Here is a 55,597-nt window from a genome sequence, read left to right as displayed (position 1 = left end):
AAATCGGCTCTTCTGCTCGCCGCACTCAACACGCCGGGCGTCACCCGCATTACCGAACCCGTGGCGACGCGCGATCATAGCGAACGCATGCTACGGCATTTCGGCGCAAGGATCGAAGTGGCTGAGGAGCCTGGCGGCGGCCGCACCATCGCACTGGCGGGCAAGGCCGCTTTGACGCCGCAGGACATCGCGATTCCAGGCGACCCGTCCTCTGCGGCCTTTCTGGCCGTTGCCGCGCTGGTGGTGCCGGGATCGAGCATCGTGATCCGCAATGTCGGCACCAATCCGCTTCGCATGGGCCTGTTCGACGCGCTGCGGGCGATGGGCGGCGACATCGTCTTCGACAATGAGCGGATGGTGGATGGAGAGCCTGTTGCCGACATGCGCGTCCGGCATTCGGCGCTTCGCGCCACGGACATCGCGCCCCAGGCCGTGCCGTCGATGATCGACGAATTCCCGATCTTCTTCATCGCCGCCGCCTTTGCGGACGGAACGAGCCGGACAAGCGGCCTGCGCGAGCTGCGCGTCAAGGAATCGGACCGCATCGCCGCCATGGCGGAGGGCCTCCGTGCGATTGGAGCAAGGGTCGAGGAAAACCAGGATGGACTGGCGATCATGGGCAGCGGCGGCGCGCCGCTTCCCGGCGGGGCGACCATCGCTTCTTGCATGGATCATCGCATCGCCATGAGCTTCGCCATCGCTGGCCTTCACTGCTCACAAGCTGTAACGATCGACAGCATGGCGCCGGTGGACACCAGCTTCCCCGGCTTCGTTACGACATTGCAGGAATTGCACAGCGCATGATCATCGCCGTCGACGGACCCGCGGCCAGCGGAAAGGGCACCATCGCCCGCGCTCTGGCACGCCATTACGGGTTACCGCACCTCGATACCGGCCTTCTATACCGCGCCGTCGGCCTCAACCTCTTGCGCTGGGGCGGTGACCCCGACAGCGAGTTCGCCGCCGTGCGCGCTTGCGACTTCGCGCAGATCGATTTCGACGATCCGGAATTGAAGAGCGAGACGGTGGGCGGACTCGCTTCCCGCATCTCCGTTTATTCGCTGGTCCGCGAAACCCTGCTTTCCCGCCAGCAGGAATTTGCGCGGCAGACTGGCGGCGCGGTGCTGGACGGGCGCGACATCGGCACGGTCATCGCGCCCGAAGCCGAGGCGAAGCTGTTCGTCACCGCCTCGCCAGAGGCGCGCGCCACCCGGCGTCATGCCGAGCTCGTCCGCATGGGCAAGGCTGTCCATTATGACGACGTCCTGCTCGACATCCGTGCCCGCGACGAGCGGGACATGGGCCGTTCCACCGCGCCGCTCCTGCAAGCCGCGGATGCGGACTTGCTCGATACCAGCGACATGACTATAGACGCGGCCGTCCAGCGGGCGATTGCGCTCGTGGAAGCCCGGTTACAGCGGAGCGCGTGAGATAGAAGGGCCCAAGGCCCTCATCCGACGCGCCTTTTTGCTTTTCAGGTTTCTTCCCTTGTCTCTTCCGCACGGACGCCGCGACCGGCATGAGGCCGCCGCGGCATGTTGGGCCAAGACTGCCGGAGACAACCGGCAGCCGGAAAAAGCAAAGAAGGATCAGCTTTATGGCCACGTCGGCAAACCCGACCCGCGACGATTTCGCGGCACTTTTAAATGAACATCTTGGCGGCGAAAACGAGAATTTCGAAGGCCGTGTCGTCAAGGGCACCGTCACCGCGATCGAAAACGACCTTGCCGTCATCGACGTCGGCCTCAAATCAGAAGGCCGCGTGCCGCTGCGCGAATTCGCAGCGCCTGGTCAGAAGGCCGAATTGAAGGTCGGCGACGAAGTCGAAGTCTATGTCGACCGCGTTGAAAATCATCAGGGCGAAGCGATGCTGTCGCGCGACCGCGCGCGCCGCGAAGCCGCCTGGGATACGCTCGAAACCGAATATGCCGCCGGCAATCGCGTCGAAGGCGTGATCTTCGGCCGCGTCAAGGGCGGCTTCACCGTCGACCTTTCGGGCGCCGTGGCCTTCCTTCCGGGCAGCCAGGTCGACATCCGTCCGGTCCGCGATGTGCAGCCGCTGATGGACCTGCCGCAGCCGTTCCAGATCCTGAAGATGGACCGCCGCCGGGGCAACATCGTCGTGTCGCGCCGCGCGATCCTCGAAGAAACCCGCGCCGAACAGCGCACCGGCCTCATCCAGAACCTGACCGAAGGCCAGGTGATCGACGGCGTCGTCAAGAACATCACCGATTACGGCGCTTTCGTGGATTTGGGCGGCATCGACGGCCTGCTCCACGTCACCGACCTGTCCTACAAGCGCGTCAACCACCCGTCGGAAGTGCTGAATATCGGCGACACCGTCCGCGTCCAGATCGTCCGCATCAATCGCGACACGCAGCGCATCTCGCTCGGCATGAAGCAGCTTGAAAGCGATCCATGGGAAGGCGCGCAGGCCAAATATCCGATCGGCGGCGTCTTCTCGGGCCGCGTCACGAACATCACCGAATATGGTGCGTTCGTCGAGCTGGAAGCCGGCATCGAAGGTCTTGTCCACGTCTCCGAAATGAGCTGGACCAAGAAGAACGTTCATCCGGGCAAGATCGTCTCCACCAGCCAGGAAGTCGAAGTCGCCATTCTGGAAGTGGACGAAGAAAAGCGCCGGATCAGCCTGGGCCTGAAACAGGCTCAATCCAATCCGTGGGCAGCCTTCGCCGAGAAGCACCCGGTCGGCAGCGAAATCGAAGGCGAGGTCAAGAATTCCACCGAATTCGGTCTCTTCATCGGTCTCGAAGGCGATGTGGACGGCATGGTCCATATGTCGGACATCGCCTGGGGCCTGTCGGGCGAGGACGCTCTCAATCTCCACCACAAGGGCGAGATGGTGAAGGCCGTCGTGCTCGACGTCGACGTGGAGAAGGAGCGCATCAGCCTCGGCATGAAGCAGCTTGAACGGGGCGGCGTATCGGCCGCGACCGCGACCGGCGCCGGCGTCAACAAAGGTGAAACGGTCACCGTCACTGTCCTTGAAGTCCGCGACGGCGGTCTTGAGGTGCAGGTCGGCGACGATGGCGCCACCGGCTTCATCAAGCGCACCGATCTTGGCCGCGACCGCGACGAGCAGCGTCCGGAACGCTTCCAGGTCGGCCAGAAATTCGACGCGATGGTTACCGGCTTCGACCGGTCCAAGAAGCCGAACTTCTCGATCAAGGCAATGCAGATCGCGGAAGAGAAGCAGGCGGTCGCCCAATATGGTTCGTCGGATTCCGGCGCGAGCCTCGGCGACATTCTTGGCGAAGCGTTGAAGCAGCGTAACAGCTAAGATCCGATCAAAGGCGGGGCCTTGTCCAAGGCTCCGCCTTTCTTCCCGGATTGGGACAAGCTGCCCGCTCCTGTCCTGCGAAGGATAGTGTTGCCTCCAGCGGCATTCGGTGCAATCAATCTAGATCAATCGCCATGGCCGACGGCCGGCGGTTTCAATCATTTACGCTTTTGGGGGAATTAGCGTGATCCGTTCCGAACTCGTGCAGAAACTTTGCGACGACCATCCCGGCCTGACGGTCAAGGAAATCGAACGCATCGTAACTTCTTTCTTCGACGCCATTTCCGGCCAGCTTCAGAAAGGCGGCCGCGTCGAGCTGCGCGGCTTCGGCGCTTTCTCGACGCGCGACCGCGACGCGCGCAAGGGCCGCAATCCCCGCACCGGCGAAGCGGTGGATGTGGATGCCAAGCGGGTTCCCTATTTCAAGCCCGGCAAGGAAATGCGCGAGCGCCTGAACGTCTGACGGCCGCACCTCTTTCTCCTCTCTTGTCCGGGGGGACGATTAGGAGAAATTGGAATCGCCTTTGCGCAGCCCTTGACCGGGGCGCCTCGTTGCGTCCACGGAGGGTGACGTGCGGACGTGGCGGAATGGTAGACGCCAGAGACTTAAAATCTCTTGTCCTCCGGGGCGTGCGGGTTCGAGTCCCGCCGTCCGCACCAGCTTAAAAAAAAAGGCGTTTTTCGGGACGGAGAGGCCTTCCAGTCATCTGTCCATTCCGACAATTCATCCCGACGATCTGTCAGGACTATTTACTTATTTTAGTGCCCTTTGGACGAGCGGGGTGACCTTGCCGACGATGAAGTCGATGCCCCTCTCGTTCGGGTGAAGGCCGTCCTGAAGCATCAGGGCGGGGTCCGTAACCACTCCGTCGAGAAAAAACGGATACAAAGGCGCGTCATAAGCCTTGGCGAGATCGGGGTAGATGCCATTGAAACTGCCGGCAAAATCCCGGCCCAGATTGGGCGCGGCTACCATGCCCGTTAGCATGACGGGTATGTCCCGGCGCTTCAATTCTTCCAGAATCGCGATCAGGTTCTGGCGCGTTTGATCGGGATCGAGGCCGCGCAGCATGTCGTTGCCGCCCAAGCCGAGGATGACGAGGTCCGGCTTGCGCGGCAGGCCGTCCAAGGTGAAGGACAGGCGTTGCCTTCCCGCCGCCGTCGTATCGCCAGATACGCCGGCATTGTAGACCCGCGCCTTCACGCCATCCGCGTTCAACGCCTCTTCCAATTCGTGCGGGAAGCTCTCGCTCTGCGGCACGCCATAGCCCGCATAGAGGCTGTCGCCGAACGCCAGCACCAGCTTCTGATCCGGCGCCAACGGCGCGCGCTCCACCGCTCCTTTCGTCTCCGAAACTTTTTTCTCGCGCGCGGGCGCATTCGGCTCTTGACGGTCGGAGCAGGCGCTCACCAGATGGAGAGCGAACAAAGCAGCGAAAATATTGAGGCTGCGAGACAAGGACATCCCCCTTTGATGCATGGAACCTTCGATGCAGCCGATATTGCCATTCGCGCGCGCAATGTCACCCTCTCGCTCGGAACAGGCGAAGCGCGAACCGAAATCCTGAAAGGCATCGACCTTGACGTCGCGCGCGGCGAGAGCCTCGCCATCCTCGGCCCGTCCGGATCCGGCAAATCCTCGCTCATGGCGATCCTTTCGGGCCTGGAGCGCGCCAGCGGGGGCGAGGTGTCGATCGGCGGGATCGATTATGGACCGCTCGACGAGGATGCGCTCGCCCGCGCGCGGCGGGGCCGGGTGGGCATCGTGCTGCAATCCTTTCACCTCCTGCCGACCATGACGGCGCTCGAAAATGTCGCGGTGCCGCTGGAGCTGGACGGCCGGAACGACGCCTTCGCCCGCGCGGAAAAAGAGCTGGAAGCGGTCGGCCTCGGCCATCGCCTCACCCATTATCCCGCGCAATTGTCGGGCGGCGAGCAGCAGCGTGTGGCCATCGCCCGTGCCGTCGCGCCTGGCCCCGATATCCTGTTCGCGGACGAGCCGACCGGCAATCTCGACGAAAAGACCGGCCATGCGATCATCGACATATTGTTCGGGCGCCAGAAGGCGAATGGCGCGACCCTGATCATCATTACCCACGATCCAACGCTGGCGCGGCGGTGCGACCGCATTCTCCATATGCTCGACGGCCGGGTCGTATCCGACCAGCGCACGGCAGATATCCGTCCATGACTGGGCTAGGGCTGCGTGCTTGCTGGACCATTGCTCGGCGCGACCTTCATGCACGCTTGCGCGGCCTGCGCCTGCTGTTCATCTGCCTGTTTCTGGGCGTCGCCACGCTCGCGACGATCGGAAGCCTGACGGCGGCGATTACGTCGGAATTGCAGGGACAGGGCCAGAGTCTCCTCGGCGGCGACATTGAGATCGCGATGACACAGCGCGAGGCGACGGATGCCGAAAAATCCGCGTTCCGCGCCTTGGGTGCGATGAGCGAGACGATCCGCACCCGCGCCATGGTGAGCAGCGGCGCGGAAGGGCGTGCGATCCTGACCGAGCTGAAGGGCGTGGACGGCGCCTATCCTCTTTACGGCATGCTGCGGCTTCGGGACATGCCCGCGCCCGAAACCCTCGCCCCGGATGAAGTCTTCATCGACGAGGCCCTGGCTGCGCGCCTGAATGTCCGGCCCGGAAACATGCTTCGCTATGGCGAAGCCACGTTCCGCGTCCGCGACATCATCACGGAGGAGCCCGACCGGGTCGGCGAGGGCTTCACCTTCGGTCCGGTCGCGCTCACCTCGCTCGATGGCCTTCGCCGCACGGGTCTGCTGCAGCCCGGCAGCCTTTACGAAAGCAAATATCGCGTCCGCCTCCCCTCCGGCGCCGATCCGAAAGCGGCGACGGAGCGGCTGGAAGCGCAATTTTCGACGGTCGGCCTCGAACTCCGCGACCGCGACAATGCCGCGCCGGGCGCGAGCCGGTTTATCAGCCGGATGGGCCAATTCCTGTCACTGATCGGCCTCGCCGCGCTCATTATCGCCGGGATCGGCGTCAGCAACGGCGTCTCATCCTACCTCGCGATGAAACGCAACGGCATCGCGACGCTTAAGATCCTTGGGGCCAGTTCGGGGGACATTGCGCGCATCTACATGATGCAGATCGGGATGGTGGCGGCGCTCGCCGTGGCGTTCGGCCTCGCGACGGGCGCTGTCTTGCCCCTTGGAATCATAGCGGTCGTGGGCGATGCCCTGCCGGTCCAGCCGGGCGCGGCGCTTTATCCGATACCGCTCGCCACCAGCGCGGCTTATGGCCTGCTTATCGCCTTCATCTTCACCCTGCCACCGCTCGCCCGGGCACGGACCTTGCCGGCCGCGGCTCTCTTCCGTTCGGTGGTGGAGCAACGGTTCCGGATCGACCGGCGCACTTCATTGTCCGTCGGTGGAGCAGCAGCCGCCTTGCTGGCCCTCATCCTCCTCACTGCTCGCGACCCGCTTTTCGCGGGCATGGTGGTCGGAGCCACGGTCGCGACCGTCTTGATCCTCGCCGGTATCGGCTGGGCTGTGAAGCGGATCGCGGGCCGCTTGCCCCGCGCCCGGCGCCCGCTCGTGCGCTTGGCGGTCGCCAACCTGCATCGCCCCGGCGCGCAGACCGTCCCGCTGGTCATCGCCTTGGGCCTTGGCCTCACGCTCTTCGTCATGCTGGCCGCGATCCAGACGAGCATCACATCGGAAATCACCCGGACGGTGCCGCAAAAGGCGCCGGACCAGTTCGTCCTCGACATTCCGGCCAATGACTCTGGCCGCTTCCAGGCTATCGTCCGGTCCGCGGCACCCAAAGCGGATATCAATCTCGTTCCCAATCTGCGCGGCACGATCACCGCTTATGGAGAACAGCGCGTCGCCGATCTGGAGGAGCTGCCAGAAGGCGGCTGGTTCCTGCGCGGAGAACGGGGCGTCACCTATAGCGACGCCTTGCCCCGCAACAGCGATCTCGTCGCGGGACAATGGTGGCCCAGAAACTATGCCGGTCCGCCGCTCGTATCGCTCGATCAAAATGCGGCGGAGGTTATGCAGGTCGGCATCGGCGATACCCTGACCGTCAGCGTGCTGGGCCGCGAGATCGACGCGCGGATCGCGTCGCTCCGCAAGGTCAATTGGGATTCGCTCGGACTCAACTACGTCCTCGTCCTTTCTCCCAATGCCCTGGCAGGAGCGCCGCACACTTATACCGCCACGATCAGTCTCGACGGCGCGGATCAAGGGGCGCTCACGCGTGCCTTGCTTGCCGCTTTCCCCGCCATTTCGATCATCGACGTGGGCGAATTGATCGGCGAGGTCGTGACCATCCTCGACCAGATGTCGGTCGCCATCGCGCTCGCCGGATCGATCACCATCTTGGCGGGGATCGCGGTGCTGATCGGCGCGATCGCCGCATCGCGTCAGTCGCGCAGCTATGACAGCGTGATCCTGAAGACCCTCGGCGCCACCCGGCGGCAGGTTCTGGCGGCGCAGGCGATGGAATATGCCTTGCTCGCGATCCTGCTCGCCGTCGTCGCGATGCTGCTCGGGACGGTCGCGGCTTATTCCATCGTTGTCTGGCTGTTCGAATTCGGCTGGGCCCCAGACTGGATCGTCGTGCTGCTGACCTTAGGCGCCGGGGCGGTGTTGACGCTCGCCATTGGCCTCATCGGGTCGATCCCGATCATGTCCGTCCGCCCCGCCTCGGCCTTGCGGCAATTGCACGCGGGGTGAGAAAAAGTTCGGCATAGCCGATCCGAAATTCGCGGTTTATCGCTCTTCCATGGCGATTCGCGCGTTTCCGCTGGGCATCGGACTCCTCGCCGCGCTTTGCCTCGCGGCCTGCGACGGGGCGGAGAGCGGCCCGATCGTGGTGAGCGCGATCGGTGGCGCGCCGGAACGGATCAACCCGAACCTCAAGCGGGTGGACGCCGCCACCGCCATCCTCCTCGAATCCACCGCGCAGGGCCTCGTTCGCTTCAATGCCGAAGGGCAGATCGAACCGGCGCTGGCGCAAAGCTGGATCGTTTCGGACGATGGCCTTCGCTACACTTTCCGCCTTGCGCGCGGCGCGAAATGGGCGAATGGGCAGGATGTGACGGCGGAACAGGTCGTCGCCCGCTTGAAGGCGACGATGAGCCGGGCGAGCAGCAACGCGCTCAAACCCCTGCTCGGCGTGATCGACGACATTGAGTCGATGACCGACGATGTGCTGGAAATCAGCCTGAAGGCGCCGCGCGCCCATTTTCTGCAACTGCTCGCCCAGCCGGACATGGCGATCCTCCAATCGGAGAAAGGCACGGGCCCCTTTCAAGCGGAAGCGACGGAAAATGGCGCCGTGCTGCTGGCGCCTATTCCTGAGGAAGAAGGTGAGGAAACGCGGGAGCCGACGCGTTCCGTGCTGCTGCGCGGCGAAGAGGCGGCAAAGGCCGTTGCGCGTTTCGAAGCGGGCGGTGCGGACCTCGTCACGGGGGGCACGATCGCTTCCCTTCCCTATGCACGGTCGGCGCGCCTGCCGGCCAATACGCTGCGCTTCGACCCGGCCCATGGTCTTTTGGGTCTTGCTTTCACGCGCCTGGAGGGACGGTGGGCCGATGCCGGCGCGAGGGAGGCCTTGTCGATGGCGCTCGACCGGGGCGCGATCGCCACTGCTTTGCAGGTGCCGGAGCTGCGCGCTCGTCCCACCCTTTTGCCAGCAGGCTTGGAGGAGGTGCGCCAACCCGCTTTGCCGCTTTGGGCGAGCCAGCCTCTCGACGGCCGCCGCGCCCGCGCCAGCCAGGCGCTTGCCAACGGCGAAGCGGACCCGCCCATCATTCGCGTGGCCGTCCCCGACACACCGGGTCACCGCTTTCTTTTCGCCCTCATCCGGCGTGACTGGCGGGCAATCGGCGTGGACGCGGTGGCGGTCGAGAGCGGTGCGACGAGCGACCTTGCCTTCATCGACGAAGTATCGCCTATCACCGGAGCCTCCTGGTATCTCCGCCGCTTTTCCTGCGAAATCCAGCCGGTCTGCGATCCGGAAATCGATGCCTTGCTCGCCGATGCCCGTCAGACCCGTTCCATCGCGGAACGCATGCGTTTTTTCGCGGAGGCGGATCGCCGCCTCACCGATGCGAGTTACTACATCCCGATCGGGTCGCCGGTCCGCTGGTCGCTGGTTTCCGGGCGATTGAGCGGTTTCCGGACCAATGTCTTCGCCCAGCATCCGCTCGGCGAACTGATCGCCGAATAAGGAGCGCTCTATGCCATCGCCCCAGGATTTCGACCGCATCGCCGCGCAATTGTCGCCCGGTCGCGATCCAGTGTCGGTGCGCAGGCGGCTGGAAGCCGTCGAGGGGATACTCGAACGGATGTTCATCCTGCCCGGGATCAACCGTCCGGTGGGTCTCGATTCCATCGTCGGCCTGATCCCCGTCGTCGGCGACATCGTCACCGCATCCATGGGGGCCTGGCTCGTCTGGGAAGCGCGCAACCTCGGCATGTCGAAATGGCACCTGACCCGCATGGCGGGGAATGTCGGTGTCGATACCCTTATCGGCGCCATTCCGTTGGTCGGCGATGTCTTCGATTTCGCGTTCCGGTCGAATACGCGGAATTTGAGAATCCTGAAGAAGTGGCTCGACAAGCATCATCCTGCGACGATGACGGTCGAAGGCGAAGTGGTTGCGCGCTAGAGCGCCGAAAAATCCAGTCCGATATCCGCCGCCGGAGCCGATTGGGTGATACGGCCGACGGAAATATAGGTGACGCCCGTCTCCGCTTTGGCGCGGATCGTGTCCAAGGTGACGCCGCCGCTCGCTTCCGTCGGCACGCGCCCGGCTACGAGCGCCACCGCCTTGCGCAGGACCGCCGCGTCCATATTGTCGAGCAGCAGGTGGGTGGCTCCGGCGCCGATCGCCGGTTCGATCTGGTCGATCCGGTCGACCTCGACGATGATCCGCCCAATGCCGGCCGCTACGGCGCGCCGCACGGCTTCCGCCGCCCCGCCCGCGACGGCGACGTGATTGTCCTTGATCATCGCGGCATCATCGAGCCGCATCCGGTGATTGGTCGCGCCTCCCTTGCGGGTCGCATATTTTTCGAGGACGCGAAGGCCCGGAATGGTCTTGCGCGTGTCGAGCAAGGTCGCGCCGGTGCCAGCGATGGCGTCGACATAGGCACGGGTCAGCGTCGCAATGCCGGAGAGATGCTGAAGCGTGTTGAGCGCCGACCGCTCCGCCGTCAGCATCGCACGGGCATTGCCCTTGAGGCGCAGGAGGTCCGCCCCCGCCTGAACCCGGTCGCCATCCTCCACCAGACGCTCGATCTCCACCCGTGGGTCGAGCGCGCGGAAGAAGGCTTCAGCGATGGGAAGGCCCGCCACCACGATGGTATCCCGGCTGTCCATCACCCCTTCGAAACGCGCATCCTCCGGAATGACCGCCGCCGACGTGATGTCGCCATGATCGCCGAGATCTTCCGCCAACGTTTCCCGGACAAAGCGGTCGAGGTCGAACCGCTCAAGCGCGAAAGCCGTCATTGGGCTCCTGTGATGATCGGCCTGCCGACATCCCCCTGCCCCACGGTCCGGCCCGCCATGTCGAGCATGCGGTCGAGCGACTTCTTGGCGGCGAGGCGAAGCTCCTCGTCCATCTCGATACGCGGCGCGAGATCGCGCAGCGCGACATAGAGCTTCTCCATCGTATTCAAGGCCATGTACGGGCACATGTTGCAATTGCAGTTCCCGTCAGCGCCGGGCGCGCCGATGAACGTCTTGTGCGGCGCGGCCTTCTCCATCTGGTGGATGATGTGGGGCTCGGTCGCGACGATCATCACCTCGGACGGCGAGGACAGCGCGTAATCGAGGATCGCCTTGGTCGATCCCACCTGATCGGCGTGGTCAAGAATATGTCCGGGGCATTCGGGGTGCGCCAGCACCGGGGCGCCGGGATATTGCGCCTTCAGCTTTAGCAGCTCGGTCTCGCTGAACGCTTCGTGCACGATGCAGACGCCCGGCCAGAGCAGCAGGTCGCGGCCCGTCTTGCGCGCGAGATAGGCACCAAGGTTGCGGTCCGGGCCGAAGATGATTTTCTGCTCCTTCGGAATCTGGCTGAGTATGATCTCGGCCGAAGAGGACGTCACGATGATGTCCGACAACGCCTTCACCGCCGCCGAGCAGTTGATGTAGGTAAGTGCGATATGGTCCGGATGCTCGTCCCGGAATGCCTTGAACTGATCGGGCGGGCAGCTATCCTCAAGGCTGCACCCGGCGTCCATATCCGGCAGCACCACGATTTTCTGGGGGCTCAGGATCTTCGCCGTTTCCGCCATGAAGCGCACGCCGCAAAAGGCGATGACGTCGGCGTCCGTCGCCTCGGCCTTGCGGCTCAAATCCAGGCTGTCGCCGACGAAATCGGCAATGTCCTGCAATTCGGGCGCCTGATAGTAATGGGCGAGGATAACGGCGTTCTTTTCCGCCCGCAGCCGGTCGATTTCGGCACGCAGGTCGAGGCCCTTGAGGCTGAGGTTCGGAGCATTCATTTCTTCGCCTTACTCTCTTCCAAGACATCTTCAATCCGCCGCGAGCGGTCGAGTTGCGACGGATCGGCATTTGCCGCTTCATCGGCGAAGCGCGCGACCACCGTCGCTTCGATCCCGGCGGCGCGCAGCGGCATCGCGAAGCTGCGCTCGACGGCGGTGCGAGCGGCATTGCGGGCAAGCCGCATCGGCACCGGCGCACGGGCCTGGGCGAGCAGGCTTTGCGTCCCCCGCTGCCGGTTGGCGGCATCGAGCGCGGCTTCGGCATTGGTCAGCGACATGAGGACGCCGCCGCCGGAATATTCCTGGACTTGAGCGAGATCGATTTCCGGCCCGGCGACTTCGACCGGCGGCAGGGTGACGTTCAGCCTATTCGCCGCCGCATCCCATTCGAGATCGTCACGCCGCAGCTTCGCAAGGTCCACTTCGTAGCGGACGGTGCCTGGCAGGATCATCGTCTTTTGGGCGTTAAGGCCGAAGCGCGACTGCGTGGAGGTCACCACCGCGACATAACGCGCGACAAACGGCGTGAGGCGCGCCTGTTCCCGCACGGATTGCAAGCTGGCCGTGGCGATCGTCTCCGGATCGGGTCCGCCCCCGAACAGGCTCGACAGTCTGAATGCACTCGTCAGCAAGGCGCCCAGGATCAGGCCAGCGGCCAGCACCAGGACGAGAATGAAGGAGCGCCTCATGCCGCGAGCCGCCACGTGTCGCCGTCGCGCGCCACCATGCCGCGCCCTTCGAGGTCGAGGAGGTGCGCAAGAACCGAGCGGCCCGCCGCGACATGCAGGCGTGGGTCGAGCCCTTTGTACATCTGTCCGACCATCGTTTCGATCTCGCCTTCGCCCCGCTCCAGATGGCGGAGGATCTGCCGCTCGCGCTGCTTCCTGTGGCCCATCATGCCGCGAATGAGCTGTTGGTGCTTCTCCACGGCAGGCCCATGCGCCGGATAATAGATGCGGTCTTCGCGCAGGCGCAATTTGTCGAGGCTGTCCATATAGGCAGTCATGTTGCCGTCGGGCGGCGCGACGACCGTGGTCGACCAGCCCATGACATGATCGCCGGTGAACAACGCACCGTTTTCGCGCAGCGCGAAGCAAAGGTGGTTGGACGTGTGCCCGGGCGTAGCGACCGCTTCGAGTGTCCAACCCTCTCCCGCCACCGTCTCGCCATCGGCCAGCACTTGGTCCGGCGCATAATCGAAGTCGAAAGCGGCGTCGGCGCGCGGCCCGCGATCGTCGATGGCAAGCGCCGCGCAGCCGATGATGGGGGCTCCCGTCGCCGCTTTCAGCGCGCGAGCGGCGGGGCTGTGGTCGCGATGGGTATGGGTGCAGAGGATCGCGACGACGCGCTCCCCTTTCAGCGCGCCGAGGAGGACCGACAGGTGCGCGTCATCGTCCGGTCCCGGATCGATGACGGCAATTTCGCCGTGGCCGACGATGTAGGTCTGGGTGCCGGTGAAGGTGAAAGGCGAGGGATTGGGCGCCAGCAAACGGCGCACCAGCGGATCGACGCTTTCCATCCTGCCCGTGGGCCAGTCGTTCATGCCCGCTCATGTGGCATTGCCGGCCAGGAAATCCAAGGTTTGCATGGCGGAGAGGCGTTGCCACCCCTCCGCCATGCAAGGCTTATTCGGAACCCTTGATCCGGGCGATGGCGCGCTCAAGGGCAGCCGCCACATCGGCGCGGCTTTCGGAGTCGAGACGGTCGCTGCCAAGACGCTGTTTCAGCCCTTCGAGCTTCTGGACCATTTCGGCCTTTTTCTCGGCGGACAAAGGCGTGCCCGCTCCCGCGCAAATCCGCACCGTCGTCATGGTGCTGCCGCCATCCTCGCTCACATCCACGCCGGAAGTGTCGGCAGTGCATTTTTCGGCCAGCTCGCGAACCGGCTTGCCGTCGATCGTCACCTCGCCGCCCCGGATGCTGATGTCGCGGCCCGGTTTTCCCTCGCCGACCGTACGGATGTGAACCTTGCGTTCGACCCTCGGCCCCTTGCCTCCGGCTTTTGCGTCGTCGGCCTTGCGCTCGACGGTCACGATTTCCGTCCGGACTTCGCGTTTCGGCTCCGTCTTTTCGGCATCCTGCGCGGCATGGGCGCCGCTGAGGCCGAGGCCAACAACCAGGAACCCCGCTGCGGCGATGCCGCCGGCGATCCTACGCGCGCGGCCGCCGCCATGCGTTTTCATCATCTTCAGTCTCCGTTTCAGTTGATCGGCATGATTGAGCGGGCAGGCTGCAATCAGGCCAGGCTGGCTCGCGGATTTGACGAGGGCGGTGGCATAAGCGTGCCGCGCCGAGGGAGCGATGCGCGACGCCACGGCGGCGTCGCAGGCCAATTCCTGGTCCATGCGGAAGGCGCGAAAGGCAAGATGCGCCAGCGGGCTGAACCAGTTGAGGGCAAGCACGATGAGCGCGACGAGATTCCACCAGAGGTCGCCCCGGCGCAGATGCACCGCCTCATGCACAAGCGCCAGACGCTGCTCGTCGCGCGTGTACCGGCTGCGAAAATCGGCGGGCAGGACGATGCGACGGCGCAGGAAACCAAGCGCCAACGGCGACGGCGTCGCACGGCTTTCCACCGTTTCCAATCCTTCGAAAGGCGCGGCGGGCGATCCGGAAACGGCGATCCCGCGCACCAGGCGATAGTAAGCGATTGCCTGCCACAGGAGGAAGATGGCCGCGCCTCCGGCCCATAACGCGAGCAAAAGGAGCATCCACTGCCCGGATCCGTCGATTGACGGCGGCGGCGCGGCCACCTCGACGGCGGGCGCGACGATCGCGCCCGGCACCGAGGAAGGAAGTTCGGCGAGCGCGGAGCCCGGAAAAGCCGGCAATGGCGGCAGGATGAGGCGCGCGAGCGGCAGCAGCCACAGCGCATAAGCCCAGCCCGAGCCCAAATGCCGCGCCACCGGGCCGCGAACGATCAGGACGAGGATCAGCGCGAGGTGAACACCGATCAAGGTCGAGGCGAAGTCGCCGCTCATGATTTCAGCGCCTTGAGCAGCGCCTCGATCTCTTCGATATCCTTGGGCGTCAGCTGCTGGCGCTCGGCGAGATGGGCGACGAGCGGGGTCAGCTTGCCGCCGAACATGCGATCGATCAGTCGGCGCGATTCCTGGTGGACATAATCCTCCTTGCGAATGGCGGGCCGGTAAAGGTAGCGGCGCCCGTCCTCCTCGTGGGAGAGGACGCCCTTGGCGAGCAGGCGGCCGAGCATCGTCTTCACCGTGCGAATGCTCCAGCCCCGTTCCGGCACGCGCTCGGCGACTTCCATGGCGGTGAGCGGCGCCTCCGCCCACAGCACTTCCATCACCGCATATTCGCTTTCACCGATACGTTCCATCAGCTTCCCCTTTTCTATGATTACATGAGTGATCAATTCGGGCTTAATGGCCGATGAACAACGATGTGTCGGGAAGTTTTACAATTCCCAACCTATAACTAGTCTTGTTAACCATGAAAACGCTGATGTTTGTGTGGGGACACTAAGATTGGCACGATCCCTGCTTCTATCCGCCCGTCCACATGTTCACTCATGCAGAAGGGCGGGAAGGCGCTGTTTCCGATCGCGCCGCCCGCCCTTTCTTATTGCTCGAGCTTGTCAGCCGAGCAGGCACCGTTTCGAACCTAACGCGACGTCAAGCCTTGGCAATATCCTGGCCGGCCATCAGAGTTTGAAGCTCACCGGCTTCGAACATTTCCATCATGATGTCCGATCCGCCGACGAATTCGCCCTTCACGTAAAGCTGGGGAATAGTCGGCCAGTCCGAATATTCCTTGATACCGTTGCGGATCTCCGCATCCTGCAAGACGTCCACGGTCTCGAACTTCACGCCGAGATGGTCGAGGATCGCGACCGCGCGGCTGGAAAAGCCGCATTGGGGGAAAAGCGCGGTGCCCTTCATGAACAGGACGACGTCGTTGCCGCGAACGATCTCGTCGATGCGGGCTTTGGTGTCACTCATCTCTTCGCTCCTTATTCGGGTACGGCGGTAGTTAGCTGCAGCGCGTGGAGAACGCCGCCCATCCTTCCGCCCAGCGCTTCATAAACACGGCGCTGCTGCTGGACGCGGGGGAGACCGCGAAAGCTCTCCGCCACGACACGCGCCGCATAATGATTTCCGTCGCCCGCCAGATCGGTGATCTCGACATGGGCATCGGGAATGCCCGTCCTGATCAGGCTTTCGATCTCGCTCGCTTCCATCGCCATCGGATCAGTCCTGCGCCTCGATCATCTGACGCCGCGCCTCGACATGCTTGTGCTCGAGCGCGTCGCGGATGCGCGCTTCGTCGATGTCGACGCCGGCGGACGTCAGGTCGCCGAGCAGCTTGCGCACCACATCGTCGTCGCCCGCATTCTCGAAATCGGCGCGCACCACGTCCTTGGCATAAGCCTCGGCCTCGGCCTCGGTCAGGCCCATCAAATTCGCGGCCCAGGCACCGACCAGCCGGTTGCGGCGGGCGATGATGCGGAACTGCATCTCTTCATCCCGCGCATACATATTTTCGAAAGCGCGTTCACGATCGTCGAAAGTGGTCATCGGCCTGCCTTATCCTGTTTCCTTCGAGATAGGACCGGGTGAACGCACGCGCAACGGAAAGCGTTCTATTCGTCCATCCTGACGACCAGTTTTCCAACCGCCCCGCGCGCGGCCATGTGCGCGATCGCGTCGCCGCCTTGGGCCAACGGCCAAATGCGGCTGACCTTGGGCGCGATCTTTCCTTCTTCCCACAAGCGGAACAGGGTCGCGACATGGGCGGCATTGGCCTTGGGATCGCGGCCTGCGAAGGCGCCCCAGAACACGCCGCACACGTCGCAGCTCTTGAGAAGCGTGAGGTTGAGCGGCAGCCTTGGAATGCCTGCGGGAAAACCGACCACCAGATAACGCCCTTCCCATGCGATCGCGCGCAGCGCGGGTTCGGTATAATCGCCGCCGACCGGATCCAGGATGACGTCCGCCCCATTCGGACCGACCGCCGCCTTGAAGGCATCTGCGAGCGCTTTCGACCCAGCCTTGTCGAACGGCCCATGCGGATAAATGACGACATCGTCCGCGCCCGCCTCCCGCGCCACCCCCGCTTTCTCCTCTGACGAGACGGCGGCGATCACCCGCGCACCGAAGGCCTTGCCAAGCTCGACCGCGGCAAGGCCCACGCCGCCCGCCGCGCCAAGGATGAGCAGGGTCTCACCGGCCTTCAGCCTGCCCCGATCCAGCAAAGCGTGAATCGACGTCGCATAGGTCAGGATCAGCGCCGACCCTTCCTCGAAGCTGCGCCCCTCCGGCAGCCGTAGCACCATGGCAGCGGGCACCAGCACTTTTTCGGCGAGGCCGCCATGGCCGATCATGGCGATGACGCGGTCGCCGGGCGACCAGCCCGCGACGCCCTCGCCCACCGCTTCGACCACGCCGGCAATCTCCCCGCCCGGCGCGAAGGGCCTTTCGGGTTTGAACTGATATTTGTCCTCGATGATCAGCACGTCCGGATAATTGATCGCGCAAGCCTTTACCCGCACGAGCAATTGCCCTTTCCCTGGCACCGGGTTGGGGAGATGGGTGAGTGTCAGCGTCTCCGGTCCACCGGACGCGTTGGACAAAAGTGCTTTCACCTTGGATCTCCTTCCCGTTGATTTACTCCGCCGCCTTGGGAAATGCCGGGAGCTTGGCGATGTCCTTGGGCTCATGCTGAATGATGACCTTGGCACCCATATTCTTCGCCATCTTGTCGAAGCGGTCCATCGACGCCAGCGTGTCGGCACGATTGGTGTTGAACGGCGGTATGCCCTTGTGCGCGACCTGCTCGGTAAAGTGATAGAGGTCGCCGGTCAGGAGCACCGGGCCGGAGGCGAGACGAACGAGGAGAGCGTGATGCCCAGGCGTGTGGCCGGGCGTATTCACCATCATGACCCGTCCGTCGCCGAACACGTCATGGTCGCCGCTCACCGGTTGAACCTTGCCGTCATCTTCGATCCAGGGCTTGAGGCGCGCCGGTTCCAGCCCTGGATTGGCGGGCTTGGCGGAGAGCGCCGCATAATCCTCCGCGCCGATCAGCAGGGTCGCGCCCGGAAAATTCGCCGCCTGGCCGATATGGTCGGAGTGGAAGTGGCTGATGCCGACCATTTCCACCTGCTCCGGCTTCACGCCGATCTCGCCGAGCTGCTGCACGACCGTCTTGCCAAGGCGCATGATCGCGAAGCCCGCGTCGGTCGTCTTGCCCTGAAGCTCCGCGCCGATGCCCGTATCCCAAAGCAGGTAGCGATTGCCGTTCCGGATCAGGTAGCAGCTGTCGGTAATCTCCTTCGGCCCCGGCTTATAGGCCATCGTGTCGGAGAAGAAGGCGTTGTAATCCTTGATGGTGAAGCTGCCGCAATCGAGGCGGGTGAGCGAGAGCTTCTCGCCGGGCGCCTGCGGTGCCTGCATCGCCGTCAAGCCCGCAAAGGCTGCCAGTGCCGCTATCGCTTTCTTCATCTGCTCTTCCCCTGTTCCTGATTTTTCTACGCTACGAAGTTGATGAAACTGATGGCCTGACAAGCATTTCCACTTCCATCACCATGCCCGTCCGCCTGACTGGGGCGATCCTAAGCAAGGAAACGGGATGTAGGAAAGCTCTTCCGCACCGATATGGCGCTGGATCAACGCAGCTCCGCCTCGAACTGCTCGAAGTTTCGGATCGGACGCGGCCAGCGGGAAATGATATTGCGCCCGCCATACCAGCCGAAGAACAACAGGATGGCTGCCGCCGCCGCCCACCACCAGCCGCCGTCCGTCAACGCAAACCAGAAGGCGCAAGCGAAGAGGAAGAGGACGGGTATCCCGACGAGCAGAAGGTTGAGAATGGCCGTCAGCGGCCCGGCGCCGAGATAAAGCCGGCTGCCGCGCAGCGTCCAGATTTGGCGCCCGAAATCGCGCATGATCTTGGCGTAATTGGCGTGCTGCTGATACGGCGTGATGAGCACCGGCTTCTTTTTCCCGTCCCACCAAATCTTGGTTTCGACCAAGCTTGGCGAGACCCCGCCCGGAAGGTCGCCCAAAGTCGTCTGGACGGCTTCCATCCTGAATTGCCGCAACCGATCGACGCTGCCCGCCGGGATCGCCAGCATGCCGCTTTTCTCACCCTGCAATATGAGGCTCGCCCCCTCGAGGCGAACGATCACCTCGTCGCCGAGCAGGCCGAGGCGGCGCAGATAGGACGTGTTCAAAGCCTTGAAACGCATGCCAGAGCTCCCCTTGAACACGCTATTCCGTATAATGGGCCGTCGTCTTTGCCGCCACGTCCTCCGCGGTAACGCCGGGCGCCAGTTCGATCAGCCTGAACGGGCTTTTGTGATCCGGCCGCTGGAAAACGGCGAGGTCGGTGACAATCATGTCGACCACGTTCCGGCCGGTGAGCGGCAAGGTGCAGGCCGGAATGAACTTCGGGTCGCCGTTCTTCGAGACATGTTCCATCACGACGATGATCTTCTTGACGCCCGCGACGAGGTCCATGGCGCCGCCCATGCCCTTGATCATCTTGCCCGGGATCATCCAATTGGCGATGTCGCCGCCTTCGCTGACCTCCATCGCGCCCAAGACGGTCAGGTCGATATGGCCGCCACGGATCATCGCAAAGCTGTCCGACGAGCTGAAATAGCTCGACTGCGGCAGCTCGCTGATCGTCTGCTTGCCGGCATTGATCAGGTCCGGATCGATCTCATCCTCATAAGGGAAGGGGCCAATGCCGAGCATGCCGTTTTCAGACTGAAGCGTCACCTCCATGCCCGCCGGAATGTTGTTGGCGACCAAGGTCGGGATGCCGATGCCGAGGTTCACGTAGAAGCCGTCCTGAAGCTCCTGCGCCGCGCGCGCGGCCATCTGGTTGCGGTCCCAAGCCATGCTTATTTCTCCCCTGCCGGATCGGACCATCTCTTGTCCGCCGGGAACACATCGTCGAAGCTGCCGCGCACGCCGGGCCCGTAGACCGGGTTCGGCAGCAGGAACCAGCCATTGCCCCATAGCCGCGCGAAAGTGCCGCCTGTCGCGGCCGCACGCCGCGCGGGGATGGCGAGGTCGCGGGCGTTGAACAGATCGGAAAAATCGCCGAGCTGGTCGCCCGCCATCGCCACGACGCAATAACGGTTGGCGACAAGGGCCCGGCGCGGATCCTTTTCCGATCCCGGCGCCACGTCGCCCTTCAGAAACAGGGTCTCGCCATGCTTGGCGGGGCCAAGCCCCGCACCCTCGATCGCCGCCGCGGTCGCAGCGGCATTGGCGGCCTGGCGGTTCGAGTTGAAGACCACCGTGACGCCCGCTTGCCGGATCGCGCGAAGCGCGGTCACGGCGCCGGGCACAGGGGCGACCGCACCGGCACCGGTCTTTTCCCAGCGATCCCAAATTCCCGCATCGTAAGCGCGGCCTTTCGCCTCGTCATATTCATAGCCGAGATTGAGGAGGGCGGTCTCGTCGACATCCAGAATGACGGCGAGCGGTTCGTCCGGGCGGCAAGTCCTGAACTGCGGCGCTTGGAGCGTCGAGCCTTCCGCCAGCACTACGCTTTGCCCCGAGCGTTTCGCCAACGCCTGGACCAGCACGAAATCCCGCATCGCGTGATAGGCTTGAATGCCGAGGGCGCCGGCTTCGCCGGAACCGTACAGCCACTGCATGGTGGCGGGCGGCTCGGCCGGTTTGGCAGCGGGAGCCGGCACAGTCGAGGCCTGCTGCGCGGGTGCCGTAACGCAAGCGGAAAGCGATAAGGCTAAGGCAACCGCCAATATCCCCCTCCCTTTCAAGGGAGGGGTTAGGGGTGGGTGAGCGGAGCGGCGGCTCGATGCCGCCGCTCCGCTATATTGGCGCAGGAATCTTTTGGGCGCGCGGACGCGCGCACCCACCCCTCGATCCCCTCCCTTGAAAGGGAGGGGAGATTTGGGGCCCTCCCTCACGCCGATTCCCTCGGTCGCGTCATCCGGAATTCGATCTTCTTGTCATAGGGCGCCCCGAGGATCAGGCGCTTAACATAGATGCTGGGAACGTGGATGCAGTCGGGATCCAGCGTTCCGACCGGCACGATTTCTTCGACTTCCGCCACGCAGATCCGGCCAGCCGTCGCCATGGGCTGGTTGAAGTTACGCGCGGTCTTGCGAAAAATCAGGTTGCCGCTCCCATCGGCTTTCCACCCCTTGATGATCGACAGGTCAGCGCGGATGCCGCGTTCGAGGATATAATCCTCGCCGTCGAACGTCTTGACCTCCTTGCCGTCGGCGACGAGCGTGCCGACGCCGGTCTTGGTATAGAAACCCGGAATGCCCGCCCCGCCCGCGCGGCACCTTTCGGCGAGCGTCCCCTGGGGACAGAATTCGACCTCCAGCTCGCCCGCCAGATATTGCCGTTCGAACTCCTTATTCTCGCCGACATAAGAGGAGATCATCTTCTTGATCTGCCGGGTGCGCAGCAGCTTGCCGAGGCCTTCATTGTCGATCCCGGCATTGTTCGACGCGACGGTCAGATCCTTGACGCCCGAAGCCTGGATCGCATCGATCAGCCGTTCGGGGATGCCGCACAGGCCGAAACCGCCCGCGCAGATCGTCATGCCGTCGAACAGCAAGCCATCGAGCGCGGCGGCGGCGTCGGGATAGATTTTCTTCATGGATCGCTCCCCTGATCTTTGGACTGCGGATAGGCGGCGGCAGCGAGTCCGGTCAAGCGAGGCCGGCCCGGTTCAGGCTTCGTGATGCCCTGCCACGCCAGGAGTGCGCCCCTGTGTTCGTCGACAAAAGCCGCCCCTGTCGCCGACAAGGCGTTGAGGCATGCGATTTCCCGCTTAAGCACCGCCACTCACCCAGTGCGAGTAAGGTTTTGCTTGGAATGATACGCCCGCTTCGCAGACTCCGCTCGCACGCGCCGACACGCTTTGCGGTCGTCCTCTGGTGCTTCGTCAATCTGCTGTCCGACCTCGTCACCGTCCTCATCGGCCGCGGTCCGCCCTTGCTCATGTTCGCCATATCCATTCCGGTCTTCGCGGCGGGGGTCGCGGCGACGCTCTTTCTCAACAGGCTGCGGGTCGCCCTGGCGCGGAAGCCCGCGATCCAATATTGGCCCGCGATGCTCCTCCTGCTGGTGGGATGCAGCATCGCCATCGCCTTCGTCGATATTATGGGCACGCGTTGGGGAGCGCTTAGCCTCTACACGCCCTGGCGGGCATGGGCGCTCGATCTGTCGCTTTCCCGCATCCTAACGGTCGCGCTCATCTATTTCTGGGTCTTCTCCTTCGCCATGGCCCTGCTTTGGGCGGGCAGCGTCAGCGACATGGCGCGCTACAATGCGGCCAAGGCGGCGGCGATGGAGACCGCCGCGCTCCGTGCCGAGGCGACGGCCCTGCGCTTCCAGCTCAATCCCCATTTCCTGTTCAACACGCTGAATTCCATCGCCAGCACCATCGTCGACGGCCCCCGGCAGGATGCCGAAAACATGGTGATCCGGCTGGCGAGCTTCCTGCGCGCCTCCCTCGCCGCCGATCCGGCGCGGACCGTCATCCTGGACGAGGAGGCTGCCGCCATGGAAGCCTATCTCGACATCGAAAAGGTGCGTTTCGGCGAGCGAATGATCGTGGAGATCGACATCGGCCGGGATGTCGAAGACGCGTTGGTTCCGCATTTCATCCTGCAGCCGCTGGTCGAAAATGCGGTGAAGCATGGCGTCGCGCGCACCTCGGCCCCCGTCGCCTTGCGCCTCTCCGCATCCCGCGATCAGGACCGGCTGATCCTGCGTGTCACCAACCGGGCCGCCACCGACGATCAAGCCACGATACCCGCCGCCGCGCGGACGCTGCCGAAACTCGCGAGCACCGGGCTCGGCCTCGACAATGTACGGCAGCGCCTCGCCCTCTCCTATAACGACGCGCTTCTCAAGACCGTTGCCTTCCCGGGCGGCTTCACCGCCGAGATCGACCTGCCGTTCAGCACGGTCGCAAACATGGCCGATCCGGACGGCCAGCAATTGCTCCACGCCGCGGAGTAAAAGCGGATCGCCGCGCGGCCGGAATTCAGCTCTTCAGCTTCGCCAGCACGCCCTGCAGCTGCATGGCATTGGACATGTCGCCCTCGACCTTCAGCTTGCCCATCATGAAGGCGGTCATGCCGTCGAGCTGACCGTTGGCGAGCGCTTGCCAATCGTCCCAGCTCACCTTGATCGTGGTGTCGGCGGCGCCATCGTCTTCCGTCACCCGATTGTTGACGCCGTCGAGCAGGATGGTGCCTTCGCCGCCGAAATCGAGCTTTACGGTTTTGCCCGGAATATAAGCCTGCTTTTCACCCAGCGCGGCAACGAGTTCGCTCTTCGTCATCATTTTCTCCCTGGAAGGTATAGCAGCACGTCTAGGTGACGTGAACGTAACGTCAAGCCTGACACGCCTGTCAGTAACGGCGAAGGGAGTGGAATTCACGGGCGGACGCGACTAGTGCGAAGGGCCATGACCACGAAACGCACCGGCGGCCGCATCCTGATCGACAACCTCCTCTCGCAGGGGTGCGACCGCATCTTCTGCGTGCCGGGCGAAAGCTATCTCGCGGCGCTCGACGCCCTTCACGACACGCCGGAAATCGACCTCGTCGTCTGCCGGCAGGAGGGCGGCGTCGCCTACATGGCGGAAGCGGACGGCAAGATGACGGGCCGCCCCGGCATCGCCTTCGTGACGCGCGGTCCCGGTGCCACCAACGCCTCGGTCGGCGTTCATGTCGCGCATCAGGATTCGACGCCGATGATCCTTTTCATCGGCGACGTGGCGCGCGACGACCGGGACCGCGAAGGGTTTCAGGAGGTGGATTTCGCGGCGATGTTCGCGCCGCTTTGCAAATGGGTGGCGCGGATCGAGGATGCCGCCCGCATTCCAGAATATGTCGCCCGCGCCTACGCGACCGCCATGTCCGGGCGTCCGGGGCCGGTGGTGCTGGTGCTGCCCGAAGACATGCTCCGCGATGAAGTCGAAGCGGTGGACCGGCCGAAGGTCTGCCCGCCCGCCCAGGCCTGCGATCCCGTCGCGATGATGACCCTGCTCGACATGCTGAAGAATGCCTGCGCGCCTATCGCCATCGTCGGCGGCGCGGGCTGGGACCAGGCCGCCTCGCATTATTTCACTGAATGGGCGGAGCGGATCGGCCTGCCCGTCGCTGCGGCTTTCCGCCGCCAGGATTCGGTGCCGAACAGCTCCTCCGTCTATGCGGGCAATCTCGGCTATGGCCCCAATCCGAAGCTCGTCCAGCGCGTGAAGGACGCCGATCTCGTCATCGCGGTCGGCGCGCGCCTGGGCGAAGCGACGACGGATGGCTACACCCTCATCACGCCCGATCATCCGGGCCAGATCCTCGTCCACATCCATCCCGATCCCGCAGAGCTGGGCCGCGTCTATCACGCCGATCTCCCCATCTGCGCCTCCCCCCGCGAATTTGCGGAGCTGGCGGCGGATTGGGAGGATGATGTCATCGCCTTCTCGACCGGAGCGGAGGCACACAAGGAATGGCTGGACTGGACCGATGCCCAGCCGCGCCCCGAAGCCGCGCTCGATCTCGGCCAGGTCGTCATGCAGATGCGCGAGGCGCTTCCCGCAGACAGCTTCATCTGCAACGGCGCTGGCAACTTCTCCGGCTGGTGGCACCGCTATTGGCATTATGCCGCCCTCCCCTGCCAGCTCGCACCGACCAACGGGTCGATGGGCTACGGCATGCCCGCAGGCGTCGCTGCGGCGTTGCGCTTTCCCGAGCGGCAAGTCTGCGTCGTCGCGGGCGACGGCGACTTCCTGATGAATGGGCAGGAAATGGCGACGGCGATCGCCCACGGCGCCAACATGCTGATCCTGGTCGTCGACAATCAAAGCTACGGCACGATACGCATGCACCAGGAACGCGACTATCCGGAGCGCACCTCCGGCACCAGCCTCACCAACCCCGATTTCGCCGCCCTCGCCCGCGCCTACGGCGCCTGGGCCGAAACGGTGGAGAAAACCGAAGACTTCGCCCCGGCCCTTGCCCGCGCGCAGAAGGAGAAGGGCGTGAAGCTCCTTCACCTCAAGACGGACGTTGAAATCATCACCAACGCAACGACGATCACGAAATTGCGGGAGCGGACGCGGAGATAAACTTTGCCACGGGCAGGACCGCGCCGACTCAATTCTCCGGACGTCCCTTTACAACCCATAGTGAAAGCTTGAAGGATTAAATTTCGAAGCCTCGCTGGTCAGGCACATCGGACCACTCTGGGCCTTCTCCGCATGCCAGCTGTTCAGCGCATTGCAATTCGCGCGTCATCAGCAAACGGATCCTTACTATATCTTCGCAAGGAGCATCGGTTGCCGGTCGAAATAAGGTGAGAGGTTGTGGGTTCATTGTTCCGCTAAGGCGGACGTATTCGGCCAAGGCCTGCCAGCTAACCGCCTCTCCATTCCAATAGGGAATGGCATCGATATTCAATCGGATCGTATTCACACCCCTATGAGCGGTTTGCATGCTGTTTGGATCCTCTAACCAGTCTGCATCGGGGACTAGGCAACTACGGTTGTCAGTGGAGCATGCTCCGGTCGTCAGGACACTAACCAGGGCTGAGAGGCGAGCAACCACATTCATGCTTAAGTGTTGCCCAGAGCCGTTGTAAACGCAATGTCCGCGTTCCGCCCCTGCGGGACCGACAAGAGCGGCGCCGCTCGCGCCATCACTAGTCCTCCAAATCGCCCTTGATCTGCTGCAGCATCCCCACCGCGCGGGCGGCATAGGGGCCGATCCAGCGGTCGTGGATTTGCTTGATGGGGAGCGGGTTGAGGTGGTTCCAGCGCTCCCGCCCGTCGCGCTTGCCGATGACGAGGTCGGCTTTTTCCAGAACCTTCAGATGCTGCATCACCGTGCAGCGATCGAGCGCCGGGAACTCCGCGCACAACGCTCCCGTGGTTTGCGGCCGATCCTTCAAAACATCGAGGATCGCGCGGCGGATGGGCGAGGCCAAGGCTTTGAATATCCGGTCATTTGCTTCCGACGTCGACATGTTATAGATATATAACATATTTGATCGCGACTCAAGGAGAGGACAGATGGACCTGAAATTCAGCGTATCGGCGCGGATAGCCGCGCCCGTGTCGAAAGTGTTCGAAGCGGTTGCCGACCCCGATCAGCTCTCTCGCTATTTCACCACTGGCGGCGCCAAGGGGCGGCTTGAAACCGGCGCGACCGTCACCTGGGATTTCCACGATTATCCCGGCGCCTTTCCGGTCGAGGTGATCGAGGTCGAGAAGGACCGCCGGATCGTGCTGGAATGGGAAGCGAATGAAGGCGTCCCTGCCGAGGGGGAGCCCGTCGTCGATGCCGGCTACAAAACCCGGGTCACCATGACCTTCGAACCGCTCGACGATGGCCGCACGCTGGTGACGATTGCCGAAGGCGGCTGGCGCGAGACGGAAACAGGGCTCAATGCCTCTTACGGCAATTGCCAGGGTTGGACCCAGATGCTCTGCGCCATGAAAGCCTGGATCGAGCACGGCATCAACTTGCGCGACGGCATGTATAAGTAACTCCCTCTCCCCTCGGGAGAGGGTTGGGTGAGGGTGACAAGGCGGCAAAAGGTCACCCTCACCCTCCCGCTTCGCGGGCCCCTCCCTCTCCCGCAGGGAGAGGGTCACAACCCGAACGGGTAAGTTTCGTCCTCGCCCGGCTTCTGTTCGCCGGGTAGCGGCTTTACCGCATTGGTCTCGTCGAACCAGACCCAGCCGTCGAACTGACGCGGCATGACGGCCTCGCTATAGTGGCTCCAGCGTTCCGTTTCGGGCCGGTAGATGACGCCGATGAAGCGTTGCAGGCGCGGCTCATCCAGCGCCGCCTTCAGCTCCGCGCCAAGGCCGCGAAGGTCGAGCAGGAAGCGGCTTAGGCCCGCCTTGTGCGACATGTCCTCATAACTGCCGCCGAGCGCGGGGCGCACTGTCTTCACCTTCATCGGCGCGTCCCAATCGTCGGCGGCGGCGACGGTGCCCGAATGGGTGCCGAAGCCGAGCAGAACGGCCTGCTTGCCGAACTTCTCCCGGCAGAGTTGCCCGATATTCAGCTCCTCGCGCACCACTCCCATCTCGGTCGCGGCGGCGTTGCCGATATGGCTGTTATGCGCCCAAACGATCGCCTTGGCATCCGGCCCCTTGGCGTCGAGCAGCTGGCAGAGCGTTTCGAACATATGCGTGTCCCGCAAATTCCAGCTTTCCGCCGCGCCACGGTACATGACCCGGTAATAGGCCTCCGCATTCTTGACGAGCCGGGCATTGGCGGCGGCGTCCAGAAATTCGTCGCCATCATCGATCCCGACATATTCGGCGCGGCTCTGCTGCAATTCCTTCAGCATCCGCACGACCTCATCCTCGCAGCGCGCATAGCCTTCCGTAATCGCCATCGCGCCATACGCGGCGGGATTGCGGGAATAAGGCATCAGGCAATTATAGCGCTCCCGCGCCAGCTGCGCCGCCTCCGGATCGACATCCTCCAGATAGCCGATCACCGCCCGGATCGACCCGTTCATGTTGTAAAGATCGAGGCCCCGGAAACTCACTTTGTCTTCGGGCACCCGGCCGTCATTGTGCGTCCGCAGCCAGCGAATGAAATCGTCGACATCGGTGTTGCGCCACATCCAGGTCGGGAAGCGCTGGAAGGCGCGCTCTTCGCCGCGCCGCGCGGGCCTGCGCCGCACGTAGCGATCGATCGTCGCCGCATCGGGCCAGTCCGCTTCCACCGCGACAATGTTGAAGCCGTGCCGTTCGATCAAGCGCCGCGATATGGCCGCCCGCGCCTTGTAGAATTCGGACGTGCCGTGGCTCGCCTCGCCCAGCAGGATCACCTTCGCGTCCGCATAACGGTCGAACAAAGCGGAAAAATCGGGATGGTCGAAATTGGGCAGGGGTTCGGCGGCATCCGCGATCATCTGCGGCAATGTCTTTGGCGCCGTTTCGGCACGATGATCCTGCCAGCCATAAGCCCCGATCAAGGGCACGAAGCGCACGCCGCCCAGATTTTCCATGTCGTAATCGTCTTCGCCCCTGCGCGTGACCTTCACGAGCGTCTGGACGCTATGCGGTTCCCCGAGCGGCATGACGAGGCGCCCGCCGATCTTGAGCTGGGCCTTCAGGATATCGGGCACGCTGGGGCCGCTCGCCGCGGCGATGATCGCGTCGAACGGCGCTTCGGCGGGACAGCCTTCGGTGCCGTCGCCTTCGACGATCCTGACATTGGCATAGCCCAGCCGCCGCATCCGTTCGGCCGCTAGCGCGGCAAGCTCATGGTGCCGCTCGATCGAGACGACATGGTCGGCGACCTTCCCCATAATGGCTGCCGCGTAGCCGGAGCCCGCGCCGATCTCGAGCACCTTGTCGCCCGGCGCCACGCCTGCCGCCTCGATCATCAGGGCGACGATATAGGGTTGGGAAATGGTCTGGTCCGCCTCGATCGGAAGCGGCGAATCCTCATAAGCGAATTCGATCAAATGGTGAGGGATGAATTCCTCGCGCGGCACGGCGCGCATTGCGTCGAGCAAAGGCGCATCGTGAATGCCCCGCGCGGCGATCTGCCGCTCGACCATCTTCTCGCGGGCTTGAGCGAGGTCGGGCATTGAGGGGAAACGAAAAGCCCCGGAGAGGTGTTCCCTCTAAGCCCTCCCCTAGATGGGGGAGGGTTGGGTGGGGGTGATCTACGACGTAGAGCGCGATCTTTCCGGAAGCATCACCCCCACCCCATCCCTCCCCCATCGAGGGGGAGGGAGCTTAGATTAGCCCCGCCAAGGGACTCGACGGATCGGCATAGCGCCGCTTGCCCATTCGTCCGGCGCGATAGGCCAGCCGTCCGCTCTCCACGGCGAGCTTCATCGCCCGGGCCATCAGGATCGGATCCTTCGCCTCGGCGATGGCGGTGTTCATCAGCACGCCGTCGCACCCAAGCTCCATGGCCACGGCCGCGTCGGAGGCCGTGCCGACCCCAGCGTCGACCAGCACCGGCACCTTGGCGTTCTCGACGATCAGGCGGATCATAACCTCGTTCTGAAGGCCGAGGCCCGATCCGATCGGCGCGCCGAGCGGCATGATGGCGACCGCGCCCGCATCTTCCAATTTCTTCGCGGCGATGGGATCGTCGGCGCAATAGACCATCGGCTGAAAGCCTTCCTTCGCGAGGATTTCGGTCGCCCGGAGGGTTTCGATCATGTCGGGGTAGAGCGTCTTCGCCTCGCCCAGTACCTCCAGCTTCACCAATGTCCAGCCGCCCGCCTCCCGCGCCAGGCGCAGGGTGCGTATCGCGTCCTCGGCCGTGAAGCAGCCCGCCGTATTGGGAAGATAGGTGATCTTCTTCGGGTCGATATAATCCATCAGGATCGGCTGATTGCGATCGGAGATGTTCACCCGCCGCACGGCCACGGTCACGATCTCCGCGCCCGATGCTTCCACCGCCGCCGCATTCTGCTCGAAGCTCTTATATTTTCCGGTGCCGACAATGAGGCGCGAGCGGAAGGTCTTGCCCGCCACCGTCCAGCTATCGTCGACCTGGCCCGAATGATCGCCGCCGCCGACGAAGGTCACGATCTCGTAATCGTCGCCATCTTCGATCTTCACTTGCGCGAGGGTCGAGCGCGGCACGATCTCCAGATTCCGCTCGACGGCGACCTTCGCCGGCTCCAATCCCAATTCCAGAGCAAGGTCGGCGATGGTCATGCCGTCCACGACGCGGCGATGCTCGCCATTCACGGTAATGGAAAGAGTGCCGTCGCTGTGCATGGTTGAACCTTGTGGTTGATGTTTGCAGGCGTCCATATAGGAAGCTCGCATGGCAACGCTACCGACGATCTTCGTATTGAACGGCCCGAACCTCAACATGCTGGGCGTGCGCGAGCCGGAAATCTACGGATCGACGACGCTGGACGAAATTTGCGACACCTTGGACGATCAGGCCCGCAAACTGGGCGTCGAGGTCGACATGCGGCAGTCCAATCACGAAGGGCATCTGATCGATTGGCTGCAGGAGGCGAATGCGACAGGGGCCAAGGCGGTGATCCTGAACGCGGGCGGCTTCACCCACACCTCCGTCGCGATCCGCGACGCCGTGAGCGCGATCGCGGTGCCGGTGATCGAAGTGCATTTGTCCAATCCGCAGGCGCGGGAAAATTTCCGGCATCAGAGCCTGATCTCCGCCGTCGCCAAGGGAACAGTCGCAGGATTTGGGGCGCTGGGATATCAGCTTGCTCTGGACGCGGCGGCCCGTCTCTGACAAGGGCAGCCGCTTCAAGGGGAAAAGAGGTTTTTCATGACCGACACCACGGAAGGCGCGATGCAGGTCGATACGGATCTGGTGCGCCAGCTCGCTGAATTGCTCAACGACGGCGATCTTTCCGAAATCGAGGTTCAGGACGGCGAACGCCGCATTGTCGTGAAGCGGCAGATGGGTGCCGTCGTCCAGGCCGCGCCGGTGCAACAGGCCGCGCCTCCGGCCGCCGCGCCCGCCGTTGCTGCACCGGCCGCTTCAGCCGCCGAAGCCGCGCCCGCCAATCATCCGGGCACCGTCAAGTCGCCGATGGTCGGCACAGCCTATCTCTCCGGCGAGCCGGGCGCGAAGCCCTTTGTCTCGCCGGGCGACAAGGTGAATGCGGGCGACACCCTCCTCATCGTCGAGGCGATGAAGGTGATGAACCCGATCGCCGCGCCCAAGGGCGGCACCGTGGTCCGCATCCTCGTCGACAACGCGCAGCCGGTGGAGTTCGACCAGCCGCTCGTCATCATCGAGTAAGGCGGGGCCATGACGATCAAGAAAGTCCTCATCGCCAATCGCGGCGAGATCGCGCTTCGCATCCACCGCGCCTGCCACGAAATGGGCATCAAGACGGTGGCGGTGCACTCCACCGCCGACGCGGATGCCATGCATGTCCGCCTGGCCGACGAAGCCATCTGCATCGGACCGCCGCCGGCGGGCGAGAGCTATCTCAACATCCCCAACATCATCTCGGCGGCCGAGATCAGCCATGCCGACGCGATTCACCCGGGCTACGGCTTTCTTTCCGAAAACGCCCAGTTCGCGGAGATCGTGGAACTGCACAACATCATCTGGATCGGCCCCAAGCCCGAGCATATCCGCACGATGGGCGACAAGGTGGAAGCGAAACGCACCGCCGCGAAATTGGGTCTGCCGCTCGTTCCCGGCTCCGACGGTCCCGTCGAGGGCATAGAGGAAGCCAGGAAGGTTGCGGCGGAAACCGGCTACCCCGTCCTCATCAAGGCGGCGTCTGGCGGCGGCGGGCGCGGCATGAAGGTCGTCCGCTCCGAGGACGAGCTTGAAGCTCAGATGATGCAGGCGCGGTCCGAAGCGAAGAACGCGTTCGGCGACGACACCGTCTACATGGAAAAATATCTGGGCGACCCGCGCCACATCGAATTCCAGATTTTCGGCGACGGCAACGGCAATGCCATTCACCTCGGCGAGCGCGATTGCTCGCTCCAGCGCCGCCACCAGAAGGTGCTGGAGGAAGCCCCCTCTCCCGTCATCAGCGCCGAACAGCGCGCCCATATGGGCGGCGTGGTCGCCAAGGCCATGGCCGACATGGGCTATCGCGGCGCGGGCACGATCGAATTCCTTTACGAAAATGGCGAATTCTATTTCATCGAAATGAACACCCGCCTGCAGGTCGAGCATCCGGTGACCGAGATGATCACCGGCATCGATCTCGTCCGCGAGCAGATCCGCATCGCGGAAGGCAATCCGCTCTCCTGCCGCCAGGAAGACGTGCAGTTCAAGGGCCACGCCATCGAATGCCGGATCAACGCGGAAGACCCCAAGACCTTCGCGCCCTCGCCCGGCACGGTGAAGGGCTTCCATGCGCCCGGCGGCATGCACGTCCGCGTCGATAGCGGCCTTTATGCCGGCTACAAGGTGCCGCCTTATTACGACAGCATGATCGCCAAGCTGATCGTCTACGGCTCCAGCCGCGAACGCTGCATCATGCGCCTGCGCCGCGCGCTCGAGGAATTCGTGATCGAAGGCGACGGCATGAAGACCACCATCCCCCTCCACCGCGACCTGATCCAGGATCCCGAATTCATGTCGGGCGACTATACGATCAAGTGGCTTGAGGAATGGCTGGCGCGGGAAAGCGAATAAGTCGGTTCTGAAAGGCGTGACCGCCTAGCCGCTCCATGTTATTCGGCGGAAGGGGGTCACCATGCGTATCCTGCTTCTCGGCGCCGGGGGTTTCATCGGACGCCATATTATGAGCGAGCTGATCGCCCACGGCCATGACGTGATTGCAGTGGTGCGCCGCGACGCGGGCTTGAGCGGAGCTTTTCCCAATGCACGTTTCCGGTCGATGGACCTTGCGGCAGCAATCGATCCGTCGGCATGGACCGAGCCACTCCGGGGCGTGGACATCGTCATCAACGCCGCGGGTGTGCTGCGTGGTTCCGACATGGTGCCAGTGCATGTCGCAATGCCGGGAGCCTTGCACGAAGCCGCCCTTGCCGCCGGGGTGCGGCGCGTCGTCCTCATCTCCGCGATCAGCGCACGGCCCGATGTCGATACCGATTATGCGCAATCGAAGCTCGAGGGGGAAGCCGCATTAAAGGCATCAGGCGTTCCTTGGACGATCCTCCGTCCGTCGCTCGTCTATGGCGATGGCTCCTATGGCGGAACATCTTTACTGCGCGGAATGGCCGGTCTGCCGTGGCGCATTCCCCTGCCCAGTCGGGGCGACTTCCCCTTCACGCCCATCCACGCTGCCGATCTTGCCCGATCCGTGCGGCAGATATGCGAGGACGCGGCCTTTACCGGACAGATACTGGAGCCTGTGGGGCCGGAAACCCTCAGTCTCGCGGATTTGCTCGCCCGCTATCGTGCTTGGCTCGGTTTCGGCCAGGCCCGCTTTCTGCACATTCCGATCCCCGCGATGCGCCTGTTCGGCAGGATTGGCGACGTCATGAGCAGCGGCCCGGTTTCGACTAACAGCCTCGTCCAGCTGATGGCAGGAAATGCGGGCAGCAGCGCGGACTTCGCGAAGGCAATGGGATGGATGCCGCGCAGCCTCGGCAAGGCTCTGGCAGCACGACCGGCTGAAGTGCAAGACCGCTGGCATGCGCGCCTCTTCTTTCTTGCGCCCGCGATCAAGGCCGTTCTCGTCTTTCTATGGCTTGCCTCCGCCTTACTCGGCTTCGTCTATGGCCGCGCGGCGACGGAAGCTCTGGCCGTAGCTGCTGGCTTAGCGGGAAGCTGGGTTTCCCCGCTTCAAATGGGATCAAGCCTCCTCGACCTAGCTGTCGCTGCCCTGTTGCTCTTCGACAAAAACAGGCGTTTCATAACACTCGCCCAACTCGTGGTGGTCGCGGGTTATACGATCATGATCGGGACGCTGTTGCCGCACCTTTGGGCCGATCCCTTTGGTGCATTGCTCAAGAATATCCCGATCTTGGCTCTCATTCTCGTCCATGGGGTCATCGGAGACCGGCGATGAGTGATTATTATCTGCTCCTCAAATGGGTCCATATCCTGAGCTCCACCATATTGTTCGGTTTCGGCGCGGGGACGGCCTGGTATCTTTGGGCGGCGCATCGAACCGGCGATCCCCGCATTATCGCCAGTGTCGCGCAAATAGTGGTGAAAGCGGACTGGATATTCACGGGCACCAGCGGTGTGGTGCAACCGGTGAGTGGCGTTCTCCTAGCCTCCGCATCGGGCTATGCGCTGAACGAGGGATGGCTTCTGCTAACTTATGCTTTGTACCTCCTCGCTTTCACCTGCTGGGCCCCCGTCGTCGCGCTTCAGATAAGGGCGCGGCGCCTGGCCGAAGAAGCTGCGCGCGAGGGAACCGCGCTGGACGAACGATACCAGCGTACGATGCGGCTCTGGTTTCTGCTCGGCTGGCCCGCTTTCCTCTCGCTCATCGCGGTTTATTGGCTAATGGTCGCCAAACCAGCGCTGTAACAAGCGGCGTTTCTTAAGTGCGGAGCCTCTTCATGAAAGCCACCATCTACCACAATCCCAAATGCGGCACCTCCCGCAAGACGCTTGACATTCTGAACGAGGCGGGCGCCGACGTGACCGTGGTCGATTATCTGAAGAACCCGCCTGCGCGAGAAGAATTGCAACGCCTCTACGAACGCGCCGGCATCACCCCGCGTGAGGGATTGCGCGCCAAAGAGCCGCTGGCGGAAGAATTGGGGCTAACCGCAGCGGATGTCAGCGAGGCGACGATTCTCGATGCGATGCTGGCCCATCCGATCCTGATCCAACGGCCCATCGTCGAAACCGAAAAGGGCGTGAAACTCTGCCGTCCGCAGGACGAAGTGCGGCAACTCCTCTAAAAGCGTAGCGGCACTTGTCCGGGAGGCTTGATCTCAAGGACAGGCAGCCCACAATCCCGGCATGAGTCTGACGCCCGATCTGCTGCTTCGCGCTTATGCCATCGGCGTCTTTCCGATGGCGGACAGCCGCGATGCGAGTGAGGTTTATTGGGTCGAGCCCAAGAAGCGCGCGATCATCCCGCTCGACACCTTCCGCCTCTCTCACTCCCTCCGCAAAACTGTGCGGGGCGGGCGGTTCGCGGTGACTTCCGACGCCGCCTTCACCGATGTCGTGCGCCTTTGTGCCGCGCGCGAGGAGACGTGGATCAACCCCGAAATCGAGGAAAGCTATGCCGCGCTTTTTCAGGCCGGTCATGCGCATAGCATCGAATGCTGGGACGATGGCGCGCTCGTGGGCGGTCTTTACGGCGTGTCGCTCGGCCGCGCCTTTTTCGGCGAGAGCATGTTCTCGCTGCGCACCGACGCGTCGAAGGTCGCGCTCGCCTGGCTCGTCGCTCGATTGAAAGCGGGCGGCTTCACCCTGCTCGATTGCCAGTTCATGACCGATCACCTCCGCAGTCTCGGTGCGGTGGAGATCAGTCAGAAGGATTATATCGGATTGCTTTCGGCCGCCTTGTCGGAGGGTTCGGAAGGGGGCGACGTTGCCGGCACGGGCGAAGGCGCCGCATCTTCCGGCGCCGACTTCGGGGCGCTCGACCGGTTGCTGGAAGAAGCGTCGCGCGACGGCGCGGCGGTCCCCGCGGGATGGGTCATCGCGCAGCTTTTAGGCCACACGTCGTAGACCGGATGCTCGACGACGTTGAGCGACGGCGTTTCCTTGTACAGCCAGCCTGAAAAGACGCGCTTATAGACGCCGTCCGTGTTCGGCACGTCCAATTGGACGAAGGCGCCGGTCAGGATCTGCACCTCCCAGGGCGCGGTCGTCTCGCACGCGCGCAGCCGCACGATGACATCGCCGACCCGCACCGCCTGACCGGGCTTCAACGTCAGGTCGCGCTGGATGCCGTTTCGCTTGTTGAGGAAGCCGAGCACCGCGACGCGTTCCGCCATCGGCGTGGTGCCGGGCGCCAATGTCTCCACCGTCTGGGGAATGTCGACCGTTTCAGGCTCGCCGGACAGGTCGCGCCGCGCGCGCTCCGGCACGCCCCGGTCGCAACCGGCCAGCGCCAGTCCGGCCACCAGAAGGGGCAGAAGCGCCCCTATCTTGTCGCGGCAGCAGCCCACCGGTCAGTTCGGAGTCCAGGCTTCGTAATCGCCGCTCGCGGCCTGGCGGCGGCCGCCCCGCTCCAGCGCGCCGGAGGGACGATAGGCCTGCGCCGTGCCGGTCAAATTGCCGGTCGCGGGCTTTTGGAACGGGCGGACCGGCGGCAGGGCGTCGTCGGGCAACCCGTCAATCTGCCTGTGGATCCAGGCATGCCATTCCGGCGGAATGGCGCTCGCATCATTCTCGCCCGCATAGATCACCCAGCGCCGGCCGTCCTTCTTGCCTTCATAATAGACATTGCCGGCCGAATCGGTGCCGACCTTGCGCCCCGTCCGCCAGCTGTGAAGCGCGGTGCCGATGGTGGCGCCGGTCCACCAGGTGAATATCTTCTTGAGCATGGCTTCCGCCTAGCGCCGATGGGGATGGAAGAAAAGCCTTACCAGCTGACCTTGTCGCCCGCCTCGATGCCAAGTTCGGCCGCGCGCCCGCCCGCGAGTTCGAGAACCGCCGCGACCGGTTCGGAGGATTGAACGGGGGTCAGCGAATGGGGAATGGTATTGGCCGCGATGCTCGAAATCGTGCCATCCGCGCGGATGAAGACCATGTCGAGCGGGATGAGCGTATTTTTCATCCAGAAACTCGCGATGCGCGGCTCCTCGAAGGGAAAGATCATGCCCGCGTTGGGGGCGAGCGTCTGCCGGTACATGAGACCCTGCCCCTGCTCTTGAGGCGTGGCCGCGACTTCGACCTGGAACAGGTGGGCGCGGCCGTCGGCGCGGATGGTGAGCGGCACGACCCGCAGCCCCGCTTCCGATCGGACCGGAGCGGTCGGCTGTGCCTGCGGCTGCGCATTGCACGCCGTCGTGCTGGCAAGGAGGGCGAGGGAAAGGGCGGCAAAATGAGGGTTCATACGGGCTCCACGGCAACGGCAAGCGGCCCTTTGCGGCCGACGGCGATCCGCGCCCGAAGCATTTGATCGGGCAAAAGATCGACGAGTCCCCCCTTTCGCACAGTTTCCATGTGAACGAAAATGTCTTGAGACGGATCGGCCTCCCGAAACACGAAGCCGTAGCCCTTCAGGCGATTGAACCATTTGACCGTCACCGCCTCGAACGGTCCCGCCGCGTCGATAAGGGCGATGGGGTCGACGCGCTCGGCGATGCTGGCGCGCGGCGTTTCCGGCATCACCGCGTCGGTGAGGTCGATCGACAGGATGCGGCGCGCCTGAAGGCCGCGTTGCTCTGCGGCGACCATGCACGTCACCCGCGCGCCTTCGGGTAGGCTGCGGCGGCCATGTTCCTTCAATATGCTGAAGTGGATCAGGACATCACCATCGGCGCCGTCGCTGACGACGAAACCGAAGCCACGGGTCGCATCGAACCATTTGACGACGCCCTCGACGATTTCGGCGTCGGTTTCGGCCTCTGCCGCGACGTGTACGTCCTCAGCGCAAAGAGAGGCCGTCATACCGCCTTCCTCGTCCTTTTCACGCGGTATCATACGCGATCCACCCTGTTTTATGAACAGGTATCACGGGTCATGGTTAAAAGGAATATTTTCCGGCCTCCTCGCCGGAACTGTCCTCTTCCGGAACGTCGCCCGGCATGGCGTCCACCACCCGGCGCGCCACATCGAGACCATGGCCGGCGCGCAGCATCGCGGCCAGCGCCTTCTCCCGCCCCGGCCGGTCCGGAACGGCGGAGGCGAAGGGCCCGATCCGCTTGCGCCGCGCAAAGGCGAGGGCCGCACTCAGCTGGCTGCCCGCGGCGATGGACCGGGCTTCTTCGCCTTCCTCCTCGCCGATACCCGCCGCGCGCAGGCTTTCATGCACCCGGCGCGGGCCGTAACCCTTGCGGCCGAGCGATGCGGCGCGCGCTGCGGCAAAGGCGCGGTCGTCGACATAGCCGAGGCGTTCGATCCGCTCGACCAGCGCCTCGACCGGCGCCGCATCATCACCTTGCCATCCGCGTTCGGCAATTTTGCGATGGAGATAGGCGCGCAGCTTCGCGCGACTGGTGGCATAGCGCCCCACATAATGGAGCGCGAGTCGTTCAAGGCCCGCGGCATCGATGGGCGGCCTTGCACTTTTGTGCCGACGATGGTTCACGCGCCATGATTGTGCCACAGTCGGGCCGAAATATGAACGCGGCTTGTGGCGTAACGGGCAATATGAAGAGATGAAACCGGCTGGCCGGTCCATCGTCTATTGAGGAAATATTCCAACGTCATGAAAAACGGTGAAAATTCCGCTCTCGCGCGCAAGCTGCCTGCTGGCGGGGATATGATCCCGACCGCGACCGGCGACGATCTTCCGCGCCGGTTCGCCGATTTCGATACGCTCGGCGACGCCCTCGATTATGCCGCGACCGGTAAAAGAGGGCTTAATTTTCACGATCCGCGCGGCCAGCTCGCCCGCCCTTATCCATTCCGCGCGTTGCGCGACGATGCCATCCAGGCCACTTATCGCCTGATCGCCCATGGCGTGAGGCCGGGGGACCGCATCGCGCTCGTCGCCGAAACCGGCGCCGAATTCGCCGCCCTTTTCTTCGGCGCCGTCTATGCGGGCGCCTGGCCCGTGCCCTTGCCGTTGCCGACTTCGTTCGGCGGCAAGGACAGCTATATCGACCAGCTCGCCGTCCAGCTCAAAAGCTCGGACGCGCGCATCCTCTTCTATCCGGCCGAGCTTGCCGCCATGGCCAGCGCCGCAGCCGAAGCGCAAGGCGCCGAGGGGATCGATTGGGAGAGCTTTGCGGAGCGCCCGGCACCGGCCGCCGATCTTCCAAAGGCCGATCCGGACGACATCGCCTATCTGCAATATTCCAGCGGCTCGACGCGTTTCCCGCACGGCGTCGCGGTCACGCACCGCTCGCTCCTCAACAATCTCGCCGCACACAGCCATGGCATGCGGCTTCAGGACAGCGACCGCTGCGTGTCCTGGCTCCCTTGGTATCACGACATGGGCCTTGTCGGCTGCCTGCTCTCTCCAGTCGCGAACCAGGTGTCGACCGATTATTTGAAGACCGAGGATTTCGCCCGCCGCCCGCTCGCCTGGCTCGATCTCATCAGCCGCAACGAAGGCACGACGCTCAGCTATTCGCCGACCTTCGGCTACGACATCTGCGCCCGCCGCATGTCGAGCCAAACCAAGGCGTCGGATCGCTTCGACCTGTCGCGTTGGCGCGTCGCGGGGAACGGCGCGGACATGATCCGTCCGGATGTCATGCAGAGCTTCGTCGACGCCTTCGCCGACGCGGGCTTCAAGGCGTCGAGCTTCCTCCCCTCCTATGGCCTGGCCGAAGCGACGCTCGCCGTGACCATCATGCCGCCGGGCGAGGGCATCGTCGTCGAGCTGGTGGAGGAACATCTCCTCGCCGGCGGCGGGGAAGCCGACAAGAACAAGCCGCAGCGTTTCCGCGCCATCGTCAATTGCGGCAAGGCCGTGCGTGACATGGACGTCGAGATCCGCGACGAGGACGCCGGCGCCCTGCCGGACCGCGCGATCGGCAAGGTGTGGTGCCGCGGCCCATCCGTCATGGCCGGCTATTATCGCGACCCCGAAGCGACGGCGGCCTGCATGGCCGGCGGCTGGCTCGACACGGGCGACATGGGCTATTTGTCGGACGGCTATCTCTACATCGTCGGCCGGGCGAAGGACATGATCATCATCAACGGCAAGAACCATTGGCCGCAGGATATCGAATGGGCGGTCGAGCAATTGCCGGGCTTCAAGGCGGGCGATATCGCCGCCTTCGCCATTACGACGCCGGGCGGCGAGGAAACCCCCGCCGTACTCGTCCAATGCCGGACGTCGGACAATGAGGAGCGGAGCCGATTGCGCACCGAAATCCGCGAACGGGTTCGCGCCATCACCGGCATGAATTGCGTCGTCGAGCTCGTCCCGCCGCGGACGCTGCCGCGCACCAGCTCCGGCAAATTGAGCCGGGCGAAGGCGCGCAACCTCTATCTCTCCGGAGAGATCCAGCCCTACGACATCGCAGCCTGACACTTCTGCCGCCAATGCGAAAAAGTGGCCTCGATTGAGCGGCTTTTCATGGGAAGCCTAACGTTTCGCTAACCAATGGTCCTTATGTCTGCACCCGCAGGAAAGGCCATGAGCGAAGGTTCACCACCCCAACTCGATTGGCGCGTTGTCTTCAACCGCGCCGAACCGCCCGGTAAAACCGGGTGGGGCCGCGTGCGCGCCGCGCAGATCCAGGAGCTGAGCCGGTCGCTCAGCTTCGCAATCTGGAGCCAGGCATTCAACGCGATCCTGCTCGTCTTCATTATTCGGGATCAGGATTGGCGGATGCTAAGCGGGTGGCTCGTCGCGATCGCGGCGATGAACCTGCTGTCGATTCACCACGTCCGGCGGATGGCGCCTAGGGGTATCGTTGCCCGTCCAGCCATCGAGAAATCGTCTTATTATGGCGTGATCTTTGGACTTTTATGGGCATTTCCTGCGCAATATTTCGCGCCTTATGCCGATCACACGCAATTACTGGCCATCGGCTTGATCACGACGGGAATGATGGCCGCTGCGGCCTTCATCCTTGCCCCCATGCCGCTCGCTGCCGGGGCCTACATCTGCATCATGGGCGCGATCGTTACGAACATGCTGGCCCAATCCGGCTCGGCTGGCATTTCACCTGTGGGAATTGCCTATACGATCGGCCTTTTGCTCCTCGTCCTGACCAACGGACGGAATTTCATGCAGCGCAAATGGGTGGAGCTCGTTTTGGAAGAACGATCGGAGACGATCAGCCTTCTGCTTCGCGAATATGAAACCAGCGATGCCGATTGGCTTTGGCAGACCGACCGATTGCTCAGTCTTGAAAGCGTTTCCGCGCGCTTTGCCCGGGCGATCGGCCGCGAAGCCGCAGATTTGGAAGGCCAGCCGATCCTCAACCTCCTGCTCGAAAGCCGGGATGCCGACGAAGGGCTCGCCGGCATGCTGGACGGTGTCATCGACAAGATCCGCAAACAATCCTCCTTCTCCGAAATTACCGTCCCGCTCGTCAGTCCGCAGGGCGTGCGTTGCATCGAATTGTCGGCGCGCCCGCGCTACGATTCCAACGGGCGCTTCATCGGCTATCGCGGCGTCGGGTCCGACGTCACGCAGGCCCGGCAGGCGGCGGAACGCATCCAGCATATGGCCCGTCACGATCCGCTGACCGGCATGCCCAACCGGCTCCAAGTCATCGAAGCACTGGGCGCGGCGCAGGCGGGTGCCGATACGCGGGGGTCGGCCTGCGCCGTCATGCTGCTCGATCTCGACCGCTTCAAGACGGTGAACGATTCGCTCGGCCATGTCGCCGGCGATTATCTGTTGCAGGAACTGGCCAGGCGGATCGACAACCTGATCCCCGCCGCCGCCACGGCGGGCCGCCTTGGCGGGGACGAATTCGCGATCGTGCTTCCCGATACGGACCGCGAGCAGGTGCACCGGCTCGCCATCGAAATCATCGAGGCGGTGAAGGAACCGGTGGTCTACCAGGATCAGAATCTCTTCGTCGGCGTCAGCATCGGCGCGGCGTTCGGCCCCGGCGACGGCGACAGCGTGGAAGAATTGGTGCGCAACGCCGATCTCGCCCTCTATCGCGCGAAATCGAGTGGCGGCGACGACATCTGCTTTTACGAAGCGCGCTTCCACGAAAGCGCCGAGGAACGGCGCCGGCTTGAGCTCGCACTCCGCACCGCGCTCGAAAATGCGGAGTTCGACATCCACTACCAGCCGGTCGTGAATGCGGAGACGGCGCGGATCGAAAGTTTCGAAGCCTTGCTGCGCTGGCACCATCCGACGCTGGGCGACATTTCGCCCGCTAAATTCGTGCCCATTGCCGAGGAAACCGGCCTGATCGGGGCGATCGGCGAGTGGGTGTTGCGCACCGCCTGCCACGAAGCGGCGCAGTGGCCCGGCAATGTCCGCATCGCGGTCAACCTGTCGCCGCGCCAGCTGCTCGATCCCAATTTCCTGCTGAAACTGGTCTCCGCTTTGTCCTATTCCAACCTGAAGCCTGGCCTGCTGGAGCTGGAGGTGACGGAAACCGTCTTCCTCAACCTGACGCCCTTCACGAAAAAGGTGCTGCAGCAGATCCACAGCCTCGGCGTGCGCCTTGCCATGGACGATTTCGGAACCGGCTATTCGTCCTTGGGCTATCTGCGCGACACCAATTTCGACACGCTGAAAGTCGATCGCACCTTCGTCAAATCCCTGTCGCGCGAGGATCCGGGCAGCGGTGCGATCATCCGCGCCGTCGTGGCGCTTGCCGGCAGCCTCGGCATGACGACGGTGGCCGAAGGCGTGGAAACCGCCGAACAGCTCGATCTCGTCCGCGAATATGGCTGCGATCGCGTGCAGGGATTCATCTTCTCCGATCCGCTGACGGCCAGCGATGCCCGCAAACTGCTCATGGCGCGCGGGGCCATCAGCGCTGCGGCGTGATCCCGTCCAGGCGGGTGGAAATGAGGTGCAGTCCCTCTTGCGCTCCCCCATCGCCACCGCTAAGACCCGCCCTCTCCGGCTCCACAGGAGTGTAGCTCAGCTGGTAGAGCATCGGTCTCCAAAACCGAGGGCCGTGGGTTCGAGTCCCTCCACTCCTGCCATCTTCCTTTCGAAGGTGTGATGAAATGAGCGCCGGAGAGATTATATGAGGTCAGGGTCGCGGGGGTTCTCCCAAGTCGGCCATGGCCTTTTTTGTGTTGTTTGAAGAGGATCGTTCGTGGCGAAAGTCAGTCCCGGAGAATTCCTGCGGCAGGTGAAGGTGGAGACCGGCAAGGTCGCCTGGCCGACCCGCCGTGAAACCATGGTCACCACCGTCATGGTGTTCATCATGGCCACCCTCCTCGGCCTCTTCTTCTTCGGCGTCGATTCGGCGTTCAGCGCCATCGTCAAGGCGCTGCTCGGCCTCCTGAACTAAGGATCACCATGTCACGCTGGTACATCATCCACGCTTATTCGGGTTTCGAGAACAAGGTGCGCGACGCGATCGTGTCGGAAGCGCAGCGCCTGGGGCTCGAGCAGCTTGTCGAGGCCGTCGAAGTCCCCACCGAAAAGGTGACGGAAGTCCGCCGCGGCAAGAAGGTGACGTCGGACCGCAAATTCTTCCCGGGCTACGTCCTCGCGAAGCTCGCGATGAACGACGACGTCTACCACCTCGTCAAGAACACCCCGAAGGTGACGGGCTTCCTCGGCTCCAGCGGCAAGCCGCAGCCGATCAGCGAGGCCGAAGCCGCGCGCATCCTCAACACGAAGGAAGAAGCCGCCGCCGCCGCGCCCAAGACCAAGGTCAGCGTGGATTACGAGATCGGCGACAGCGTCAAGGTGCTGGAAGGCCCGTTCGCATCGTTCAACGGCCTCGTCGAGGAACTGGATTTCGACCGCGGCCGCGTAAAGGTCTCCGTCTCCATCTTCGGCCGCGCCACGCCGGTCGAACTGGAATTCGAACAGGTCGAGCTTAGCAAGTAAGACTTTTTGCGAAAGCAAAAGAAAAGGCCGGGGCAAAAGCTCCGGCCTTTCTTATTACAGGATTAGGCGTCATTCCGCGCCGCTATCCTGCCCCTCCGGCTCGGCTACCTTCAATCCCATCTTCTTGAGTTGCTGGAGCAGTAGTGCTCTCTCGTCCCATGACAGCAACGGATCGGCTCCCGTAAGCGGCGGACCGGACTTCGTTACGGTTATCCCCTCAGGTCCAGGCTTCAATTCCACCTGCGCGCCCGCGATCTTCACGATCGACATGCCCGACGGTGCATAGATTCGCCTGGGCGTACTGCTGGTCAGCGCATCGCCATAATAGATGCGTTCGGAAATCAGAATGAATTCGCCATCCTGCTTTTCATAGACGTAATCGACCCGCAGCGGCCTTTCGAATGCCGCTGCATCGTTGCGTTCGATCGGCGGCGGTCCGTCATTTGAGGATGTCGTCGCGTCGTAGGACAGACCCGTGACGGCGAACGCCGGCTGGCGCCCGGTCAAGACCGTGTGGTTGCCAAGGTTGCTATAGGGCACGCAAGCGGCCGACCATCCACCCTTGCCGATCGTCTGCGCCTTTTCCTTCTGAGGTTCATCGTCATGAATGGGCGCGCACCACGTCAGGTCCAGGTCGATTTGACGATATTCCTCATCGCCCACGGGCTGAAAGTCGGGCATCCCACCCCGGGTCACTTCCATACGCGAACGGGCCGGAAAGCCGTACACGACCGTCCCGGCCGCAAGCGAGCGCTTGCTGATCAAGGTCGACACGGACACGTCCTGCTTTAACACGCCGCGATAGGCGTGGTGGAAGGGCACCGTGGCCAATGCCTTGCCTGGGGAAAGCATCCCCTCGTGAATGACCGCGCCTTCATCGGTCATGAGCATGGGATAGGGGAATTTCTTGATTGCCATCAGCTGCGCCTGATTGGGCGTGTAGCCGACGCCAAGATTGACCAGGGTAGCGCCTTCCAGCCTAAAAAGACCGTCCGGTTGCACAGCCCCGAGCAGTCCGAGCTGGGGATTGTTCTTGGGGCCGACGGTGAAGGCGAGCGGGCCGATGCCAGCGATATAGCCGCCAGAAGAGACCGAGGCTGCGCCGCCCGCCCAGGAACTCAGCCGAGTACCGCGCCTGCAGGAAGCAAAGCTGCTATCCTTGTCATGCCAGCCGAAGGCTGCGGGTGAAACGGGCATATCCCGGTCGACCGTCGAAGACGCTGCGTAGCGCGGCCGGTCATAATCTTTGGCGCAATTGCGAAGCTCTACAGGAATTTCCGGCCGGGCTTCATCGGCCAATATGCGATAGGGCTGCGGTGCATCCAGCGGTTTTACCGCCTTCATCAAAGTCAAGTGATAGGGCTTCATTCCCCGTTCCGGAAGGGCATCGGCAATATGGTCGAAACGCCCGTCCGCATCCTTGTCGATCATGCAGAAAAACTGGCGCTTGGCTGCGTTCGCGCCGCAGAAATACCGAGGGCCTTGCGAATCCTTCAACCCGCTCGATCCGGCACCTCGATGCTCCTCATTGGGAAAAGCCCTCCATAATAAGTCGTCGGGCGATGGCGCATCCGTCATCGCCAACGTCGCAGCTTGGACAGGTTTCAGCGACAGGCGCGCGAGCAGGGGATTGTCCGGCTTCTTGCCTTTGGCCCACAGAGTTTGGGCAGCACCATTCGCGTCCACTCCAGTGAGCAGCAAAGGGACATCGATCACGCTCGTTTGCTCGATCTGCTGGACCGTCGGCGCCTGCGCAAGGGAGGGCTGCGGAAAAAGGGAAGCAGCCCCCATCCCATAGAAAAAACTTTGCTTCATTCGACGGATCGCCATTCTCTTCCCCCACGTTAAGTCTGCTGACCTAATATACGCCGACTATTTCCAAGTCGTTGCTTTTTCGGCGAGAAAGGGGCTCAACGTTAAAAGAACGTCGTCAGCCAATAAAAAAGCGCGCCGACCGCGCCTGACGCCGGGATGGTGATGACCCAGGCTGTCACCACGTTGCGCGCCACGCCCCAGCGGACGGCCGATGCGCGGCGGGCGACGCCGGCGCCGATGATGGAGCCGGTGATGGTGTGCGTGGTCGACACCGGGATGCCGAGGGCCGAGGCGGTGAAGATCATGATCGATCCGCTCAGCGATGCGCTGAAACCCTGGTGCTGCGACAATTTGGTGATGCGCGAGCCCATCGTTTCGATGATCTTCCACCCGCCCATGAGCGTGCCGAGGGCGATGGCGACATAACAGCTGATCGCCACCCAATGCGGCACTTCGAAATCGCCGGTCAGATAGCCGGTCGAATAAAGAAGCACGGTGATGATCCCCATCGTCTTCTGCGCATCGTTGAGGCCGTGGCTCAGCGAGTAGGCAGCTGAAGAAAGGAGATGCAGCCCCCGGAAGCTCCGCTCCGCTCCGCGCGCAGTTGACCGCTTCAAGGCCCAGCTGCTCGCCAGCATGATGAGCATGGCGAGGAACATGCCGAGCGTCGGCGACAGGACGATGGCGATCAGGGTCTTGTTGAGCCCGCTCCACTGCACCCCGGTGAGGCCCGCATGGGCGATCCCCGACCCCACCAGCCCGCCGACGAGGGCGTGGCTGCTCGACGAGGGAATGCCTTTGAGCCAAGTCAGCACGTTCCAGAACATCGCGCCGACCAGCGCACCGAAGATCACGGCGGGCGTCACCAGATCCTTGTCGATCAGCCCCTTGCCGATCGTATCGGCGACCGCGTGAAGCTGCGGAAAGGTGATGGTGAGGAAGTAAGCGGCGAAGTTGAACAGGGCCGCGAACAAAACCGCCTGCACCGGCCCCAGCAGCCGCGTCGCGACCACGGTGGCGATGGAATTCGCCGCATCGTGCAGGCCGTTCAGGAAGTCGAAGGCGAGAGCGAGGGCGATCAGCCCGATGAGCAGCGGCAAAGCCAGTTCGTGCATTAGGGTCCGTACTCAATTAGGGAGTGGGTTGGGATCGTCTGGAGAGCGCTTTTGGGCAGGAGAGAGCCGAAGGGCGGCCCTTGATGGGCCGTACGAGGCGATCGACGCATCCAAAAGCGCTCTCCAGACGACCGCGAAGCGGCGGATTGTCCTTTGCCGCCTGGCAGCGTCGCTTCGTCGGTCACGATGCATAAGCATCGCTCCTCTCCTCTCTCCTCCCCAGGCAACAAATGCCAACCCGTCACAACCCGCTCCCTAATTGAGTACGGACCCTTAGCTCTACCCGTCAGGCGTGTTCGATGACGATGCCGTCAATCTCGTTGGCGACATCCTCGAACGCGTCGGCGATCCGTTCCAGATGCTTGTAGATTTCGCGCTCGACGACGAAGCGGAGCGTGTCCGTCCCGCCATATTTCTTGAACGTGTTCTTGAGGCCCTTGGCGTGGATTTCGTCGGCATGGCCTTCCATCCGCACCAGCCGCTCGGTGAGCTCATGGAGCCGCGCGCCATTGCGGCCCACGTCGCGGAGCAAGGGCATGGCTTCCGCCGTCAACCGCGCGGCGTCGACGACGATCCCCGCCATGTCCTTCATTTCGGGCTCGAAGCCGGTGAATTCGTAAAGGCGGATGGCATTCACCGTCGCTTGCATCTCGTCGATGGCATTGTCCATCGCGCCAATCAGGCCCGTGATGGCGCCCCGGTCGAATGGTGTCAGAAAGGTTTGCCGCACCGTGTGGAGTACGTCGCGGGTGATGTTGTCCGCGTCATTCTCCCGCTCCAGCACTTCGCGAATATGCTCGTCGGCCGCTTTCCCGTCCTCGAACAGGCGCGCCATGGCGTTGGCCGCGGCGATGATCGTCGCGGCATGCGCTTCGAAGGATTCGAAGAAATTGCCGGTCTTCGGCAACAGGCGCTGGAACCAGGCGAACATTGAACTGACCTTTGCTGTCGTCGGGCCGGGAAGCGGCAGCGAGAACCGCCGCACGGCCGCGTTGAATTCGGATGTGCTGAAGGACCGGATGAGGTCGCGCAGATCGGGCTCGTCCACCGCGTCGGCGGCTTCCGCCAGGGTGAACCAGCGCCGCCCGCGCTCGCCTTGTTCCTTCCAGGCGGCAAGCTCTTCGGTTACCGCCAGCGGAAACACGTTGACGCTGACCATCAGCGATGCGCCGCTGCCCCGCCGCTTGCGATAGGTGTAGGAGCCGAGCGCGGTCGGGCAGACGCGCCCGGTGACGCCCGCTTCCTCCCGCGCCTCGAGCGCCGCGCCATCGTGCGGCGACAGGCCGGAAGTGAGGTTGCCCTTGGGGATGACCCAGCGCCTGCTCTCGCGCGAGGTGACCAGCAGCACCCGTGTCACCGCTTCGGCCGGCGGCCCGTCGATGCGATAAGGCAAAGCTGCGATTTGGCGAATGATGGGACGGACTCCGGCCTTGGAAGAACCGGCCCCGAGAGCCAGCTTATCCCCCCGCCGTCAAGGAAAAAGGGCCGGAAACGATGCTGCTTCCGGCCCCTTTGTTACATTTTTATGACAGGTCAGAAACGAAGGCCCGCGCCCAATTTCACCTGGTTGCGCGACACGTCGCCCCCCTCTTCCGTCTCGTTGTAAGAGGTGTGGAGATATTCAGCCTTGATATAGAGCGGGCCCGCGACCGCGAACTCCGCGCCGCCGCCGACATGATAGCCGCCGACATCGTCGGTGCCGGTGAAATTCTGCGTCTGGTCCTGAAGGTCGCGATAGGCGGCCTTGAAGCTGCCGTTCGACAGGCCCGCCTTGCCATACAGCAGCACGCGGTTGCTCGCTTGGAAACCAAGCCGCGCCCCCAGCGTGTAATTGCGCTTGCCTTCGAAGCAGAGTTCGTCGTCGCCCTCGACAAGCTGGCAATGCTCATTCTTCGGGAAATCGATTCCCGCATAAGCGCCGACGAGGGTCGAGCCGAGCTTCAGATCGTAACCGGCCTCGCCACCCACGGCGAAATCGTCCGATTTGTGGTCGAACAGGCCGTCGCCATCCTCGAAATCGCCTTTGACGGAAGCCGCGTCGCGGCTGCCATAGGCTTCGACGCGAAGGCCGGAGAAATCGGCGGCGGCGGCGGGCGCGGCGGCGAAGACGGCCGCTGCGGCGAGAACATGGTGAAACTTCATGATATTTCCTTCCTGAACGCCCGGCACAGTACAGCGCACCGGTCTAAGGCCCGATTGGCGTCCTCCGCCTTGCCGCTCCATGAACCGCGAGATGTGGCTCGCCCTATTGATCCACCCTCTCATTCAAACTCCCCCGTCATTCCAGCGAAAGCTGGAATCTCCCTTCCCTTCCGCATTTAACCAAATGAGATTCCAGCTTCCGCTGGAATGACGCCGTGATCCAAATGACGCTGGAGTGTTGCCCTGCATGGCCTCTTTCGCTATGGGCGCCCTCTTCCAACTCATCGCAGTCGGAAATTTGCGGGAGGACGTCTTGCGTCCGCTTGAACCGCTAAACTTGAAAGAGAGTGAAAATGGCTAAGAAAATCACGGGCTACATCAAGCTCCAGGTGCCCGCGGGCGCCGCCAATCCGTCGCCGCCGATCGGCCCTGCTCTGGGTCAGCGCGGCGTCAACATCATGGAATTCTGCAAGGCGTTCAACGCCGCGACCGGCGACCTTGAAAAGGCGATGCCGATCCCGACGATCATCACCGTCTATGCCGACCGTTCCTTCTCCTTCGAAACGAAGACGCCGCCGGCGACCTTCCTCATCAAGAAGGCCGCGAACCTGAAGTCGGGCTCGAAGGAGCCGGGCAAGGTGTCCGCCGGAAAGATCGCGCGTTCCAAGCTCACAGAGATCGCCGAGATCAAGATGAAGGATCTGAACGCGAACGATCTCGAAGCCGCGACGAAAATCATCGAAGGCTCCGCCCGCGCGATGGGCCTCGAAGTGGTGGAGGGCTGACATCATGGCAAAGCTGACCAAGAAGCAGAAAGCGCTCGCTACCCTCGACCGCGAAAAGCTCTATGGCGTCGATGAAGCCATCGGCACCGTGAAGACCCACGCGACCGCCAAGTTCGACGAAACGATCGAAGTCGCCATCAACCTCGGCGTCGATCCGCGTCACGCCGACCAAATGGTCCGCGGCGTCGTCACCCTGCCCGCGGGCACCGGCAAGGACGTCCGCGTCGCCGTCTTCGCCCGCGCGGGCAAGGCCGACGAAGCCAAGGCTGCCGGCGCCGAAGTCGTCGGCGCCGAAGACCTGATGGAAGCGATCCAGAACGGCCAGATGGACTTCGACCGCGTCATCGCGACCCCGGACATGATGGGCATCGTCGGCCGCCTCGGTAAGGTGCTGGGGCCCAAGGGACTGATGCCGAACCCGAAGCTCGGCACCGTCACGCCGAACGTCGCCGAAGCCGTGAAGGCGGCCAAGGGCGGCCAGGTGGAATTCCGCGTCGAAAAGGCCGGCATCATCCATTCCGGCATCGGCAAGGCGAGCTTCTCTGCGGACGACCTCCGCAAGAATTTCGACGCCTTCGTCGACGCCATCGTCAAGGCCAAGCCGGCCGGCGCCAAGGGCAAATATGTGAAGAAGATCGCTCTGTCTTCCTCCATGGGCCCGGGCCTCAAGGTCGACACGACGGAAGTCGCGAACGCTTAAGCAACAAGCGTCCGGACCGTTATTCCGGTCCGGGGCAAAAATGGAAAGGCCGGGGCGGAAACGCTCCGGCCTTTTTTGTTGCCTAGATGATAACCGCCCTTGGCCAAATATATGACAGTATAGTTGCATCAAAGATACAATCCTCGTCTGATAGTAGAAAAGCGCAATGTTGGTATTCCACTGCCCTCTTTTAGGCGGTAGATGATTGAACTTGGCTATAATTCGAGGTTAATATGCGTAGGCTGAACTCTTTGTCTCTTTCCGCAGCTTCTGTCCTGGCCCTGACGATCGCCACGTCGTCCGGTATTGCGAATGCCCAAGAAGCCCCTCAATCGACCGAGACCAGCCAAGAGGCGGTAGACGAGACACCCGCTGAAGCGGATAATCAGGAAATCATCGTTACTGGTTCGCGCATTGCGCGCCCGGAACTCGATTTTCCGAATCCCGTAACGACGTTCAGCAGCGAAACCCTGGAGCAATCGGGCCAAACCAACCTGACTGAATTTTTGTCCGAGTCTCCAGCGCTTATTTCTTCGCAGACTAGCTCCCAGAACTCCGGTTCCACCACTGCGGCTTTCGGCGGCACCAGTATTAATTTGCTGGATCTCCGCAATCTTGGAACCAACCGCACCCTCGTCCTGGTCGATGGTCGTCGCCATGTAGGAGGCTTGCCGGGCACAAATGCCGTCGATATCAATACCATTCCAAAGGATCTGCTTGATCGCGTAGACGTCCTGACGGGCGGTACATCGGCCATTTATGGCGCCGATGGCGTTTCGGGCGTGGTCAACTTCGTGCTGAAGCGGGACTTTGAAGGCCTTTCCGCTCGTGGCCAAGCCGGCATTTCCGAAGAAGGTGACGCGGGTAATCGCTTTTTCGCCATCACGGCAGGCAAGAATTTTGCTCAGGACCGCGGCAATGTCGCGATATCCTATGAATTCACCGAAGATGATCGAGTTAGCGGATTTGATCGTCGCCGGGTCGGCGATCCACGCTATGCTTTCAGCCTCGTGCGCAATCCCGCCGATTTTCCGGACAATCCAAATGTCTACGATCGCATCCTATTGAACGATCTCCGCTACGCCGACAGTTCGCGCGACAGTGCCGTGGACGTTGATCTCGATGGCCTACCCGATTTCACCGGCACCGGCAAAGTCTATGACCGCGGCCGGACCCTCCGCCAATCGGGGGGCTTGACGCAAGGCGGAGACAGCACTCCGCTCGCCGGCTATCAGGGAGATCTTCAGCCTGATAACCGGGTTCATAACGTCAACCTGATCTCTAGTTTTGAAGTAAGCGAGGCTCTTCGCCTCTTCGCGCAGGGCAAATATGTCAATACGCGTAGCTACAGCATTTCTCAGCCAAGCTTTGACTTCTTTACTTATCTCGCCCCAGACAATCCTTTCCTCATCGAACGCTTCGGAACGCGCGCGCCCGATGGCGCGCTTATCTCTCGCGACAATTTCGACCTTGGAGTGCGCGGCGAAACGGTTGATCGCGAGACCATTCGTGCGGTCTTCGGTGCTGATGGCCGCCTCGGCGATCATGCACGCTACGAAGTGTCCTACGTCTATGGAAAAACGAAATCGCGCTTCACGGAGGACGACTATCGTCTCGGCGACCGTTACTATGCCGCCCTTGATGCCGTGCGCGACCCGCTGACTGGGCGCATCGTCTGCCGCTCTACTTTGTTTCCCAACGGGAATATTGATCCGAACAATTACGATGCTCCTGCCACGACCTTCACTCCAGGCGCGAACAGCGGCTGCGTCCCCCTCAACCTTCTGGGCGAATATGTCGCCGATCCCGCCGCGATCGATTGGATCAATGTCGATCTTGTGAACCGCTTCACTGTCGATCAGCATGTTGTGTCAGGCTTCGTGTCCGGCGATCTTGGCGGACTGTTCCAGCTTCCCGGCGGACCGATCGGTTATGCCGTGGGCGCCGAATATCGCAAGGAATCGAGTGACTTCGTTTCCGATCCCTATCTCCAGGCTGGCGAGCTTCTCGATCTTGCGCAAATCTTGCCGGAGCAAGGTTCGTTCGACGTGAAGGAAGTGTTCGGCGAAGTTAATCTTCCGATTCTGGCGAACATGCCGTTCGCGCATACGCTTTCAGTCGGCGGCGCTGTCCGCCTGTCCGATTATTCGACTATCGGTACGACGACGACATGGTCGGTGAACGGCGTCTATGCACCTGTTCGCGACGTTCGCTTCCGCGCCACCTATTCCGAGGCCGTTCGCGCGCCGAACATCACCGAATTGTTCAGCCCGGAAAACGGCACCTTCTCGTTCATCGACGATCCCTGCGATCCCGTGAACATTCCTGAAGGTACCCAATTCCGCCAAGCCAATTGCACGGCGCTGCTTACAAATCTCGGTATTGATCCAGCGACGTTCAGCCCCACGAGCGATCCTACTGCAACTGTCAGCTTGCCAGGCCGGGCCGGCGGTAATCCTGACCTTGAGGAGGAAACGGCAAAGACCTGGACCGCAGGTATAGTTTTTACACCGACCTTCCTTCGAAATTTCACCCTGACGGCGGACTGGTACAATATTAAGCTGGCAAATGCGGTGAGCACCCCAACGGCCCAGGAGCTGACCGACCTTTGCGTCGATCAGCCGACCTTGGACAATGCTTTCTGTGCCTTGGTAGGCCGCGATCCGGACACCGGATATGTGAACGATTATCTCGTTGCTCCCCAGAACGTGGCGGAATTCCGGACTGCCGGTTTGGACTTGTCCTTAAATTACCGGTTTACGCCTGCTGAAAGCGTTGGCACATTCAACCTTCGTATTGTGGGTAATTACTTGGATAAGCTGACTTATATTCCGACGCCAGGAGCAGACATCGACGATGATCGCACCGAAGCCTTTGCGCCAAAGTATAGTGGTACGTTCGATCTCACTTGGGTCAAAGGCCCGCTGTCGATCAATTATGGCCTCAATTACTTCAGCAAAACGCGCCGGTATACGACCGAACAGGTTGAAGCCAACCCGGATATCGCGGATCCCAAATATATCTTTTATCGCGAAAAGTGGCAGCATGACCTGCGCCTCGCCTATGATGTATCTAAGGAGTTCGAGGTTTACGGTGGCGTAAACAACCTCACCGATGAGAAGGGGGATGTTGCATCTACCTCTTATCCATACAATTTCCTTGGACGCTTTTTCTATATCGGCGCACGTGTACGCTTGGCAGATATTGGATTTTGATTGATCAAGAGGAGGTATCGAATCTCCTCATGAATGCCGGGTAAATTAAAGGGCCGGGGCGGAAACGCTCCGGCCTTTTCGCGATGATGCACCTACACGCCTCTGCGAGCGGCGACTTGTCGCGCCTGTCCAACGGTCTTGCCGGCAACGCTCCCTTTCTTCCTTCAGATGCGTCTTCTCTGCGGCAGCGCCCTCGCCTCGACGTTCCTCGCCTCGGGGCTGGTCGGCGCGGCGCCCGCCGACGCGCAGATCGTGCGCATCGCGGAGCCGAATTCGGTGACCGTCACCAACTGGGGCGTTCAGGTCGGTTTCGACGAGGTTTCCGAAACGGTCGACGATCGCGGCGGCGTGGTGATGGCGGGCGTCCTCGCCGGCTATGTCCGCTCGGACGTCGATTTCAACGACGACGATGGCGAGGCGCGGTTCAGCGGCTACAATATCGGCGGCTACATGACCTACGTCACCGGCAATTTCTTCACCGACATCCTGGTGAAGGCCGACATCCTCGACCTCGATTATGCCAATGGCGGCATCGAACGGGACAATGACAATGTGCGCAGCTACGGCGCGCGGATCGATACCGGCTATCGCGCCAACCTCGGCGGCTTCTTCCTCGAACCGCAGGCGACCCTCGATTATGTCTATACCGAAATGGAGGATCTGGAGGTTTCCGGCGCGACGGTCGGCATGTCCGACGGGCGAACCCTGCGCGGGCGTCTCGGCCTTCGCGCCGGAACCAGCTTCGACACCGGCGGCACGCGGATCGAAGCGAGCATCATGCCGAGCGTCTGGCACTATCTCCACAGCGAAAGCGCCGTGGCGATCACGGGCGCGGGCGAAACCGTCCGGATCGACGATCCCCGCAACAAGACCTATGGCGAAGTGTCGGGCATCGTGAACGTCTTCGGCGCGTCCGACCGCACTTCGGCTTTCCTAAAGGCCGACTACCGGTTCGGCGACGACCTCAAAGGCTATGGCCTCAGGGCTGGCCTCCGCTTCCAGTTCTAAGCCTTGGCCCGACCTTGAAAAGAGCCCCCCGGCAGCAATGCCGGGGGGCTCTTTGCGTGAGACCGCTGGGCAATGTGGGCAAGGACGAAGCCCGCTGACGCTTGGCCGCTTCGCCCCACCGGAACGTAGAACGTTTAGCGGAACGCCCACCGCAATGTGCTCGCCATGCCGAATGTGCCGGCCCGAATCAATGAGGCCGCGACCCCTGGGCCGGAAAAGCCATGCATCCGGCGCGCCCAGGCGGGGAGGAGATCGATCGCGGCCTGGACGGTGAGCAGCTGCACGCCCCGGGTCGCACGTGACGAGCCGCGTGAGTTAAGGACGATCCGCGCCACGTCCCGGGATCGCGCGTCGGCAACGAGCTCGGGCCGCATCGCCGCGATCATCGCTTCCGCCTCGGCTCGGCTAAGCGGCGGGCGTTCGACGCCCAGCGCGCCGCCGATCCGTGCCGCTTCCGCGAAATAACGGTCTTGATCGGCGCGGCTCATTCCTAGCTCCCCGTACCGGATCCAAGCATCGAGAAAGCTGACCGTTTCGGTCAGGTGCACCCACAGGAGCAGGTCGGGATCGTCGGCGCGATAGGGCGTGCCGTCGGGCAGCGTCCCGGCCACATGATCGTGGATACGCCGCACCCGGTCGATCGCGGCTCCGGCCTCGTCGCGATGTCCGTAGTCGTCAGCGCGATGAAGCGCGCGGTGCGGCGCAGGCGGCCCAGCATGTCACGCCGGAAGTCGGAGTGGTCCCACACGCCCGCCAGCACTTTGGGGTGCAGCATCTGCAACAGCAGCGCCGCGATCCCGCCCACCATCATCGTGGTGACGTCGCCATGGACGCGCCAGATGACGGAATCAGGAGAAAACAGAGCATCCGCGGAACGTTGCACCGGCCCCTCGCCGCGCGCTGAATCGTGAAAAACGGCGCGCACTTCTCCCGCGATCCGCCGTTTATCGCGCGCGCAACCGGATCGGCACCTGTCAAGCGGGCGGCCCGGTGCGTGAAGCTGGCCATCGGGCTTTCTCCTGAGGCGCGATACAGGTTGGTCCTCGCTCAAGAGAACGGACGCCGGCAAGGAACATCGCTCAATCCTGATCATTGGCGGTGAAAGGAGAGCCGCCATGGCCACGCAGCCCGGACAGCCGGATATCATCACGCCCCAATCGCCGCCCGAAATCCAGCCGGTGCAGCCGTCGCCAGACCAGCCGGACACCAGCCCCCCGGAAACCATCCCGCCCGATCCGGGCCGGGACGACCCGGACCCGGCCCTGCCCGAAACGCCAGCGCAGCCTCAGCCGCTTTAGGCCCTGCTTTAGGAGCTGAACGGGCCGGAAGCGGGCAGCCAAAATCGATCTTGGAACAGCCGCGCGGCATATTTTTGGCAAGGGGCGGCACCCGCGAAGCATCGGTTGCAAGCTGCCCGCCTTGCGCTTACATAAGAATTGCTCACGTCGCCTGCGACGGAATTTGTCGGCGCCTCGCGCGCCTCTCCTTCCCTTTCACGCTTCAATAGCTCCGCTGCGCCGGTTGCGCGCGGAAAACCTGTCATCGTGAAAGGACCGCGCATGACCGTTGGTACCGTAAAATTCTTTAACTACGACCGGGGCTATGGCTTCATCTTCAACGATGCGGGCGGCGCCGATGCGTTCGTCCACATCACCGCCGTGGAAACCGCCGGGCTCCCCGGGCTGAACAAGGATCAGCGGGTCAGCTACGAACTTGAAACGGACGCACGCGGCAAGACCTCCGCGATCAACCTGCAAGCTGCCTGAACCCTTCCGGGGGCAAGCGCCTGCCCCTTTCAATCGAATATCGGAGACATTCATGTCGAGACGCGCCATTCACCCGTACCTGATCGCCAAGGATGAGGAAGGGCATTTCCGCCTTACCATTCGTGAAACCCGATACAATTCGCAGCATTATCCGCTGGTGACCTCCACCTTGCAGGACGAGCTGTTCAAGACCGCCACCGCCGCCCGCGCTCATGCCAAGGAGCATTATGGCGCGGAAGCCGGGCAGTTCGCGACGAAATAAACGCTTGGTCTTTTCCCGGTT

At 63.0% G+C, this 55,597-nt stretch carries 57 protein-coding genes, 2 tRNA genes and 2 pseudogenes (1 of these 61 running past the window's edge); 31 read left to right on the top strand and 30 right to left on the bottom strand.

All coding sequences use genetic code 11. From position 1 onward, the window contains the following. The 5 genes from aroA to IC614_RS00875 all read left to right on the top strand — a co-directional run. Positions 1–804, top strand: partial view of a 3-phosphoshikimate 1-carboxyvinyltransferase gene (aroA, locus tag IC614_RS00895; RefSeq protein ID WP_226372680.1) — the 3' portion only. The gene continues 504 nt to the left of window position 1, outside the view; 804 of the gene's 1,308 nt are visible here — the last part of the coding sequence; its start codon lies off the left edge, out of view; it ends in the stop codon at positions 802–804. Beyond that, complete coding sequence (cmk, locus tag IC614_RS00890; protein WP_200971883.1) at positions 801–1,430, top strand: (d)CMP kinase; 630 nt, start codon at positions 801–803, stop codon at positions 1,428–1,430. The genes aroA and cmk overlap by 4 nt, the downstream gene beginning before the upstream one ends. A 167-nt stretch (positions 1,431–1,597) precedes the next feature. Then, positions 1,598–3,301 (top strand): 30S ribosomal protein S1, encoded by a 1,704-nt coding sequence (rpsA, locus tag IC614_RS00885; RefSeq protein ID WP_200971882.1) that lies wholly within the window; start codon positions 1,598–1,600, stop codon positions 3,299–3,301. Between the two features lie 184 nt (positions 3,302–3,485). Next, positions 3,486–3,764 carry an integration host factor subunit beta gene (locus IC614_RS00880; RefSeq protein WP_200971881.1) on the top strand — a complete coding sequence of 93 codons (279 nt, stop codon included), beginning with the start codon at positions 3,486–3,488 and terminating at the stop codon, positions 3,762–3,764. A 111-nt stretch (positions 3,765–3,875) separates the two neighbouring features. Next, positions 3,876–3,961: transfer RNA gene (locus tag IC614_RS00875), tRNA-Leu, on the top strand. 94 nt (positions 3,962–4,055) lie between these two features. Here IC614_RS00875 and IC614_RS00870 read toward each other — a convergent pair. After that, positions 4,056–4,766 (bottom strand): arylesterase, encoded by a 711-nt coding sequence (locus tag IC614_RS00870; protein ID WP_200971880.1) that lies wholly within the window; start codon positions 4,764–4,766, stop codon positions 4,056–4,058. Between the two features lie 9 nt (positions 4,767–4,775). Here IC614_RS00870 and IC614_RS00865 point away from each other — a divergent pair, with 9 nt between their 5' ends. Genes IC614_RS00865 through IC614_RS00850 form a run of 4 tightly spaced genes read left to right on the top strand, consistent with a single transcriptional unit; the run spans position 4,776 to position 9,948 of the window. Continuing rightward, positions 4,776–5,492 carry an ABC transporter ATP-binding protein gene (locus IC614_RS00865; RefSeq protein ID WP_200971879.1) on the top strand — a complete coding sequence of 239 codons (717 nt, stop codon included), beginning with the start codon at positions 4,776–4,778 and terminating at the stop codon, positions 5,490–5,492. Beyond that, positions 5,489–8,008, top strand: coding sequence for an ABC transporter permease (locus tag IC614_RS00860; RefSeq protein WP_200971878.1), 2,520 nt, complete (start codon positions 5,489–5,491; stop codon positions 8,006–8,008). Before IC614_RS00865 ends, IC614_RS00860 begins: the two co-directional genes overlap by 4 nt. A 49-nt stretch (positions 8,009–8,057) precedes the next feature. Next, entirely contained in the window at positions 8,058–9,506 is a 1,449-nt protein-coding gene (locus IC614_RS00855; RefSeq protein ID WP_200971877.1) for an ABC transporter substrate-binding protein, read from the top strand. Between the two features lie 10 nt (positions 9,507–9,516). After that, the gene (locus IC614_RS00850; protein ID WP_200971876.1) at positions 9,517–9,948 is read left to right on the top strand and encodes a DUF4112 domain-containing protein; all 432 of its coding nucleotides are present in this window, start codon (positions 9,517–9,519) and stop codon (positions 9,946–9,948) included. Here the strand turns inward: IC614_RS00850 and nadC are convergent. From nadC to IC614_RS00775, 15 genes are all read right to left on the bottom strand, one after another. Then, positions 9,945–10,793, bottom strand: a complete 849-nt coding sequence (gene nadC, locus IC614_RS00845; protein WP_200971875.1) for a carboxylating nicotinate-nucleotide diphosphorylase — start codon at positions 10,791–10,793, stop codon at positions 9,945–9,947. The genes IC614_RS00850 and nadC overlap by 4 nt on opposite strands. Beyond that, positions 10,790–11,794 (bottom strand): quinolinate synthase NadA, encoded by a 1,005-nt coding sequence (nadA, locus tag IC614_RS00840; protein ID WP_200971874.1) that lies wholly within the window; start codon positions 11,792–11,794, stop codon positions 10,790–10,792. The genes nadC and nadA overlap by 4 nt, the downstream gene beginning before the upstream one ends. Continuing rightward, positions 11,791–12,483, bottom strand: a complete 693-nt coding sequence (locus IC614_RS00835) for a DUF4230 domain-containing protein (RefSeq protein ID WP_200971873.1) — start codon at positions 12,481–12,483, stop codon at positions 11,791–11,793. Before IC614_RS00835 ends, nadA begins: the two co-directional genes overlap by 4 nt. Beyond that, a complete protein-coding gene (locus tag IC614_RS00830) occupies positions 12,480–13,337 on the bottom strand; it encodes an MBL fold metallo-hydrolase (protein ID WP_200971872.1) in 858 nt (285 codons plus the stop codon). The genes IC614_RS00835 and IC614_RS00830 overlap by 4 nt, the downstream gene beginning before the upstream one ends. A gap of 82 nt (positions 13,338–13,419) precedes the next feature. Continuing rightward, positions 13,420–14,775 carry a M56 family metallopeptidase gene (locus IC614_RS00825; protein WP_200971871.1) on the bottom strand — a complete coding sequence of 452 codons (1,356 nt, stop codon included), beginning with the start codon at positions 14,773–14,775 and terminating at the stop codon, positions 13,420–13,422. Beyond that, positions 14,772–15,137 carry a BlaI/MecI/CopY family transcriptional regulator gene (locus IC614_RS00820; protein ID WP_200973036.1) on the bottom strand — a complete coding sequence of 122 codons (366 nt, stop codon included), beginning with the start codon at positions 15,135–15,137 and terminating at the stop codon, positions 14,772–14,774. The genes IC614_RS00825 and IC614_RS00820 overlap by 4 nt, the downstream gene beginning before the upstream one ends. Before the next feature lie 292 nt (positions 15,138–15,429). Next, positions 15,430–15,756, bottom strand: a complete 327-nt coding sequence (gene grxD, locus IC614_RS00815) for a Grx4 family monothiol glutaredoxin (protein ID WP_200971870.1) — start codon at positions 15,754–15,756, stop codon at positions 15,430–15,432. An 11-nt stretch (positions 15,757–15,767) separates the two neighbouring features. Beyond that, positions 15,768–16,001, bottom strand: coding sequence for a BolA family protein (locus IC614_RS00810; protein ID WP_200971869.1), 234 nt, complete (start codon positions 15,999–16,001; stop codon positions 15,768–15,770). Between the two features lie 4 nt (positions 16,002–16,005). Continuing rightward, positions 16,006–16,332: a DUF1476 domain-containing protein gene (locus IC614_RS00805; protein WP_200971868.1), complete on the bottom strand. Its 327-nt coding sequence runs from the start codon at positions 16,330–16,332 to the stop codon at positions 16,006–16,008. Between the two features lie 65 nt (positions 16,333–16,397). After that, positions 16,398–17,399 (bottom strand): NADPH:quinone oxidoreductase family protein, encoded by a 1,002-nt coding sequence (locus IC614_RS00800; RefSeq protein WP_226372678.1) that lies wholly within the window; start codon positions 17,397–17,399, stop codon positions 16,398–16,400. Between the two features lie 22 nt (positions 17,400–17,421). Then, complete coding sequence (locus tag IC614_RS00795; RefSeq protein WP_200971866.1) at positions 17,422–18,258, bottom strand: N-acyl homoserine lactonase family protein; 837 nt, start codon at positions 18,256–18,258, stop codon at positions 17,422–17,424. A 164-nt stretch (positions 18,259–18,422) separates the two neighbouring features. Next, on the bottom strand, positions 18,423–19,004 hold the full coding sequence (locus tag IC614_RS00790; protein WP_200971865.1) for a hypothetical protein: 582 nt from the start codon (positions 19,002–19,004) through the stop codon (positions 18,423–18,425). 22 nt (positions 19,005–19,026) lie between these two features. Beyond that, a complete protein-coding gene (locus IC614_RS00785; protein WP_200971864.1) occupies positions 19,027–19,662 on the bottom strand; it encodes a 3-oxoacid CoA-transferase subunit B in 636 nt (211 codons plus the stop codon). Positions 19,663–19,664: 2 nt separating this feature from the next. After that, entirely contained in the window at positions 19,665–20,471 is an 807-nt protein-coding gene (locus IC614_RS00780; RefSeq protein ID WP_226372677.1) for an HAD family acid phosphatase, read from the bottom strand. A gap of 230 nt (positions 20,472–20,701) precedes the next feature. Further along, entirely contained in the window at positions 20,702–21,409 is a 708-nt protein-coding gene (locus IC614_RS00775) for a CoA transferase subunit A (RefSeq protein WP_200971863.1), read from the bottom strand. A gap of 218 nt (positions 21,410–21,627) precedes the next feature. Here IC614_RS00775 and IC614_RS00770 point away from each other — a divergent pair, with 218 nt between their 5' ends. Continuing rightward, positions 21,628–22,779, top strand: coding sequence for a sensor histidine kinase (locus IC614_RS00770; RefSeq protein WP_200971862.1), 1,152 nt, complete (start codon positions 21,628–21,630; stop codon positions 22,777–22,779). A gap of 25 nt (positions 22,780–22,804) precedes the next feature. On the opposite strand, the gene IC614_RS00765 is transcribed toward IC614_RS00770, so the two are convergent. Next, positions 22,805–23,107 (bottom strand): SCP2 sterol-binding domain-containing protein, encoded by a 303-nt coding sequence (locus tag IC614_RS00765; RefSeq protein ID WP_200971861.1) that lies wholly within the window; start codon positions 23,105–23,107, stop codon positions 22,805–22,807. A gap of 123 nt (positions 23,108–23,230) precedes the next feature. Here IC614_RS00765 and IC614_RS00760 point away from each other — a divergent pair, with 123 nt between their 5' ends. Beyond that, a complete protein-coding gene (locus IC614_RS00760; RefSeq protein ID WP_200971860.1) occupies positions 23,231–24,892 on the top strand; it encodes a thiamine pyrophosphate-binding protein in 1,662 nt (553 codons plus the stop codon). 572 nt (positions 24,893–25,464) lie between these two features. On the opposite strand, the gene IC614_RS00755 is transcribed toward IC614_RS00760, so the two are convergent. Further along, a complete protein-coding gene (locus IC614_RS00755; RefSeq protein ID WP_200971859.1) occupies positions 25,465–25,788 on the bottom strand; it encodes an ArsR/SmtB family transcription factor in 324 nt (107 codons plus the stop codon). Between the two features lie 46 nt (positions 25,789–25,834). Here IC614_RS00755 and IC614_RS00750 point away from each other — a divergent pair, with 46 nt between their 5' ends. Continuing rightward, the gene (locus tag IC614_RS00750; protein ID WP_200971858.1) at positions 25,835–26,311 is read left to right on the top strand and encodes an SRPBCC family protein; all 477 of its coding nucleotides are present in this window, start codon (positions 25,835–25,837) and stop codon (positions 26,309–26,311) included. A gap of 104 nt (positions 26,312–26,415) precedes the next feature. On the opposite strand, the gene IC614_RS00745 is transcribed toward IC614_RS00750, so the two are convergent. Together IC614_RS00745 and thiS are read right to left on the bottom strand one after the other, a co-directional pair. Then, positions 26,416–28,383 carry a protein-L-isoaspartate(D-aspartate) O-methyltransferase gene (locus IC614_RS00745; protein ID WP_200971857.1) on the bottom strand — a complete coding sequence of 656 codons (1,968 nt, stop codon included), beginning with the start codon at positions 28,381–28,383 and terminating at the stop codon, positions 26,416–26,418. 151 nt (positions 28,384–28,534) lie between these two features. Then, positions 28,535–29,536 (bottom strand): sulfur carrier protein ThiS, encoded by a 1,002-nt coding sequence (gene thiS, locus IC614_RS00740; RefSeq protein WP_200971856.1) that lies wholly within the window; start codon positions 29,534–29,536, stop codon positions 28,535–28,537. Between the two features lie 49 nt (positions 29,537–29,585). On the opposite strand from thiS, the gene aroQ reads away from it, so the two are divergent. The 7 genes from aroQ (at position 29,586) to aat (ending at position 34,880) form a co-directional block, all read left to right on the top strand. After that, positions 29,586–30,026, top strand: coding sequence for a type II 3-dehydroquinate dehydratase (gene aroQ / locus IC614_RS00735; RefSeq protein ID WP_200971855.1), 441 nt, complete (start codon positions 29,586–29,588; stop codon positions 30,024–30,026). Positions 30,027–30,062: 36 nt separating this feature from the next. Continuing rightward, positions 30,063–30,542, top strand: coding sequence for an acetyl-CoA carboxylase biotin carboxyl carrier protein (gene accB / locus IC614_RS00730; protein ID WP_200971854.1), 480 nt, complete (start codon positions 30,063–30,065; stop codon positions 30,540–30,542). 9 nt (positions 30,543–30,551) lie between these two features. After that, positions 30,552–31,907 carry an acetyl-CoA carboxylase biotin carboxylase subunit gene (gene accC, locus IC614_RS00725; protein WP_200971853.1) on the top strand — a complete coding sequence of 452 codons (1,356 nt, stop codon included), beginning with the start codon at positions 30,552–30,554 and terminating at the stop codon, positions 31,905–31,907. Positions 31,908–31,968: 61 nt separating this feature from the next. Next, positions 31,969–33,249 carry an SDR family oxidoreductase gene (locus IC614_RS00720; RefSeq protein WP_200971852.1) on the top strand — a complete coding sequence of 427 codons (1,281 nt, stop codon included), beginning with the start codon at positions 31,969–31,971 and terminating at the stop codon, positions 33,247–33,249. Then, on the top strand, positions 33,246–33,719 hold the full coding sequence (locus IC614_RS00715) for a DUF2269 family protein (RefSeq protein ID WP_200971851.1): 474 nt from the start codon (positions 33,246–33,248) through the stop codon (positions 33,717–33,719). The genes IC614_RS00720 and IC614_RS00715 overlap by 4 nt, the downstream gene beginning before the upstream one ends. Before the next feature lie 32 nt (positions 33,720–33,751). Further along, the gene (arsC, locus tag IC614_RS00710) at positions 33,752–34,099 is read left to right on the top strand and encodes an arsenate reductase (glutaredoxin) (protein ID WP_200971850.1); all 348 of its coding nucleotides are present in this window, start codon (positions 33,752–33,754) and stop codon (positions 34,097–34,099) included. A 61-nt stretch (positions 34,100–34,160) separates the two neighbouring features. Continuing rightward, positions 34,161–34,880 (top strand): leucyl/phenylalanyl-tRNA--protein transferase, encoded by a 720-nt coding sequence (gene aat / locus IC614_RS00705; RefSeq protein ID WP_200971849.1) that lies wholly within the window; start codon positions 34,161–34,163, stop codon positions 34,878–34,880. A 35-nt stretch (positions 34,881–34,915) separates the two neighbouring features. Here aat and IC614_RS00700 read toward each other — a convergent pair. The 5 genes and pseudogenes from IC614_RS00700 to IC614_RS00680 all read right to left on the bottom strand — a co-directional run. Continuing rightward, positions 34,916–35,149, bottom strand: a pseudogene (locus tag IC614_RS00700) (DUF2155 domain-containing protein); the annotation flags it as partial. Positions 35,150–35,326: 177 nt separating this feature from the next. After that, the gene (locus tag IC614_RS00695) at positions 35,327–35,701 is read right to left on the bottom strand and encodes an NADH:ubiquinone oxidoreductase subunit NDUFA12 (protein WP_200971848.1); all 375 of its coding nucleotides are present in this window, start codon (positions 35,699–35,701) and stop codon (positions 35,327–35,329) included. Positions 35,702–35,739: 38 nt separating this feature from the next. Then, positions 35,740–36,213, bottom strand: coding sequence for a DUF192 domain-containing protein (locus IC614_RS00690; RefSeq protein WP_200971847.1), 474 nt, complete (start codon positions 36,211–36,213; stop codon positions 35,740–35,742). Next, on the bottom strand, positions 36,210–36,803 hold the full coding sequence (locus IC614_RS00685; RefSeq protein ID WP_226372676.1) for a cold shock domain-containing protein: 594 nt from the start codon (positions 36,801–36,803) through the stop codon (positions 36,210–36,212). The genes IC614_RS00690 and IC614_RS00685 overlap by 4 nt, the downstream gene beginning before the upstream one ends. Positions 36,804–36,846: 43 nt before the next feature. Further along, a complete protein-coding gene (locus IC614_RS00680; RefSeq protein WP_226372675.1) occupies positions 36,847–37,428 on the bottom strand; it encodes a RecX family transcriptional regulator in 582 nt (193 codons plus the stop codon). A gap of 102 nt (positions 37,429–37,530) precedes the next feature. Here IC614_RS00680 and IC614_RS00675 point away from each other — a divergent pair, with 102 nt between their 5' ends. The 5 genes from IC614_RS00675 to nusG all read left to right on the top strand — a co-directional run bounded on the left by IC614_RS00675 (position 37,531) and on the right by nusG (position 42,768). Next, positions 37,531–39,306, top strand: a complete 1,776-nt coding sequence (locus IC614_RS00675) for a fatty acyl-AMP ligase (RefSeq protein ID WP_226372674.1) — start codon at positions 37,531–37,533, stop codon at positions 39,304–39,306. A gap of 108 nt (positions 39,307–39,414) precedes the next feature. Next, entirely contained in the window at positions 39,415–41,745 is a 2,331-nt protein-coding gene (locus tag IC614_RS00670) for a putative bifunctional diguanylate cyclase/phosphodiesterase (RefSeq protein WP_200971845.1), read from the top strand. A gap of 85 nt (positions 41,746–41,830) precedes the next feature. After that, positions 41,831–41,906: transfer RNA gene (locus IC614_RS00665), tRNA-Trp, on the top strand. 116 nt (positions 41,907–42,022) lie between these two features. Then, entirely contained in the window at positions 42,023–42,220 is a 198-nt protein-coding gene (gene secE / locus IC614_RS00660; protein ID WP_200971844.1) for a preprotein translocase subunit SecE, read from the top strand. An 8-nt stretch (positions 42,221–42,228) separates the two neighbouring features. Beyond that, entirely contained in the window at positions 42,229–42,768 is a 540-nt protein-coding gene (gene nusG, locus IC614_RS00655; protein WP_200971843.1) for a transcription termination/antitermination protein NusG, read from the top strand. Between the two features lie 69 nt (positions 42,769–42,837). Here the strand turns inward: nusG and IC614_RS00650 are convergent, their stop codons facing one another. From IC614_RS00650 to IC614_RS00635, 4 genes are all read right to left on the bottom strand, one after another. Next, positions 42,838–44,559: a hypothetical protein gene (locus tag IC614_RS00650; RefSeq protein ID WP_207791130.1), complete on the bottom strand. Its 1,722-nt coding sequence runs from the start codon at positions 44,557–44,559 to the stop codon at positions 42,838–42,840. 125 nt (positions 44,560–44,684) lie between these two features. Beyond that, positions 44,685–45,698, bottom strand: coding sequence for an inorganic phosphate transporter (locus IC614_RS00645; RefSeq protein WP_200971841.1), 1,014 nt, complete (start codon positions 45,696–45,698; stop codon positions 44,685–44,687). Positions 45,699–45,984: 286 nt separating this feature from the next. Then, on the bottom strand, positions 45,985–47,091 hold the full coding sequence (locus IC614_RS00640; protein ID WP_226372673.1) for a DUF47 family protein: 1,107 nt from the start codon (positions 47,089–47,091) through the stop codon (positions 45,985–45,987). Between the two features lie 140 nt (positions 47,092–47,231). Beyond that, on the bottom strand, positions 47,232–47,840 hold the full coding sequence (locus IC614_RS00635) for an outer membrane protein (protein WP_200971840.1): 609 nt from the start codon (positions 47,838–47,840) through the stop codon (positions 47,232–47,234). Between the two features lie 353 nt (positions 47,841–48,193). On the opposite strand from IC614_RS00635, the gene rplK reads away from it, so the two are divergent. The 4 genes from rplK to IC614_RS00615 all read left to right on the top strand — a co-directional run bounded on the left by rplK (position 48,194) and on the right by IC614_RS00615 (position 53,548). Further along, entirely contained in the window at positions 48,194–48,625 is a 432-nt protein-coding gene (rplK, locus tag IC614_RS00630) for a 50S ribosomal protein L11 (protein WP_200971839.1), read from the top strand. A gap of 4 nt (positions 48,626–48,629) precedes the next feature. Then, the gene (gene rplA / locus IC614_RS00625; protein WP_200971838.1) at positions 48,630–49,325 is read left to right on the top strand and encodes a 50S ribosomal protein L1; all 696 of its coding nucleotides are present in this window, start codon (positions 48,630–48,632) and stop codon (positions 49,323–49,325) included. Positions 49,326–49,558: 233 nt separating this feature from the next. Continuing rightward, a complete protein-coding gene (locus IC614_RS00620; protein ID WP_200971837.1) occupies positions 49,559–52,540 on the top strand; it encodes a TonB-dependent receptor domain-containing protein in 2,982 nt (993 codons plus the stop codon). Positions 52,541–52,708: 168 nt separating this feature from the next. Continuing rightward, complete coding sequence (locus IC614_RS00615) at positions 52,709–53,548, top strand: autotransporter outer membrane beta-barrel domain-containing protein (protein WP_200971836.1); 840 nt, start codon at positions 52,709–52,711, stop codon at positions 53,546–53,548. A gap of 134 nt (positions 53,549–53,682) precedes the next feature. Here the strand turns inward: IC614_RS00615 and IC614_RS00610 are convergent. Continuing rightward, a pseudogene (locus IC614_RS00610) lies at positions 53,683–54,356 on the bottom strand (oxygenase MpaB family protein). Between the two features lie 307 nt (positions 54,357–54,663). Between IC614_RS00610 and IC614_RS00605 the strand changes: the two are divergent. From IC614_RS00605 to IC614_RS00595, 3 genes are all read left to right on the top strand, one after another. Beyond that, positions 54,664–54,846 (top strand): hypothetical protein, encoded by a 183-nt coding sequence (locus tag IC614_RS00605; RefSeq protein WP_200971835.1) that lies wholly within the window; start codon positions 54,664–54,666, stop codon positions 54,844–54,846. Positions 54,847–55,107: 261 nt separating this feature from the next. After that, complete coding sequence (locus IC614_RS00600) at positions 55,108–55,314, top strand: cold-shock protein (RefSeq protein ID WP_200971834.1); 207 nt, start codon at positions 55,108–55,110, stop codon at positions 55,312–55,314. A 52-nt stretch (positions 55,315–55,366) separates the two neighbouring features. Continuing rightward, positions 55,367–55,576, top strand: a complete 210-nt coding sequence (locus tag IC614_RS00595; protein ID WP_200971833.1) for a hypothetical protein — start codon at positions 55,367–55,369, stop codon at positions 55,574–55,576. Positions 55,577–55,597: the final 21 nt, after the last annotated feature.

It is taken from the genome of Sphingosinicella flava (assembly GCF_016025255.1).
In the GTDB taxonomy this organism is placed as follows: Bacteria; Pseudomonadota; Alphaproteobacteria; order Sphingomonadales; family Sphingomonadaceae; genus Allosphingosinicella; species Allosphingosinicella flava.
The sequence above is the reverse complement of the archived record's forward strand: the minus strand, read 5'-3'. Positions and strand labels throughout refer to the sequence as shown.

Excerpts from the sequence above, each read along its gene's own strand:
- cmk (WP_200971883.1), top strand. The coding sequence starts at position 801 with ATGATCATCGCCGTCGACGGACCCGCGGCCAGCGGAAAGGGCACCATC.
- rpsA (WP_200971882.1), top strand. The coding sequence starts at position 1,598 with ATGGCCACGTCGGCAAACCCGACCCGCGACGATTTCGCGGCACTTTTA.
- IC614_RS00870 (WP_200971880.1), bottom strand. The coding sequence starts at position 4,766 with ATGTCCTTGTCTCGCAGCCTCAATATTTTCGCTGCTTTGTTCGCTCTC.
- IC614_RS00865 (WP_200971879.1), top strand. The coding sequence starts at position 4,776 with ATGCATGGAACCTTCGATGCAGCCGATATTGCCATTCGCGCGCGCAAT.
- IC614_RS00860 (WP_200971878.1), top strand. The coding sequence starts at position 5,489 with ATGACTGGGCTAGGGCTGCGTGCTTGCTGGACCATTGCTCGGCGCGAC.
- IC614_RS00855 (WP_200971877.1), top strand. The coding sequence starts at position 8,058 with ATGGCGATTCGCGCGTTTCCGCTGGGCATCGGACTCCTCGCCGCGCTT.
- IC614_RS00850 (WP_200971876.1), top strand. The coding sequence starts at position 9,517 with ATGCCATCGCCCCAGGATTTCGACCGCATCGCCGCGCAATTGTCGCCC.
- nadC (WP_200971875.1), bottom strand. The coding sequence starts at position 10,793 with ATGACGGCTTTCGCGCTTGAGCGGTTCGACCTCGACCGCTTTGTCCGG.
- nadA (WP_200971874.1), bottom strand. The coding sequence starts at position 11,794 with ATGAATGCTCCGAACCTCAGCCTCAAGGGCCTCGACCTGCGTGCCGAA.
- IC614_RS00835 (WP_200971873.1), bottom strand. The coding sequence starts at position 12,483 with ATGAGGCGCTCCTTCATTCTCGTCCTGGTGCTGGCCGCTGGCCTGATC.
- IC614_RS00830 (WP_200971872.1), bottom strand. The coding sequence starts at position 13,337 with ATGAACGACTGGCCCACGGGCAGGATGGAAAGCGTCGATCCGCTGGTG.
- IC614_RS00825 (WP_200971871.1), bottom strand. The coding sequence starts at position 14,775 with ATGAGCGGCGACTTCGCCTCGACCTTGATCGGTGTTCACCTCGCGCTG.
- grxD (WP_200971870.1), bottom strand. The coding sequence starts at position 15,756 with ATGAGTGACACCAAAGCCCGCATCGACGAGATCGTTCGCGGCAACGAC.
- IC614_RS00810 (WP_200971869.1), bottom strand. The coding sequence starts at position 16,001 with ATGGCGATGGAAGCGAGCGAGATCGAAAGCCTGATCAGGACGGGCATT.
- IC614_RS00805 (WP_200971868.1), bottom strand. The coding sequence starts at position 16,332 with ATGACCACTTTCGACGATCGTGAACGCGCTTTCGAAAATATGTATGCG.
- IC614_RS00795 (WP_200971866.1), bottom strand. The coding sequence starts at position 18,258 with ATGAAGAAAGCGATAGCGGCACTGGCAGCCTTTGCGGGCTTGACGGCG.
- IC614_RS00790 (WP_200971865.1), bottom strand. The coding sequence starts at position 19,004 with ATGCGTTTCAAGGCTTTGAACACGTCCTATCTGCGCCGCCTCGGCCTG.
- IC614_RS00785 (WP_200971864.1), bottom strand. The coding sequence starts at position 19,662 with ATGGCTTGGGACCGCAACCAGATGGCCGCGCGCGCGGCGCAGGAGCTT.
- IC614_RS00775 (WP_200971863.1), bottom strand. The coding sequence starts at position 21,409 with ATGAAGAAAATCTATCCCGACGCCGCCGCCGCGCTCGATGGCTTGCTG.
- IC614_RS00770 (WP_200971862.1), top strand. The coding sequence starts at position 21,628 with ATGATACGCCCGCTTCGCAGACTCCGCTCGCACGCGCCGACACGCTTT.
- IC614_RS00765 (WP_200971861.1), bottom strand. The coding sequence starts at position 23,107 with ATGATGACGAAGAGCGAACTCGTTGCCGCGCTGGGTGAAAAGCAGGCT.
- IC614_RS00760 (WP_200971860.1), top strand. The coding sequence starts at position 23,231 with ATGACCACGAAACGCACCGGCGGCCGCATCCTGATCGACAACCTCCTC.
- IC614_RS00755 (WP_200971859.1), bottom strand. The coding sequence starts at position 25,788 with ATGTCGACGTCGGAAGCAAATGACCGGATATTCAAAGCCTTGGCCTCG.
- IC614_RS00750 (WP_200971858.1), top strand. The coding sequence starts at position 25,835 with ATGGACCTGAAATTCAGCGTATCGGCGCGGATAGCCGCGCCCGTGTCG.
- IC614_RS00745 (WP_200971857.1), bottom strand. The coding sequence starts at position 28,383 with ATGCCCGACCTCGCTCAAGCCCGCGAGAAGATGGTCGAGCGGCAGATC.
- thiS (WP_200971856.1), bottom strand. The coding sequence starts at position 29,536 with ATGCACAGCGACGGCACTCTTTCCATTACCGTGAATGGCGAGCATCGC.
- aroQ (WP_200971855.1), top strand. The coding sequence starts at position 29,586 with ATGGCAACGCTACCGACGATCTTCGTATTGAACGGCCCGAACCTCAAC.
- accB (WP_200971854.1), top strand. The coding sequence starts at position 30,063 with ATGACCGACACCACGGAAGGCGCGATGCAGGTCGATACGGATCTGGTG.
- accC (WP_200971853.1), top strand. The coding sequence starts at position 30,552 with ATGACGATCAAGAAAGTCCTCATCGCCAATCGCGGCGAGATCGCGCTT.
- IC614_RS00720 (WP_200971852.1), top strand. The coding sequence starts at position 31,969 with ATGCGTATCCTGCTTCTCGGCGCCGGGGGTTTCATCGGACGCCATATT.
- IC614_RS00715 (WP_200971851.1), top strand. The coding sequence starts at position 33,246 with ATGAGTGATTATTATCTGCTCCTCAAATGGGTCCATATCCTGAGCTCC.
- arsC (WP_200971850.1), top strand. The coding sequence starts at position 33,752 with ATGAAAGCCACCATCTACCACAATCCCAAATGCGGCACCTCCCGCAAG.
- aat (WP_200971849.1), top strand. The coding sequence starts at position 34,161 with ATGAGTCTGACGCCCGATCTGCTGCTTCGCGCTTATGCCATCGGCGTC.
- IC614_RS00695 (WP_200971848.1), bottom strand. The coding sequence starts at position 35,701 with ATGCTCAAGAAGATATTCACCTGGTGGACCGGCGCCACCATCGGCACC.
- IC614_RS00690 (WP_200971847.1), bottom strand. The coding sequence starts at position 36,213 with ATGAACCCTCATTTTGCCGCCCTTTCCCTCGCCCTCCTTGCCAGCACG.
- IC614_RS00685 (WP_226372676.1), bottom strand. The coding sequence starts at position 36,803 with ATGATACCGCGTGAAAAGGACGAGGAAGGCGGTATGACGGCCTCTCTT.
- IC614_RS00675 (WP_226372674.1), top strand. The coding sequence starts at position 37,531 with ATGAAAAACGGTGAAAATTCCGCTCTCGCGCGCAAGCTGCCTGCTGGC.
- IC614_RS00670 (WP_200971845.1), top strand. The coding sequence starts at position 39,415 with ATGAGCGAAGGTTCACCACCCCAACTCGATTGGCGCGTTGTCTTCAAC.
- nusG (WP_200971843.1), top strand. The coding sequence starts at position 42,229 with ATGTCACGCTGGTACATCATCCACGCTTATTCGGGTTTCGAGAACAAG.
- IC614_RS00650 (WP_207791130.1), bottom strand. The coding sequence starts at position 44,559 with ATGGGGGCTGCTTCCCTTTTTCCGCAGCCCTCCCTTGCGCAGGCGCCG.
- IC614_RS00645 (WP_200971841.1), bottom strand. The coding sequence starts at position 45,698 with ATGCACGAACTGGCTTTGCCGCTGCTCATCGGGCTGATCGCCCTCGCT.
- IC614_RS00635 (WP_200971840.1), bottom strand. The coding sequence starts at position 47,840 with ATGAAGTTTCACCATGTTCTCGCCGCAGCGGCCGTCTTCGCCGCCGCG.
- rplK (WP_200971839.1), top strand. The coding sequence starts at position 48,194 with ATGGCTAAGAAAATCACGGGCTACATCAAGCTCCAGGTGCCCGCGGGC.
- rplA (WP_200971838.1), top strand. The coding sequence starts at position 48,630 with ATGGCAAAGCTGACCAAGAAGCAGAAAGCGCTCGCTACCCTCGACCGC.
- IC614_RS00620 (WP_200971837.1), top strand. The coding sequence starts at position 49,559 with ATGCGTAGGCTGAACTCTTTGTCTCTTTCCGCAGCTTCTGTCCTGGCC.
- IC614_RS00615 (WP_200971836.1), top strand. The coding sequence starts at position 52,709 with ATGCGTCTTCTCTGCGGCAGCGCCCTCGCCTCGACGTTCCTCGCCTCG.
- IC614_RS00605 (WP_200971835.1), top strand. The coding sequence starts at position 54,664 with ATGGCCACGCAGCCCGGACAGCCGGATATCATCACGCCCCAATCGCCG.
- IC614_RS00600 (WP_200971834.1), top strand. The coding sequence starts at position 55,108 with ATGACCGTTGGTACCGTAAAATTCTTTAACTACGACCGGGGCTATGGC.
- IC614_RS00595 (WP_200971833.1), top strand. The coding sequence starts at position 55,367 with ATGTCGAGACGCGCCATTCACCCGTACCTGATCGCCAAGGATGAGGAA.